This window comes from Streptococcus sp. HMSC067H01, from assembly GCF_001814775.1.
Classification (GTDB): Bacteria; Bacillota; Bacilli; order Lactobacillales; family Streptococcaceae; genus Streptococcus.
The window spans coordinates 1-52004 of the sequence record NZ_KV817808.1; the positions used below are offsets into that span (position 1 = coordinate 1).

A 52004-nucleotide genomic window follows, 5' to 3' on the forward strand; every position below is an offset into this window, starting at 1 on the left:
CATGTGTCGGCGGTTCGATTCCGTCTCGCGCCATTTATATTATTAAGGAAGGGTAGCGAAGAGGCTAAACGCGGCGGACTGTAAATCCGCTCCTTCGGGTTCGGGGGTTCGAATCCCTCCCCTTCCATAGTAACGGGCATAGTTTAAAGGTAGAACTAAGGTCTCCAAAACCTTCAGTGTGGGTTCAATTCCTACTGCCCGTGTTTGTTAAATTATGGCGGGTGTGGTGAAGTGGTTAACACATCAGATTGTGGCTCTGACATTCGGGGGTTCGATTCCCCTCACTCGCCTATTTATATTATTGGGGTATAGCCAAGCGGTAAGGCAAGGGACTTTGACTCCCTCATGCGTTGGTTCGAATCCAGCTACCCCAGTTATACTTTGCCGGCGTGGCGGAATTGGCAGACGCGCTGGACTCAAAATCCAGTGTCCGCAAGGACGTGCCGGTTCGACCCCGGCCGCCGGTATAATATAGTATTAAGAAACGTTGTTAAATCAACGTTTCTTTTTGATTTGGTAAACTTTTGGTCAATAATTCTATTTTTTAACTAAACTTGTTAATACTGCACGAACTTTATTGTTCTCAATTTCTGCTTTTTCCTTTATCAGATGACCGTAAGTTTCAGTTATTTGCTTAATATCTCGATGCCCCATTAACTTTGAAACTGCCCAAATATCAACACCCATTGCTAACATTGTTGAACAATATGTATGTCTCAAACCTGTACTTGTCATAGTCTGCGGATAAATTTTCAAATCTTTTAAAATTTGCTTTAGATGCTTATTGATTCCTGCATTTGTTACAATCTTATAATTTAAATCTACTAAAAGCATATTTTCGTTATTTGTAATTGTGCCGTTTTCAATGAATACAGTTTGTTCTTGTTTTAATTTTTTTAGAATAGTTAAAGTATCATTGTCAATTGGAATTGTACGAATTGATTCTTCTGTTTTTGGGTTTGTCCATCGTTTTCTAGCTGTATCATATCGTCTATAAGTCTTGATTTCTGAACTTTCCCACAACACACAATCCCATGTGAGTCCTGCAACCTCTCCCGCACGTAATCCCGTTTTTAGTTGAATCAATAGTAAATACGGTACAATTGAAGTTGTTAAATCAAGATTGTTTTCTAAATATGTTACTAGTTTTTGATAGTCATTAAAGCTATGAATATATTTTTCATCTCTTCTTTTTTTAGGAGGACGTCCTGAAAGAATAACACCTTCAGTAAAATCTTCAATATTAAGTTTATCTCTTTTCGCAAATACAATAACATTTCTAATTTCTGCATTCATTCTACTAACATTGTCACGACAATTTGTTTCAGCGTACTTATTAATAAATTCTTGATATTCGCTTGCTTTAATTTTTAAGGCTGGTTTATCTTTAAAATATGCTTGAATGAATTTACCACGTATTTGATGCTTATTGAAAGTAGATTCCGCTTTTCCAAGTGGTTTAACTGTTAATTCTAGCCACTTTTCCCATAGAGCATAAAATGTAATATTTTTATCAATTATTGCACCATTAAGCAATTTTAACTCAAGAGCTAACGCTTCAATTTCAGCTTCTCTTTTTGTCTTAAAGCCTGAATTTGAAGCAACTACCTTTTTATTTTTATCAAAAATTCTATAATCCCATAAATTCTTTTTTCCTCGTTTTCTGAATGAAACTGACATGATTACCTCTTTCTAAAAGACGATAACCAAGATATTATCTTGATTATCGTATCATAAACTAAAGATTTCTGCAAAGTTTTCTTCAAAAAATTGTTTCGTTTTGCTGGCTAAAAAGTAGTACCGTCCGCCCTGACTGTCTGGATATTTTACAAAACCATCTTTATTCTTCTCAATATCGATTTTTGAGCGAATATCAGACCTATAGAGAACATTTTCTAACAGCCAAGGCCTAGAGACTGAAACCATCTCTAAAACCTCGGATAAGCTCATATATTTCCCTTCTGAAGCTTGCTTCTTCATATTGAGATATTCTTCCTTTTCTACAATGATATGTGTGTTGGGAAGATTTACTTCTAAATTGTCTATTTTGATTAAAATCTTATCTGTCATATAATTTTTCCTTATTCTATGATAAAATAGAAGCAGAAATAGTATTGATTATTTCTACTAGTTTTAGTTATCACTGCACTCACTTTGGTCGGTTGAGTCTGTAGTGATAACTTTTCTTTTACTATCAATATTTTTTTCTTTCTTAATTCTTTCTAATATATCTGAAGCAATTTTTCGAAATTCTTCTTCATTTTCTACACTGTTTAGTGTATACGTCTCTAATTTTTTAAATGCTTGTTTTGCTTTTTCTTTTAAATCACGTGTTGCTGTATAATTCCATAATTCAATTTTGATAACCTTATTCTTTTCATCGTGAATCATTTTAATTACAAATCTAATTCTTCGCATTAGCTGATGATATTCTTTATTTTTCTTTCCAAACCACGAATCACACCAATCCCAATAACTATCTGAATTTGTGATAATTGTTAAATCATTGATGATATACGCATCTTTAAACCGTGAACTTAACTGTGTAGCTGAATCTGGTTCTAGTATCTGAAATAACTCTCGAAAAGTCATGCCACAACTTGCATCTAATTCATTGATTACAATTGTTTTTTCCCCTTTGTAGCCAGAACCTAAATCAAAACGCTTTTTATTTATTGATGGGGTATGTGCTCCTAATCTATCACGTTCTTCTGCAAGTAAGCGTGCTAAATATGATTTTCCTGTTCCCCCTTCAGCTTGAATATAAATACCTGTGTGATTTCGTTCGCCCTTGCTCATACGAATAAACTCCTTATGAATATATTCTTGTCTGTTTTCCTCAAATTGTCTTTTATTTGAATTCCACGCTTTTTGTGCTATACGTTGAGTGAATTGCTCAAATAATTGTTGTTTTGCTTCAGTTGTAAGTAAGCCTTCTTCTGAGATTAGATAGCTTAATTCTAAACAATAATCGTCTATTTCTAGACCATTGTCAGATTTTTCTTTGCTATGATTTTTGATTTTTCCCATGATATCATAGATATAGTTTGTATTTTCTGATGAAATGACTTCCGAAACTTCGTAAGGAAATTTGTGTTCTTCCATGTTACGTTCTTTGCGATGTGTAAGATATCGGCATGCTTTTATCGAACTACGAACAAATTCTAAATTTTGTTCCCTTGAAATTGATAGAGCCTTAAATACTGATATGTAAGTATGAGCATGCTTGAAATCAATATAAAAATGTGCATGTAGTGGTTTTGAACTTCCGTCATCTTTTAAATCTTTATCGTGAAAAATAATATGATACCTATCTTCTTCATTTTTACAATAGTCTTTAATCCGTTGAATAACTGATTCACGAAAATCTTTTTCAGTTAATTTTGAATTTGCATTATGTTCATATTCGAAAGAAATTTGACCAAAAAATTTTCGTTTTCTATCATTTTGATTAATTTTCATAAAAATCCTTTCTGTTTTTGACACAAAATGAATAGTTTGTGTTGATTTGTGTTGATTAGATATGTTGTTGATGTGGATGCACTGACGGAGAAAACTGTGCATCCACATCCAAACAAACATCATATTTCCTTGACACATCACAACATAAAATTCTTATTCATTAGACATGGATTGTTTAAATATTTTGGTGCTGGTGTACCTGCCTGCCTTCAGCAGCAGTACACCGCACTATTATTTTTTTCTAAATGCTGTTGAGCTGAATGTTCTACTATTTTCTAATCTAATGAAATCATTAAATAAATAATTACTGTCTAACTGATTTAATTCTCTTTTTGCCTGTGCCAATAATTCTTCCATAATATTATAACTTTCACAATTGGCTGGAAAAGTCCATTTTGCTACAGCTCTGTGTTCATAGTAAACAACAGTTAATGTCAACAGTGAACGATTCGCTTTTCTGATAATTTCTTGTTTTGAATTGCTGTAACGAGAAGATTCTTCCAAACTTGGCTCTACATTTATCTGCCTACAAAATCGCCTAATCTTGTATGTAGCGATATATGATTTGATACTATTTCTGAAATAATCAAACTCAGCATTTCGAAATCCAAAATCAATAATAACTATGTATAACAATAAAGAAAATGATAAAATTGAAATTAAACGTAGTACTGAAATAAAAACAATAAAATTAAAAAATGTTTCTAAATGTGTTTGAAAAATGAGAAATGTAGCTAAACGTTCAAAAATAAAGAATATTAATGAAATAAAAATTGTAAAATTAATTACATTATACTTGTTCAAATAATTTTTCATGTACTTTGTTCCTTTCTAATCGTGTATGTTGGGGTCAATAGTGGCATAATATGAGTCCGATGGTCACTATCTGTAAATTTAACAATACCTGTGCCGATACCAGAGGGGACTACAATATTATCGACATTGATGTTGGGCAACAAAAATTGACAAGTGTTCGCATTTATTTCACCTAAAATAAATATACAGTTGATTTGTTCACGTACTGCTGTATTACCTCCAAAAGCCGTAGCATCAAAGCGTTGACTTAATAAAATTAGACTAATATTTGTTTGCCTCCCCAGTAAAGCAATTGTTCCTAACAATTGAGAAAATGCTTCACGTGCTTGTTTTGAACTCCCCTGCACTAATGCCAATAGCTCATCAATAACAATATAAATGCGTTCGAACTTAGTATCTGGTTCTGTTAATAATATCTCTTGACGTTGATACAGTTTAGTAATAACTTTTGCGAGTAATGCATTACATTCTGATATAAAACTATTCAAGTTTGAGCCTTGAGTTGGAGAGAACACTTCTAAATTTAACTCTTTAGCTAATAAATAAATATCTGACAATTTAGGGTCAATACAGATGATTTGATTCGTAATAGATTTTAAACAATAAATGAGATATTGAACAAAATGTGTTTTCCCCTGACCACTCGCCCCACTTATGGCAACGTGGACTACTTTTGTCATGTCAATTCCAACGTTGTTTTCCATTATAGGAATATATTTTTCTGATACCTTTTCTTTAATAAAAGTTTGTAAGTTACTTATCTTTAGACGAGTTGGGACACCATCTAACCATGGGAAGAAGAAAGCCCGAGCCATGTTTGGATTTCTAGTGTCATAAGGGACGAAGTAGGCATTGTTTTGGGGGAGAAGAGTTTTATAGGGGTAAAGTATACCAGCGAGAATTGCAAAAATATCAAAGTATAGTTTCTTGCTTAAAGAATAACTGACAGGGAGATTGGGGATGTAAAAAACGCCAGAATCATTGCTTGCGACCTTAATATCAAATGAATTTAAATAAGATGATTCATCATTAATATTGAGAGCGTTATTCAAATTTCTTAGAATGAATTGTTCTAATTCAAATTTGTTTTTACCAAATTCAGCCACACCAGCAGAAGTTGATGATGTGGCTTGACTTTGGCTTTTATTCATTGAAAAAGCCATATGTTACTTTCCTTTCTTAATACCTTTTGCACGAAAATAAATCTTACGATCCATGTCAATTGCTTCTAAATGTTCAAACTCGATAGAATCACCAATTTTATAAGCAGATAAATCAATATCATAATCTGCAGGGAGTTTGATTTTGAAAGGATTATGAGTTTCAGTTGCGACCCAAACTTGTTTTCCTGTTACTTCGTCGGTTGGTTTGTTATCCTCAAATTTGACTTGTGTTTCAGCTTTAAGACCAACCAGAATGATTTGTTCATTACCAATAGCAGCTTCAGCGTTTGCTATTGAGTAGGAAGAAAAATGTTTGTAAAATACCATCACTGGTACCTCCGTTATAAAAAATTTTTTTAAAGTTTTGCTACGCGAGCATTAACTTCATGAGTCTATTCTAACAATAATTTTTTCTAAAATCTACAAAATGTGTATTTTAAATTTGACAAAATGGTATTTACGATGTACAATTAAAGCATACGATACACATTTTATTTTATGGAGGACAAGAAAATGCTTAAAATAAAAATAAAACGATTATCTGATTTTATGGATGACATGATACAAAAGTATCAAATTGAGGAAACAGAAAATCTTAAAAAAAATTTACGTACGAAATTTCAAAGAGAACTGGAAGCTATGGGTGAGTGGGAAACAGCTCCGTTAAAGACATTTGGTAGAAACAGAACAAAGGTATTCAAGTATGAAATTCTCGATAGATTAGAGAAACGGTGTGAACCATATTTAGTTAAGAAGAGCGGATTTGATTTTGATAAGTTCAAAGATTATAAAAGCAATATAGACAGTGAAAACTATTTTGAAGAAGTAACAGAAGATGAGATAAAGGATATGCATGAAAGAGCTGTTTTTAGGTCATGGGCTGGTTCTATTTCAAAAGAGGAGATTCGAGATGTTATGTTAACAGCTTTATTTGAAAAATTTTTTACTCCTATTGATATCGAACAATGGCAAAATGATAGTGATATTTTAACAATTGTTGATGTTAATGATGATAGAGAATCTAGTTTTGAATATTACAGGGCGAAGGAGCGTTATTCGTCTCATAATAAATCTGCATACTATAAGGAAAGAAAATAAATGAATAAAAAATAACCGCTAAGATTTTTTTAGCGGTTATTTATGTTATTTAATAGAGTTGATATTGCATCAATTATCTCAGTTTTTTGTGGTTCGGGTATTTGTTCAAGTTGATTGATAATATTTTCAATTTCTTTACTCTTTTCTGGAAATTCGAAATTAAAAAATGTTTTTTCATCTACTCCAAGAGCCGAAATGATTTTGTTTAACGTTTGTATTTGAAAATTATATTTTTCATTTTCTATATTATGGATATGTTTCGAACCTAAGCCAGCCAATTCTGAAAGTTTTTCTTGGCTAATTCCTTTTGATAGTCGTAAATATCTAATTCTTTTTGCAATAAAAGTTTGTAAGTTGTTTTGATTCATAGTTTTTACCTTCATTTATTATTTTAAAGATAAAAATTATAAATAATAAGTAGTACAAATTACACTTGTACACTATATAAGTGTTGAATATTACACTTTATAATGATAAAATAGTGTAGTAAAACTATAAAAATTAGCTCATTTTATCAGCCATCAAAGGAGAAAATGATGAAGAAACTGAAAACCCTAACAACTTCAACAGCTATTGCGCTTGCATCAGTTGGTGGAACTGCATTTGCTCAAGAAGCTCAAGCGACTCCAGTTGTTTCTGACACTGCTGTCAATGAACCAGCTCTTGTTACTAAGTCACAAGTGAAACCACTTGAAAAGAGTGAAGTTCCTGCGCCTTCTACAGTGAAACCTGCTCTTGACGCTCAGAAAGCTGTTGTGAAAGATGCTGAAGCTAAGATTGACACAGCTAAAGCTGATGTAAAAGCAAAAGAAGCTACTGTTGCTTCAACTGAAAAAGAAGTAGCTACAGCTACTCAAGCTGTCAAAGATGCGGAAGCAATTGCTTCTCAAGTAACACCTGCCAAAGTTGCTGAAGTCAAAGATGCTCAAACTAAAAACCTTGAAGCACAAACTGCTAACCAAGAAGCAACTGAAGCTACAAATGCTCAAATCAAGACTGAAACAGCAGTTCTTGCTGAAAAGCAATCAGACGTAGCAACAGCTAAAGAAAATCTTGAACAAGCTGAAAAAGATGTCCAAACAGCTGAACAAACAGTGGCAAATGCAGAATCTGCACTTGACGGAACTGGACTAGCAAATGCTGAGAAGGACTTGAAAGAAGCTCAAAAAGGTGTCAAAGACGCAGAAACTACAGTCTCTGACGCACAAACTGCATTCAAAAATGCAACAAAAGCAGATGCAGACCGCGACCAAGCTATCAAATCAGCTGAAACTGATGTAAATACTAAAAATGATGCTGTCAAATTGGCTAAAGAAAAATTGGCAACAGCTAACCAACATGCTGAGTCAGTAGATGCTAAGTTGCAAACAGCTCAAGATGAGTTGACAAAAGCTCAAGATGCACTCAAAAATGTTGATGTTGTAAATATCCAAAATCCAACTTTCCACATCTCTGATAGTCTCCGTGATAAAATTGGTGCAAAATCAAATGATATCACATACAAAGACGCTTACGAATTGTGGGGAGCAAATGATAACGAAACAACTCGACGTGTTATGCGCGGTATGGCTGTTCAAATGTCAAGTGCTTCCACTATCAAAATCAGCGAAGCTGATAAAAATCGTCCAGTTGATTTGAATAACTTGACTGATGACCAATTGGTAGAAATCAGCCAATTCTATGCTAAAATGTTGACCCAGTTGAACCACAATTTTGGTTACAATGAAAATAAAAAAGCATATGTTTCAAGTGAAACACTTGAACGCTCAAAACGTGAAGCGAAACAATACGAAAAACGTGCCCTTGACCCACGTACAGCTGGTCACATTCCTGGAGGAATCGAAAACCTCATGCCTATGGGAAATGGAAGTGACGAACAAACAATGTATGGTCTTAAACAAGCTGTTATTAGAGCATTTGAATTATCTTCATACGAAGATGAACCTTCTAAATGGGAACATCTAAGTAGTAACTTATTCAATAAAGCCTATAAACCAGTAGCTCTAACAATCGCTAACATCAATGGTGAATATTGGATGTTAACCACATTTAGTGGTAGCCAAGAAGATCCAATCGAAGACAAAACTGACATCGCAACTCTTGAAAAAGCTGTCGCAACAGCTGAATCAAACCTTGAAAAAGCTAAAACTGCATCAGAAAATGCTAAAAATGCTTTGACAACAGCTTCAACTGATTACGCAAGCGCACTCAGCTTGAAAACTGAAGCTGAAAAAGTCTTGGCTGACGCAATGGCTACGCCACTCCAAGCTCAAGTTGCTGAAAACAACCTACGTTTAGCAAACATTGCTCTTGAAAACGCTAAAAAACGTGAAGCTACAGCAAGTGAAGCAGTCGCTAACTTCTCAGCAAGTCTAGCTGACAAGAAAACTGCTCTTGAAAAAGCTCAAGACGAACTTAAATCAGCTAAAACTGTTAAAACAATTGCGTCACAAGCTCTTGAAAATACTTCAGCCAAACTTGAAGACCAAGAAACTAAACTAGACAGCTTGAACAAACAAGTTACTAAACTTCTTGCTGAAAAAGATGCTCTTGTTAAAGAAGCTAAAGAATTGGCTGAACAATTGCAAGCATATTTGGACGCACCTGTTGCTCTAGCAAATGCTCAAGACACTCAAGCTAAAGCTGAAGCTAAACTTGAAACAGCAAAAGCTGAACTCACTACGGCACAGTCTACTCTTGAAGACTTGTTATCTGCGTATCGTACAGAATATGCTAAGTTGGTTGACTTGCAAACAGATTACGATGAACTCGTTGACCTTGCAGAGAAAGCTCAAGAAAATGTTGTTGCAACACTTCCTGACGGTACAGTAATCGCTATCCCTAAAGGTGCTCCAACTGCTGAAGTGCTTCCTGAAGTTAATGTTGACGAATTGCAAAAAGCTCTTGCAACTGGTAAAGAAGTGACTTTGGATGCTCAAGGAAAAGTTGTTGTGAAGGAAAAACGTGAAACATACTCAGCGCCTGCTGTTAAATTAGTAGAAAACGAAAAAGTGACTTACTCAAGAGTAGAGCGTGCAAAAACATTGCCAAACACTGGCGAAAACTCAAGTGTTGCGATGTTGGTATTTGGTGCAATTCTTGGAACATTTGGACTTGTAACAGTACGTAGAAAAAATTAGAATAATGAAAAAATCTTCTTATTACAAATAGGAAGATTTTTGTTAAAATATATTAGAAGAAAGAAATAATGTGAGGGTTAAAAAATGAGAACTCCTAAGAAATATACTGATTTAATTAAGAATAAAGAAATAACAAATCAAATTATTGCAGAATGTATATATTCTGTTAATAAAAGAGCAAAAAACTATCGAGATAAAATAGAAGATTATAAGCAAGCTGGGTTCTACAAATACAAAGAAAATAATATTGAAAATGCAAAAGAACAGAAACAAAAATACTATAGTATGAAAGAAGATTTATTATTAAACTTCAGACCAAAATTAATTCATAAACAGTATGTAGGGGAGAAAACACAACGTGTCTATAGTTATCAAAAAAATTATACAAAACTATATAATGAAAAAATAAATGATATTATTAAGGAAAATAGTTACTATGATTACGATAGAAATAGGGAAGTTGATTTTTTTGATTACAGCTTAGGTGAGAAAAAACATCTTTATTTTTTATATTATGAAATCGGTGAATATAGTTTTCATACCCCAATTACAGAAGAAAGTGCAGAAAAAAATACTCAATTAGAAATCAAAGAAATAGATGAGAATTTTCAAACTCATGGAGCTGATATAGCAGACTTACTCTCAACACAATTTGTTCAAAAAGTAATAGACTTGTTAGATAGTGGAGATTATACAATTATAGAATAATTAAAAAAATCTTCTTATTATAAATAGGAAGATTTTTTGGATTCACAAAAATAGTTTAAAAGACTACGCTATTTAAACCATTTTTGAGAATGAATATTGGACTATACCGATTGTGCCGAACACGGTATCGAACTATGTATAAAAAATTGTGATTATTAAATTTCAAGGCTATAAAATTAAAGCAAAAGTTTAAAATTTATTTGGTCAACCACTGGTCAATTTCCTCAATTTCAATACTAACTAGCGTGTGATAATATCTTGATTTAATCGTTTCTTGGTTATTTATTTTAACTTATTTTAACACTAGTTTGTTGGCCGCCGGTATAGTATTAAAGACAAGGTTTTAGGACCTTGTCTTTTTATTTAGGCTTATATTCCTGGTACAAACCATCCGTTTGACGGGTTGTTATGATTCTTCAAATAAGGTTTAAAAAAATTTTACTAAAAATAGGTCTATACCATTTACAAATTCTTTTGAAAGGTTTATAATGTAATTGACATAATAAATAGTAGAATATTTTCTTAAGGAGGATTTCATTATGCCTAAGTATATTAAAGCTGATCAATTTTTCTATCCACATGGTATTCGTCGTGGAGGTTATTTGGAACTTATTGCTGGCAAGTTTGGTAAGCACGTTGAAGAGATTTCTGAGGATGCTGAAATTTTAGACTACTCTGGTTACAGCATTGCACCGGGTCTAGTTGATACTCACATTCACGGTTTCGGTGGTGTCGATGTTATGGATAACAATATTGAAGGTACACTTCATACGATGAGTGAAGGTCTTCTTAGTACTGGTGTTACTAGTTTTCTTCCAACTACTCTTACTTCATCATTTGAACAGTTACTAGCGGTTACTGAGAACATTGGTGCACGCTATCAAGAAGCATCTGGTGCTAAGATTCGTGGTATTTATTTTGAAGGACCTTACTTCACTGAAGAATTTAAGGGCGCTCAAAATCCTGCATATATGAAAGATCCTCGCATGGATGAATTTCGTGCTTGGCAGAAGGCTGCTAATGGTCTTCTAAATAAAATTGCCCTTGCACCTGAACGTGAAGGTGTTGAGGACTTTGTACGTACGGTTACTGGTGAAGGTGTTACTGTTGCTTTAGGTCACTCAAATGCAACTTTTGATCAGGCTAAGAAGGCTGTTGACGCTGGTGCAAGTGTTTGGGTTCATGCTTATAATGGTATGCGTGGGTTAACTCACCGTGAGCTTGGTATGGTTGGTGCTATGTATGAATTGCCACATACTTATGCTGAATTGATATGCGATGGGCATCACGTTGATCCTAAGGCCTGTGACATCCTACTTAAACAAAAAGGTACTGAAAATATTGCTCTTATCACTGACTGTATGACAGCGGGTGGTTTGCAAGATGGTGACTACATGCTAGGAGAATTCCCAGTTGTGGTTGCAAATGGTACTGCACGTCTCAAATCTACTGGGAACTTGGCAGGTTCTATTCTCAAACTTAAAGATGGTTTGAAAAATGTTGTTGAATGGGGCATTGCAAATCCACATGAAGCAGTTATGATGGCCAGTCTCAACCCAGCAAAATCTGTTCACATTGATGATGTCTGTGGACAAATTCGTGAAGGCTACGATGCTGACTTTATCGTTCTTGATAAGGATTTGGAATTGGTAGCAACTTACCTTGATGGTGAAAAACGTTATCAAGCATAATCTCTAAAGTAGAAACTAATTTAGTTTCTACTTTTTTAAATTTAATTTGTTAATTTCTTCACATATCACTTGATTTTATTTATGAAAAGGCTTACAATTATGATGTAAACAATACAAATAAAAAAACGGAGGTAAGCTTTATGAAAGCCTATACTTATGTTAAACCAGGACTTGCTTCATTTGTTGATGTTGACAAACCAATTATTCGCAAGCCAACAGATGCTATTGTGCGTATCGTTAAGACTACTATTTGTGGAACAGATCTTCATATTATCAAAGGAGATGTCCCTGCATGTAAGAGTGGAACTATCCTTGGCCATGAAGGAATCGGGATTGTAGAGGAAGTTGGAGCAGGCGTTTCAAACTTCAAAAAAGGCGATAAGGTTTTGATTTCTTGTGTTTGTGCCTGTGGTAAATGCTACTACTGTAAAAAGGGAATCTATGCCCACTGTGAAGACGAAGGTGGTTGGATTTTTGGACATTTGATTGACGGTATGCAAGCAGAATATCTTCGTGTGCCTCATGCTGATAATACTCTTTATCATACTCCATCTGACTTGTCTGATGAAGCCTTAGTTATGTTATCTGATATCTTACCAACTGGTTATGAAATTGGTGTCTTAAAAGGGAAAGTAGAGCCTGGTTGTAGTGTGGCAATCATTGGTTCAGGTCCAGTTGGCTTAGCAGCTCTATTGACTGCTCAATTCTATTCACCAGCCAAATTGATCATGGTAGACCTAGATGATCATCGTTTGGATACAGCAGTTTCCTTTGGTGCTACTCATAAAATCAACTGTGCAGATGCTGAAAAGGCTATTCAAGAAATCTACGATTTAACAGATGGTAGAGGGGTTGATGTAGCTATCGAAGCAGTTGGGATCCCACAAACTTTTGACTTCTGTCAGAAGATTATTGGAGTTGATGGAACTGTAGCAAACTGTGGTGTGCATGGTAAGCCAGTTCAGTTTGATTTGGATACTCTATGGATTCGTAACATTAACGTAACTACCGGTTTGGTTTCTACCAACACAACTCCTCAGCTTTTGAAAGCTTTAGAAAGCCATAAAATTGAACCAGAAAAATTAGTAACTCATTACTTCAAACTAAGTGAAATTGAAAAGGCCTATGAAGTATTTGGTAAGGCTGCTGATCATCATGCGATTAAAGTCATTATTGAAAACGATATTTCAGAAGGTTAATCTTATCTTTGAATCCAGTTATTTTTTTGAATAGCTGGATTTTTTTGAAAAAAGCTTTATAATTCGTGAAAATGAGCAAATTTCTTTCATTATTCTAAAAAATTCGCTATAATATACGGTACAAAGGAAGTAAGAAATGTATCGAGTTATAGAAATGTATGGAGATTTTGAGCCTTGGTGGTTTTTAGAAGGCTGGGAAGAAGACGTCATTGCGAGTAAGCAATTCGAAAACTACTATGACGCCTTGAAGTATTATAAATCTTGTTGGTTTGATTTGGAAGAGAGAATCCCGCTCTACAAGAGTCGTGGAGATTTGATGACCATATTTTGGGATCCAGGTGACCAACGTTGGTGTGAAGAATGTGATGAATTTCTGCAGCAATATCATTCCTTGGCTTTATTGGAGGATGGGCAAGTCATTCCAGATGAAAAATTTAGACCTGGCTATGAAAAACAAACAGGGCTTGAGGTGCACAGAACCTGCCGTATCAAAAAAGAAGGGACAACTTTTTAAGGAAGTTGTTCTTTTTTTGTATTTTCTTCGAATAATAACAGTAAGGAGGGAGATATGGTACAAGCACTTGCACAAGAATTGATTACACTGGCCAAAAAAGAAGGAGCTCAAGACATCTATTTTGTTCCTAAAAATCTGATCTATGAGCTACATATGCGAATTGGAGACGAGAGGCGATTTGTTGATAGTTATGACTTTGAAAAGTTGGGTGCTGTCATTAGTCATTTTAAGTTTATTGCGGGGATGAACGTTGGCGAAAAACGTCGTAGTCAGCTTGGTTCCTGTGATTATCAGCATGATGGCAAGATTTCTTCACTACGCTTATCGACGGTAGGAGATTATCGTGGTCATGAGAGTTTAGTTATTCGCCTTTTACACGATGAAGAGCAAGAGTTACGCTTCTGGTTTCAAGATATTAAGGAACTAGAAAGGAGCTTTAGGCAACGGGGCCTTTATCTATTTGCAGGACCTGTAGGAAGTGGTAAAACAACCCTGATGCATGAATTAGCCAAGTCACTGTTTAAGGGACAACAAGTCATGTCCATTGAGGACCCAGTCGAGATTAAGCAAGAAGAGATGCTGCAATTACAACTCAATGAAGCTATTGGACTGAGCTATGAAAACTTGATAAAACTATCCCTTCGTCATCGACCAGATCTTTTGATTATTGGGGAAATTCGGGATAGAGAAACAGCCCGTGCTGTTGTAAGAGCGAGCTTAACGGGAGCTACAGTGTTTTCGACCATACATGCAAAGAGTATTCGTGGTGTCTATGAGCGTCTTTTAGAACTCGGTGTCAGTGAGGATGAACTCGCAGTTGTTTTACAAGGTGTTTGCTACCAGAGACTAATCGGGGGAGGAGGAATTATTGATTTTGCAAACCAAAATTATCAAGAACACCAAGCTCATAAGTGGAATGGGAAAATTGACCAGCTTCTTAAAGAAGGACATATCACTGCCCTTCAAGCTGAAACAGAGAAAATTAGCTTCTAGTAAGCAGAAGAAAATTATCACTCTCTTTAACAATTTGTTTTCTAGTGGTTTTCACTTGGTAGAAATTATTTCCTTTCTAGATAGAAGTCTCTTGTTGGAAAAGGAATATGTATCGCAGATGCGCCTAGGGCTCTCGCAAGGGAAATCTTTCTCGGAAATGATGGGGAATTTAGGTTTTTCGAGTGCGATTGTCACTCAACTTTCATTGGCTGAAGTTCATGGAAATCTCCATTTGAGTTTGGGGAAAATTGAAGAATATTTGGATAATCTTGCTAAGGTCAAGAAGAAGTTAATTGAAGTTGCGACCTATCCAGTCATTTTGTTGGCTTTCTTACTGCTTATTATGTTGGGCTTGCGAAATTATCTCTTGCCTCAACTGGATAGTAGCAACATAGCTACCTTAGTGATTAGCAACCTGCCACAGATTTTTCTTGGGCTTGTTCTAGCGTTAGGTCTAGTATCTTTAACAGGACTGATATTCTACAGAAAATCTAGGAAGATACAAGTATTTTCTTTTCTAGCTAGAATCCCCTTTCTAGGTGTGTTTGTTCAGTATTATCTAACTGCCTATTATGCTCGAGAATGGGGCAATATGATTGGACAAGGTTTAGAGTTGTCACAGATTTTCCAGATGATGCAGGAACAAGGAAATCTTCTTTTTAGGGAAATCGGACATGATTTATCCCTGTCCTTGCAAAATGGGCAGGAATTTTCGAAAGTTGTGCAAAATTATCCTTTCTTTAGAAGAGAGTTGGGTTTAATCATTGAATACGGAGAGGTCAAATCCAAACTGGGAAGCGAATTGGGAATATATGCGGAAAAAACTTGGGAGGCATTTTTTACCCGAGTCAATCGTACCATGAATCTAGTTCAACCGCTGGTTTTTATTTTTGTAGCCCTGCTAATCGTTTTATTGTACGCAGCCATGTTGCTGCCCATGTATCAAAATATGGAGGTAAATTTTTAGATGAAAAAGATGATGATGAAATTAAAAGAAGCTAAGGTAAAAGCTTTTACACTGGTAGAAATGTTGGTGGTATTGCTTATCATTAGCGTCCTACTCTTACTGTTTGTGCCAAATCTTACTAAGCAAAAGGATGCAGTCAATGATAAGGGGAAAGCAGCTGTCGTCAAGGTGGTAGAAAGCCAAGCTGAACTCTATAGTCTGGATAAAAATGAAGATGCTAGTCTAAGCAAATTACAGGCAGATGGACGTATCACTGCTGAGCAAGCAAAAGCTTACAAAGAGTATCATGATAAACAAAAGACAAGTCAAACAGTTGCGGATTAGGGCTTTTACCATGCTAGAAAGTCTATTGGTTTTAGGGATAGTCAGCATTTTGGCTTTGGGTTTGTCAAGTTCAGTTCAATCCACTTTTGCGGCGGTGGAAGAGCAAATTTTCTTTATGGAGTTTGAGGAACTTTATCGAGAAACCCAGAAACGAAGTCTGGCTAGTCAACAAAAGATGAATTTAATGTTAGAAGAGAGGAGCATTAGTAATGGTTATCAAAAGTTAGCCATTCCTAAAGGGATTCAGCTTCAGTCACATCAGTCAATAACATTTGATAAGGCTGGAGGTAGTTCCTATCTGGTTAGCATCAGATTTCAAACAAGGAAAGAAGTAGTTCGCTATCGACTAAATATAGGAAATGGAAAGATTAAACGTATTCAAGAAGCAAAAAATTAAGGCGGTTATTTTACTGGAAGCAGTGATTTCACTAGCCATTTTTGCCAGTATTGCAACCCTCTTGCTAGGGCAGATTCAAGAAAGTAGACGACAGGAAGCAAGACTCATAGAACAGGAAGAAGTTTTGCGTGTGGCTCGTATGGCTTTGCAGACTGGACAAAAGCAGTTGACTGTCAATGGTCTTACGGTTCACGTTGTCTCGAATGAGCGAGGTTTGGAGGTGTATCATGGAACTGAAAAATTACTGGCGATTGAGGAAAAGTAAAGCTAGAGCTTTTACACTTTTAGAATCTCTCGTAGCCCTAGTCGTTATTAGTGGGAGCCTGCTTCTTTTTCAATCTATGAGCCGACTCTTGGTTTCAGAGGTTCGCTACCAGCAGAGAAGTGAGCAAAAAGAGTGGCTTTTATTTGTGGATCAACTGGAAACAGAGCTTAACCAATCCCATTATCAAAAAGTGGAAAACAATCGTATTTATCTGAAACAAGATGGCAAACCCATTTCCATGGGTAAATCAAAGTCAAATGATTTCCGGAAAACAGATGCTAGTGGACGTGGTTATCAACCCATGGTCTACGGTCTAAAATCAGCTCGAATTCAAGAAAAAGGGCAGGGGCTGCACTTTCACTTTCAGTTTGAAAAGGGACTAGAGAGGGAATTTATCTATCGTGTTGAAAAAGAAAAAAGTTAGAGCAGGAGTTCTCCTATACGCTGTCACTATTGCTGGAATTTTTAGTCTTTTGTTGCAGTTTTATCTAAATCGGCAAGTAGCACATCATCAGGATTATGCCCTCAATAAAGAAAAACTCCTTGCATTTGCAATGGCTAAGAGGACCTATGAAAAAGCTAGTTCTGAGAGTGGTCAGCAGTCGTTTAATGTAGGGAAGTCAACTTATCGAAATGACGAAAAATTCTTCACAACGACTATTGACACAGGAAAAAATAAGTTTGAATTTCACTTTTCTCCTTTGAAAAAGACCGGCCAAAAGTCAGAGAAAACAGAAAACAAGCCCAAAGAAGGAGATGAGGAGAAAAAAGAAGAAGGGGTAAAAAAAGAGACGGCTATTTCTTCCAAATTAGCACCGTCAAAGAACGGCACAGAGTAGTTTGGACGAGGTTTTTACCTGAAATCATGCTATAATAGATACATATGGAGGACAGAATATGTCAAGTGTAAAATTGTATCTAGTGCGTCATGGGAAAACAATGTTTAATACGATTGGGCGTGCTCAAGGTTGGAGTGATACTCCTTTAACAGCTGAAGGTGAGCGAGGCATTCACGAATTGGGAATTGGTTTGCGTGAGTCTGGCTTAACCTTTGAGCGTGCTTATTCAAGTGATTCTGGGCGGACCATTCAGACAATGGGAATTATCCTTGAAGAACTTGGTTTGACAGGGCAAATTCCTTATCGTATGGATAAGCGAATCCGTGAGTGGTGCTTTGGTAGCTTTGATGGTGCTTATGATGGGGACCTATTTATGGGCATCATTCCTCGTATCTTTAATGTCGATCATGTGCATCGTTTGTCCTATGCGGAGCTAGCTGAAGGTTTGGTAGAAGTGGATACAGCAGGCTGGGCTGAAGGATGGGAAAAACTAAGTGGTCGTATCTGGGAAGGCTTTGAAGCTATTGCAAAGGAAATGGAAGCCAATGGCGGAGGGAATGCCCTCGTAGTCAGCCATGGAATGACTATTGGAACTATTGTTTACCTCATTAACGGCATGCATCCGCATGGTCTTGACAATGGGAGTGTTACGGTCCTCGAGTATGAAGATGGTCAGTTTTCAGTCCAGGTTGTTGGGGATCGTAGCTACCGTGAAATTGGACGAGCTCAATTATACGAGCAAGATAGTTCAGAACAATAAAATTCAGTACTAAATGTAGAAGAATTTTTAAAGGATTGATAGAATGCTAATGTCGTGCTTGCACAAGCTTCTGATAGCTGAGTGCTTTGACAATAGCATTCTTTTTTGTTAGAATAGTATCAACATGAAAGCATAAGAAGGGACTGACAGAACTGTAGTCCCCTTTTGTCTATCTTATAAGGGGGAAATATGCTGTTTCAGAAAATAAAAGCCTATAAATGGCAGGCCCTGGCTTCCTTGGTTATGACAGGTCTAATGGTAACGAGTTCACTCTTGCAACCACGTTATTTGCAGGAGGTTTTAGAGGCACTGCTAACGGGTGATAATGAAGCTATTTATACTATCGGATTTTGGTTAATTCTTGTTGCCTTGATTGGTTTGGTTGCAGGTGGGATCAATGTAGTGTTAGCAGCTTACATTGCTCAAGGAGTTTCGTCTGACTTACGTGAAGATGCCTTTCGTAAGATTCAAACTTTTTCATACGCCAATATTGAGAAGTTTAATGCAGGGAACCTTGTTGTCCGTATGACCAACGATATCAACCAGATTCAAAACGTCGTTATGATGACCTTCCAAATCCTCTTTCGACTACCGATTTTATTTATTGGTTCCTTTATATTAGCTATTGTTACTCTGCCTTCGCTATGGTGGGTGCTGGTTCTTATGGTCGTTTTGATCGTCGCCATGACAGGTCTTATGATGGGGATGATGGGACCTCGATTTGCAAAATTCCAGACCTTATTGGAGCGTATCAATGCCATTGCCAAAGAAAATTTACGTGGTGTGCGCGTGGTTAAATCTTTTGTCCGGGAAAAAGACCAGTTTGATAAGTTTACGCAGGTATCCGATGAATTGTTGGGAGAAAACCTTTATATCGGCTACGCCTTTTCTATCGTTCAACCTGTAATGATGATGATTTCATACGGGGCTGTCTTTCTTTCAATCTGGCTTGTAGCAGGTATGGCAGAGTCAGATCCGTCAGTAGTTGGTTCCATTGCTTCCTTTGTAAACTACCTGAGTCAGATTATCTTTACCATCGTCATGGTTGGATTTTTGGGGAACTCAGTTACTCGTGCCATGATTTCCCTTCGTCGTATTCGTGAAATCCTTGATACAGAACCAGCTATGACTTTCAATGATGTGGAAGATGAAGAATTGGAAGGAAGTCTCAGTTTTGAAAATGTGACCTTTACCTATCCAAATGATGAAGAACCTATCCTAAAAGATGTATCCTTTGATATCGCAGCTGGTGAAATGGTTGGGGTTGTCGGAGCAACTGGTGCAGGGAAATCAACCTTGGCTCAGTTGATTCCACGATTATTTGATCCTCAGCAAGGTTCGATCAAGATTGATGGAAAGGATATTCGGACAGTTAGTGAAGGGACGCTTCGTAAGACAGTTTCTATCGTCCTACAAAGAGCCATTCTCTTTAGTGGAACCATCGCAGATAATCTCAGACAAGGTAAGGGAGATGCGACAGTTTCAGAAATGGAACGCGCAGCTCGTATTGCCCAGGCCAGTGAATTTATTAGTCGTATGGACTTGGCCTTTGAAAGTCCGGTTGAGGAACGTGGGACCAACTTTTCTGGTGGACAGAAACAACGAATGTCTATTGCGCGTGGGATTGTCAGCAATCCTCGTATCTTGATTTTTGATGATTCAACCTCTGCCCTTGATGCCAAATCGGAACGTTTGGTTCAAGAAGCCCTCAACAAGGATTTGAAGGGGACGACTACGATTATCATCGCACAAAAGATTAGCTCTGTTGTGCATGCTGATAAAATTTTAGTGCTTGACCAAGGTCGCTTGATTGGTCAAGGCAAACACGCTGACTTGGTTGCATCAAACCCAGTTTATCGTGAAATTTACGAGACGCAAAAAGGAAAGGAGGAGTAGGATGAAGACATTTGAATTCTTTTGGAACTATTTTAAAGTTTATAAGATATCCTTTGTCGTTGTTATTGCGATGATTATCATTGCAACGATTGCACAAGCCCTCTTTCCAGTATTTGCAGGTCAAACAGTCACAGAGCTGGCTAATTTGGTTATAGCTTATCAAAATGGAAATCCTGATATGGTTTGGCAAAGTCTATTAGGACTCTTGATTAATCTTGCTTATATTTTGGTTGTGCTCGTGGTGTCGAGTCTTATCTATATGGTTTTGATGAGCCGTATTATTGCTGAATCGACAAATGAGATGCGTAAGGGCCTTTTTGGCAAGCTTTCTCGCTTGACTGTTTCCTTCTTTGACCGCCATCAAGATGGTGATATCCTGTCACGTTTTACCAGTGATTTGGATAATATTCTCCAAGCTTTCAACGAAAGTTTAGTGTCTGTCATGACCAATATTGCCCTTTACATTGGTTTGCTGATTGTCATGTTCGCAAAAAATGTTACCTTGGCTTTGATTACAATTGCCAGCACTCCGATAGCTGTCATCATGTTGATTGTCATTTTGAAATTGGCAAGAAAATATACCAATCTTCAACAAAAAGAGGTTGGCAAGCTCAATGCTTATATGGATGAGAGTATCTCTGGTCAAAAAGCCGTTATTGTTCAAGGCATTCAAGAAGATGTGATTGCAGGTTTTGTTGAGCAAAATGAACGGGTTCGAAAAGCAACCTTTAAGGGCAGAATGTTTTCAGGAATTCTCTTTCCTGTCATGAACGGAATGAGCTTGGTCAATACAGCTATTGTTATTTTTGTCGGTTCAGCTGTCTTACTGAATGATAAGAACATCGAGACAGCGACAGCTCTGGGTTTGATTGTCATGTTTACCCAGTTTTCTCAGCAATATTACCAACCCATTATCCAATTAGCGGCGAGCTGGGGAAGTTTGCAACTGGCCTTTACAGGTGCTGACCGTATCCAAGAAATGTTTGATGCAGAAGAAGAAGTCCGTCCTCAAGATGCTCCAGTCTTTAATGAATTAAAAGAGGGTGTAGAGATTAGCAAGGTAGACTTTTCATACCTGCCAGGGAAACCGATTCTAAAAGATGTTAGCATTTCAGCTCCAAAAGGGAAAATGATTGCGGTAGTTGGTCCGACAGGTTCAGGGAAAACAACTATCATGAACTTGATCAATCGTTTTTATGATGTGGATGCAGGTGGTATCAGCTTTGATGGAACAGATATTCGCGAGTTTGATTTAGACAGTTTGCGAAGTAAGGTAGGAATTGTCCTACAGGATTCTGTTTTGTTCAGTGGAACTATTCGGGACAATATTCGATTCGGTGTACCGGATGCTAGTCAGGAGATGGTAGAAGCAGCTGCTAAGGCTACGCATATCCATGAATATATCGAAAGTCTACCAGATAAGTACGATACTCTGATTAATGATGATCAGAGCGTATTCTCAACCGGTCAGAAGCAGTTGATTTCTATTGCTCGTACCTTGATGACAGATCCTCAGGTCTTAATTTTGGATGAGGCAACATCAAACGTGGATACTGTAACAGAGAGCAAGATTCAAAATGCCATGGAAGCTATTGTGGCAGGAAGAACTAGTTTTGTGATTGCTCACCGCTTGAAAACCATTCTTAATGCGGATCAGATTATTGTCCTTAAGGATGGTCAAGTTATCGAACAAGGAAATCATCATGAATTACTCAAGCTTGGAGGATTTTACTCCGAACTGTACCATAATCAATTTGTCTTTGAATAATACTCTTCGAAAATCTCTTCAAACCACGTCAGCGTCCCCTTGCCGTATATGTGTTACTGACTTCGTCAGTTCTATCCACAACCTCAAAACTGTGTTTTGAGCAACCTGCGGCTAGCTTCCTAGTTTGCTCTTTGATTTTCATTGAGTATAAGCAAAAAAGTTGTCCTAATTTTGGGCAACTTTTTCTGATAAAAAAAATTTATCACGGACTTAAAAAATACATATTAGACAGGAGTGGGGAAGGATGATAAGATAAGATTATCAATGGAGAAGGAAAGGAAATCAGTGATGGCAAGAACAGTTGTTGGAGTTGCAGCAAATCTATGTCCTGTGGACGCAGAAGGAAAAAATATTCATTCATCAGTCTCTTGTAAATTTGCTGAGAGTATTCGTCAGGTTGGCGGACTTCCTTTGGTCATCCCAGTTGGTGATGAGTCGGTGGTCCATGACTATGTAGAAATGATTGATAAGCTTATCTTAACTGGAGGGCAAAATGTCCATCCTCAGTTTTATGGTGAGGAAAAAACAATTGATAGCGACGACTATAACCTAACTCGCGACGAGTTTGAGCTAGCTCTTCTACAAGAGGCCCTACGTCAGAATAAGCCAATCTTAGCCATTTGCCGTGGCGTTCAGCTTGTCAATGTTGCCTTTGGTGGGACACTCAATCAGGAGATTGAAGGTCATTGGCAAGGCCTACCTTTTGGGACTTCACATTCTATTGAGACAGTGGATGGCAGTGTCGTGTCGAAATTATTTGGTAAAGAAAGTCAGGTTAATTCAGTGCATCGTCAGAGCATTAAAGATCTGGCACCCAATTTCCGTGTGACGGCTGTGGATCCACGTGATCAAACTGTTGAAGCAATTGAATCCATTGATGAGCACCGTATTATTGGTCTTCAGTGGCATCCAGAGTTTCTAGTCAATGAAGAAGATGGCAATTTAGAATTATTTGAGTATTTATTGAATGAATTGTAACGACTAGAAAATTAGTCGTTTTTTATTCAATATTTACGAATATTTATAGAATTGTATTTTTACGCAAACGTTTGAATTGTGATAAAAATTGGAAATTTTTAGTATAAAAACTTGAAAAAATTGTTAGTAAGCGTTATGATAGAAAAGAAGAAATTTTGGAGGAATACTATGTCACATATTAAATTTGATTATTCAAAAGTATTAGACAAATTTGTTGCACCACATGAAGTGGACTACATGCAAGCACAAGTTACAGCAGCAGACGAATTGATCCGTAAAGGAACTGGTGCTGGGAGCGACTTCTTGGGTTGGTTGGACCTTCCTGAAAACTACGACCGCGAAGAATTTGACCGCATCTTGAAAGCAGCTGAACAAATCAAATCAGACAGCGATGTTTTGGTTGTTATCGGTATCGGTGGATCTTACCTTGGAGCGAAAGCAGCCATCGACTTCTTGAACCACCACTTTGCAAACTTGCAAACCAAAGAAGAACGCAAAGCACCACAAATCCTTTACGCTGGAAACTCAATCTCATCTACTTACCTTGCTGACTTGGTAGAGTACGTTGCAGACAAAGACTTCTCAGTAAACGTGATTTCTAAATCAGGTACAACAACTGAACCAGCCATCGCTTTCCGTGTCTTTAAAGAACTTTTGGTTAAGAAATACGGTCAAGAAGAAGCTAACAAACGTATCTACGCAACTACTGACCGCCAAAAAGGTGCTGTTAAGGTTGAAGCAGATGCTAACGGTTGGGAAACATTTGTGGTTCCAGATGATATCGGTGGACGCTTCTCAGTATTGACAGCAGTTGGTTTGCTTCCAATCGCAGCATCAGGTGCAGATATCAAAGCCCTTATGGAAGGTGCTAATGCTGCTCGTAAAGACTACACTTCAGACAAACTTTCAGAAAACGAAGCTTACCAATATGCTGCAGTGCGTAACATCCTTTACCGTAAAGGCTATGCAACTGAAATCTTGGTAAACTACGAGCCATCACTTCAATACTTCTCAGAATGGTGGAAACAATTGGCTGGTGAGTCAGAAGGAAAAGACCAAAAAGGTATCTACCCAACTTCAGCTAACTTCTCAACAGACTTGCACTCATTGGGTCAATTTATCCAAGAAGGAACTCGTATCATGTTTGAAACAGTTGTCCGTGTTGACAAACCTCGTAAGAACGTGATCATCCCTACTTTGGAAGAAGACCTTGACGGACTTGGTTACCTTCAAGGAAAAGACGTTGACTTTGTAAACAAAAAAGCGACTGACGGTGTTCTTCTTGCCCACACTGATGGTGACGTGCCAAACATGTACGTGACTCTTCCTGAGCAAGATGCCTTCACTCTTGGTTACACAATCTACTTCTTCGAATTGGCCATCGCCCTTTCAGGTTACTTGAACGCTATCAACCCATTTGACCAACCAGGTGTTGAAGCCTACAAACGTAACATGTTTGCCCTTCTTGGTAAACCAGGATTTGAAGAATTGAGCAAAGAACTCAACGCTCGTCTATAATAGAGCTAAAAAGAGTGGTAAATCCACTCTTTTTGCTATTTCTTGAAAAGAGAAATTGGACTCTGGCAAGACTTGTGATATAATATAGAGAGCAAAAAGGCAGACGCCTAGAGACTTTATAGGAGAAGATATGTCAAAAGATATTCGTGTGCGTTATGCACCAAGTCCAACAGGACTATTACACATCGGTAATGCCCGTACAGCATTGTTTAACTATTTGTATGCACGCCACCATGGTGGAACTTTTATCATCCGTATCGAAGATACTGACCGCAAACGTCATGTCGAAGACGGAGAACGTTCACAGCTTGAAAACCTTCGTTGGTTAGGCATGAACTGGGATGAAAGTCCAGAGACTCATGAAAACTACCGCCAGTCTGAGCGTTTGGAACTCTATCAAAAATATATCGACCAACTCTTAGCTGAAGGAAAAGCCTACAAATCTTACGTTACAGAAGAAGAGTTAGCAGCAGAACGTGAACGCCAAGAAGCCGCTGGTGAAACACCTCGCTACATCAACGAATACCTTGGTATGAGCGAAGAAGAAAAAACAGCTTACGTTGCAGAACGTGAAGCAGCGGGCATCATCCCGACGGTTCGTTTGGCTGTCAATGAGTCTGGTATTTACAAGTGGCATGACATGGTCAAAGGCGATATCGAGTTTGAAGGTGGCAATATCGGTGGGGACTGGGTTATCCAAAAGAAAGATGGCTACCCAACTTACAACTTTGCCGTTGTGATTGATGACCACGATATGCAAATCTCTCATGTCATTCGTGGAGATGACCACATTGCCAATACACCAAAACAACTCATGGTTTATGAAGCACTTGGATGGGAAGCACCTGAGTTTGGTCACATGACTTTGATTATTAACTCTGAAACTGGTAAGAAGTTGTCTAAACGTGACACCAATACACTTCAGTTCATCGAAGATTACCGTAAGAAGGGGTACCTTCCAGAAGCAGTCTTTAACTTTATCGCTCTTCTTGGCTGGAACCCTGGCGGGGAAGACGAAATCTTCTCTCGTGAAGAACTCATCAAGCTCTTTGATGAAAACCGTCTTAGCAAGTCTCCAGCAGCCTTCGACCAGAAGAAACTTGATTGGATGAGTAATGACTATATCAAGAATGCAGACCTTGAAACTATTTTTGAAATGGCAAAACCATTCCTTGAAGAAGCAGGACGTTTGACGGATAAGGCTGAGAAATTGGTGGAACTTTACAAACCACAAATGAAGTCAGTTGACGAAATCGTTCCATTGACAGACCTTTTCTTCTCAGACTTCCCAGAATTGACAGAAGCTGAGCGAGAAGTCATGGCTGGTGAAACTGTTCCAACTGTACTTGAAGCCTTCAAAGCAAAACTTGAAGCTATGTCAGACGATGAGTTTGTGGTAGAAAATATCTTCCCACAAATCAAAGCAGTTCAAAAAGAAACAGGTATCAAAGGGAAGAACCTCTTCATGCCAATCCGTATCGCTGTTTCAGGTGAGATGCATGGGCCAGAACTACCAGAAACCATCTACTTGCTTGGCCGCGAAAAATCAATCCAACATATCGAAAAAATGTTGGCAGAGATTGCAAAATAAGCTAAGTTTCGACTACTTTTAATTATAGTAATTGTAGGACTTAGTTCAGAGAGAATCAGATGGTTCTCTCTTTTTTATTGCCAAAGCAGAATCATATTCAATTAATACTCTTCGAAAATCAAATTCAAACCACGTCAGCTTCGCCTTGCCGTACTCAAGTACAGCCTGCGGCTAGCTTCCTAGTTTGCTCTTTGATTTTCATTGAGTATAAATTTTTAAGTGACGCTTTAAAAAGAGTTCTTTTTATATGTACTTATTTGAAAATGCAAAAGTTTTAGTGTATAATGTTAAGTGACAGGGCAGGGGAAAGAAGTCAGTGATATGGTAAAATTCTTTACAAACAGACTCGAATTAGCCCAGACATCGTCTATGTTGTTTGTTGAGTCGACTTATTTTTTCTTTGCGTTTTGCTGATCACAGGAAGAAATTCGTGCGTTCATGCAACTATCATCCATAACGATGCCTTCGTTTTCGATTCTTAGTTGATATGCAACTGTGTATCTACTCTTTCTTTTCCAGAGAATAGAAAGGAATCGACCTTGCTCTGTTTACCTTGCGTTAAGCAAGGTTTTTTTGTGGAATAGTACTGGGCGATTTACGATTTTTCTATCAAGTGGTATAATATTAACTATCCTGATGAATTGAGGAACTCAAATGAAAGAATTTAACAAATCAATCAAATTAGAGCATGTGGCTTACGACATCCGTGGTCCAGTCCTTGAGGAGGCCATGCGTATGCGAGCAAATGGGGAAAAAATCCTCCGTTTGAATACAGGGAACCCAGCTGAGTTTGGCTTTACAGCACCAGATGAGGTCATCCATGATTTGATTATGAATGCGCGTGATAGTGAAGGTTATTCGGACTCAAAAGGGATCTTTTCAGCTCGCAAAGCAATCATGCAGTACTGCCAGCTCAAGAAATTCCCCAATGTTGGTATTGACGATATTTACCTTGGGAATGGGGTTAGTGAGCTGATTGTTATGTCTATGCAAGGTCTCTTGGACAATGGTGATGAGGTCTTGGTCCCTATGCCTGACTATCCTCTTTGGACTGCTGCAGTCAGCCTGGCTGGAGGAAATGCCGTTCACTACGTCTGTGATGAAGAAGCTGAATGGTATCCTGACTTAGATGATATCAAGTCTAAGATTAGTTCAAATACTAAGGCTATCGTTTTGATCAATCCAAATAATCCAACGGGAGCCCTCTATCCTAAAGAACTCTTACTAGATATCATTGAGATTGCTCGTCAAAATGACTTGATTATCTTTGCGGATGAAATTTACGACCGTATGGTTATGGACGGCAATGTCCACACACCAGTAGCTAGTCTAGCACCAGACCTTTTCTGTGTCAGCATGAATGGTCTGTCTAAATCTCACCGTATCGCAGGTTTCCGTGTGGGTTGGATGGTTTTGTCTGGTCCTAAGAAGCATGTCAAAGGCTATATCGAAGGGCTTAATATGCTCTCAAATATGCGTCTCTGCTCTAACGTCCTAGCGCAACAAGTTGTTCAAACTTCACTCGGTGGTCACCAATCGGTGGACGAACTACTATTGCCAGGTGGTCGTATCTATGAACAAAGAAACTTTATTTATAATGCCATTCAAGATATTCCAGGTTTGTCCGCGGTTAAACCTAAAGCGGGTCTTTATATCTTCCCTAAAATTGACCGCAATATGTACCGTATCGATGATGATGAGCAGTTTGTCCTTGATTTCTTGAAGCAAGAAAAGGTGCTTTTGGTTCATGGACGAGGATTTAACTGGAGAGAACCAGATCACTTCCGTATCGTTTATCTACCACGTGTAGATGAGTTAGCCCAAATCCAAGAAAAGATGACTCGTTTCTTGAAACAGTATCGTAGATAAGGCTTTCATAGCAAAAAAGCTGGAAACATTTGTCAGAGCTATTGACAAATGCAAAAGAATCAGATAGAATAGTAAAGTATGTTTAGTAACTGATCACTTTATAGCCGGCTAAACGAATACAAAATCTATGAGGAGGTATTCATCGTGAAACGTACTTATCAACCAAGTAAACTACGTCGTGCGCGCAAACACGGATTCCGTAACCGTATGTCAACTAAAAACGGTCGTCGCGTATTGGCAGCTCGTCGTCGTAAAGGACGCAAAGTTTTGGCTGCATAATCCAAACAAATTCAACAATGAAGTCAGTAGGAACTCGAGTCTACTGGCTTTTGTTTTGCTCTAAAATAATAGTTTGTATAAGCTTTCTATTTTTTCTATAATAGTGTATAATATTTCATATACTATATAAATGGAGAATATTTATGAAAAAATCAAAAATCCTTCTACTAGGAGTTGGGCTTTTGAGTGCAAGCTTCTTGATGGCAGCTTGTAGCTCGACACAGTCAAATGCATCTGATAAAACCTACTCTTATGTATTTGCTAGCAATCCAGATACATTAGACTACATTACTTCGACACGTGGCTCGACGTCTAGCATTACGACAAACTTGATTGATGGTTTGTTGGAAAATGATAAGTATGGCAATCTGGTTCCTTCCATGGCTGAATCATGGACAGTATCAAAAGATGGCTTGACCTATACCTATAAAATCCGTCAAGGTGTCAAGTGGTATACCTCTGAAGGGGAAGAATATGCAGAGGTAACAGCTCATGACTTTGTGACAGGCCTAAAGTATGCGGCGGATAAAAAAGCAGAAAACTTGTACCTGGTGCAAGACTCTATCAAAGGTTTGGCGGACTATGTTGAGGGGCAATCATCAGACTTTGAGACTGTTGGTATCAAGGCAGTCGATGACTATACTCTCCAATATACCTTAAACAAGCCGGAGTCCTATTGGAATTCTAAGACAACAGGTGGAATTTTGAGTCCAGTCAATGAAGCTTTTTTGAAATCTAAGGGGGACGAATTTGGAAGTGTAACTCCATCTAGTATCCTGTCAAATGGACCTTACTTATTCAAATCATTCACTTCAAAATCTTTAATTGAGTTTGAAAAAAATCCTAATTACTGGGACAAGGACAATGTGAAGATTGAAAAAGTAAAACTTTCCTTCTATGACGGTTCAGACCAAGATAGTTTGGCTAGAGGATTCTTGGAAGGCAACTATACAGACGGGCGTATTTTCCCAACAAGCTCAGTCTTTGATCAGCTGAAAAAAGGGAATGAAGATAAGATTACCTATACCCCTCAAAATGCTGTAACCTTCTACTATCTCTTTAATGTCAACCGTCAAAGCTACAAGCAAACCATGAAACAGACGGATAAAGAAAAGACGGATTCTCGTCTAGCGATGCAAAATAAAGACTTCCGTCAAGCTATTAACTTTGCCTTTGACCGTCATGCCTATGCTGCACAGACAAATGGAGAAGATGGGGCTGATCGAATTCTTCGAAACACAGTCACACCAAGTAACTTTGTTCAAATCGGCGGCAAAAACTTTGGAGATGCTGTCAATGAAAAGATGGTCAACTATGGTACAGAGTGGTCTAATATCAATCTGAACGACGCTCAAGCTGCTTTCTTAGATCCTGAAAAAGCCAAGGCTGAGTTTACCAAGGCTAAAGAAAGTTTGCAGGCAGAAGGTGTGACCTTCCCTATCCACTTGGATATGTTGGTAGACCAAACTGCTAAGTTGGACGTTCAACAGGCAAGCTCCTTCAAACAGACCGTTGAAGCAACGCTTGGATCAGATAATGTTGTGATTGATATTATTCAATTGTCTCCAGATGAGAAAGACAATGCTACCTTCTTTGCGGATACCGCCGATCAAAAGGACTATGACATCGACATCTCAGGTTGGAGTGGGGATTTCTCAGATCCGAAAACCTATCTTGATCTCTTGGATCCAGACTCTGGTTCTCAGTTGAAAAATCTTGGCTTGACTCCAGGAAAAGACAATGAAGTCAAAGAAAAACTCGATTTAGCTACCTACAAGGAGTTGTTGGATGCGGCAGATAAAGAGAATGAAAATACGCAAACACGTTATGAAAAATTTGCCGAAGTTCAAGCTTGGTTGACAGATAGTGCTCTCTTCCTACCAGTTCAAAGTGGAGGAGCTAATCCAATCTTCCGTAAGACAGTTCCGTTTACAGGGGCCTTCTCATTTGTTGGGCACAAAGGAGATGCGGACAACTACAAATATGTTGAATTGCAAAAGGAACCAGTGACTGCTAAACAGTATCAAGAACTTTATGAAAAATGGCAAAAAGAAAAAGCTGAGTCTAATAAAAAAGCCCAAGAAGATTTGGCTAACCACGTTCGATAGAAGAAGGTTATCAATAAAATTTTAATACTCTTCGAAAATCTCTTCAAACTGCGTCAACGTCGCCTTTCCGTAGGTATGGTTACTGACTTCGTCAGTTCTATCCACAACCTCAAAACTGTGTTTTGAGCTGACTTCGTCAGTTTCATCTACAACCTCAAAGCAGTGCTTTGAGCAACCTGCGGCTAGTTTCCTAGTTTGCTCTTTGATTTTCATTGAGTATAAGTCTAATTTTAGGGACTAGATTCAGAAAAAAGGCATTACCAGGAGCTTATTGGTTCTGGTAATGCCTTTTCTTTATTCTTTCAAATGATATGAATAGCTAGCAACGACGACATCTTCGTGCCATCTGAGAGCGTATTTTAATTTGAGACTCATTTGATTGTGGAGGATATTTTGCCAAGGTTTGTTAGGGATAAATTGGGGTACTAGAACTGTAACCGTGTAGTTCTTTTTCTTGGCTTCTTGAGAGATTTTTCGAACATATCGAACTGTAGGTGTGATAATATTGCGATAGCTGGTATTAATGTTTTTAAGAGTAATATTTGGGAAGTAGTCGGCAAATTCTTGGAGGATTTCTTGGTCTTTTTCCTCAGTTTCCTTGGTGGAAATATGCATGGCCAAAACTTCATCTCCGATGCTTTGAGCGTAATTAATCGCTCCAACACTGACTCGAGTAACATTTCCCACTAATACAAGAACGACATTGCCATCGTAGCTTTGCTTTTGAATTCCTTCATAAAGTCGAAGTTGTTTGGCCACTTTTTGGTAATGACTGTGGATGGACAAAAATAGGAAGGTTAGGACCAGGATAATTGGGAAGAAGGGCCAGATATCCCCAAGTCTGAAGAAGAGTAGGATAAGAACGATAGCGTAACAAATGATGGCGCCGAGGATGTTAGCAAAGGCAGATTTTAAGAAATGAGAGCCTTTTTCTTTTTTCCAATGACGAATCATACCTGTTTGAGAAAGGGCAAAAGGAACAAAAACTCCGATAGTATAAAGAGGGATTAAGCGTTCTGTATTTCCATTGAAAATAAGCAGAAGGATTATAGCACCAAAAGCTAAGGTTAAAATACCGTTTGAGTAACCCAGGCGGTCTCCCTTTTCCATAAAGAGATGGGGCATGTACTTGTTCTTAGCCATATTGTAAGCCAACATTGGAAAGGCAGAAAAACCAGTATTTGCAGCAACGGCTAGGATTAGGGCAGTTGAGAATTGGAAGAGATAATAAACAATCTGACCGAGAGCTGAATCCCCTAAAATCCCTTTAGCCATTTGTGAGAGGATTGTTTCTCCGTGTTGAGGTGTAATCCCCATCCAGTAGTTTAAGAAGGTAATCCCTGCAAATAGAAATCCAAGAATCAGAGACATGATGGTCAATGTTTGAGCTGCGTTTTTTTCTTTAGGGGTCTTGAAAAATGGAACGGCATTTGAGATAGCTTCAACTCCAGTTAGTGAGGCCGAACCGCTGGTAAAGGCCCTTAAAATTAGGACAATTGAGAGACTTGGGACGGTTTGACCAATAGAGGAAGTTGCATGATAGCTGAGAGAACCTGTCAACAGTTGGAAGATACCAAACAATAAGAGGAAGACGGTACTAAAGATAAAAAGATAGACCGGAATCATCAGAGAACTAGCAGATTCCCTCAAGCCTCGCAGATTCAAAAGCATGAGCAAACATACTAGAAAAATGGAGATGTGGAGGTTATAGGGGTGGAGGGCAGGAAGTGCAGCAGTGATAGCGTCAGCGCCTGCTGCCACTGATACGGCTACTGTTAGCATATAGTCAACAAGCAGACTTCCCCCAGCAATCAAACCTAACTCAGGGGAGAGGTTTTCTCGAGTAACCATATAGGCACCTCCACCTTGAGGGTAGGCATGGATGATTTGTCTATAAGAAATGGTCAGGCTAGCTAATAGTAAGAGGACAAAAATGCCGATAGGAAGACTCCACCAGATAGCAAGCGGAGAAAGACTAGCCAAGACGAGAACGACCTGTTCAGGTCCATAAGCGATAGAAGATAGGGCATCACTTGATAGCATTGCGAGTGCCTGCGTTTTTCCAAGTAGTCCTCCCTCGCCTTCAGTTAAGGACTTAAGGGGACGACCAATAAAGGTATATTTTAGTTTTGTAAACATTTTCTTTCCTTTTCTGAAAATTTCAACAAGAGTTATTATACTGCTATGAAAAAAAGTCGTCAAGAAAAAATGAATGATTTCAAAATATTTTTTCCTATAAGGATGAGACTAGTTTTTTTGGTATAATAGAAGGTAGAAAAAACGAGGAAATATAAATGATTTTTGATACACATACACATTTAAATATAGATGATTTTTTAGGACGTGAGGAAGAAGAACTAGCCTTAGCAGCTGAAATGGGCGTGACTCGGATGAATATTGTAGGTTTTGACAAACCGACTATTGAGCGTGCTCTTGAACTAGTGGACAAGTATGACCAACTCTATGCGACTATTGGTTGGCATCCTACGGAAGCAGGGACCTATACAGAGGATGTTGAGAATTACTTATTGGAAAAACTAAAACACCCTAAAGTGATTGCCTTGGGGGAGATTGGTTTGGACTACCACTGGATGACAGCATCTAAAGAAGTGCAGGAGCAAGTTTTCCATCGTCAGATCCAGCTGTCTAAGGAACTAGACTTACCATTTGTGGTTCACACCCGTGATGCGCTTGAAGATACTTATGAGATTATCAAGAGTGAAGGAGTTGGTCCTCGTGGTGGCATCATGCACTCCTTTTCAGGTTCTTTGGATTGGGCGGAGAAGTTTGTAGATCTTGGTATGACTATTTCCTTTTCTGGGGTGGTGACTTTCAAGAAGGCGACAGATATTCAGGAAGCAGCCAAAGAGTTACCTTTGGATAAGATTTTGGTAGAAACGGATGCACCTTATTTAGCCCCAGTACCCAAGCGTGGTCGCGAAAACAAAACAGCTTACACGCGCTATGTAGTGGACTTTATTGCGGACTTGCGTGGCATGACGACAGAAGAAATAGCTGCTGCGACCAGTGCCAATGCTGAAGGAATCTTTGGACTGGAACATAAATCATGAAAGAGAAAATTTCCCAAGTCATCGTAGTCGAGGGGCGTGATGATACGGCCAATCTTAAACGTTATTTTGATGTGGAGACCTATGAGACTCGTGGTTCGGCTATCAATGAACAGGACCTTGAACGAATCCAACGTCTACATGAACGTTATGGGGTGATTGTCTTTACAGATCCTGATTTCAACGGGGAACGCATTCGTCGGATGATTATGACGGCCATTCCGACAGTTCAGCACGCCTTTCTCAAACGAGACGAGGCAGTTCCTAAGTCTAAGACCAAGGGACGTTCTCTGGGAATAGAACATGCCAGTTACGAAGACTTGAAAACAGCGCTAGAACAAGTAACAGAACAGTTTGAAGTAGAAAGCGACTTTGATATTAGCCGTAGCGACTTGATTCGTCTTGGTTTTCTAGCTGGAGCAGACAGCCGAAAACGCAGAGAATATCTAGGAGAAAGCCTTCGTATCGGTTATTCCAATGGGAAACAACTCCTTAAACGTTTAGAGTTATTTGGGATTAGCTTGGCAGAAGTTGAAGAGGTCATGAAATCGTATGAGAATTGAGAAACTGCCCCAAAATACCAAGGGAATATGATACAATAGAAGTAATCATATGCTGGTTATCAGGAGATAAAAGGCTACTTGATAGCAAGACTTAGATAAGAGTATTGACAACATCATTTCTTGCCTAAACTGCTAAGGAGTAGTAACAACAAGGAGAAAAAATGGGAATCTTTGACTATTTGAAAAAGACTGAAGCGGAAGAAGAGTCTAAAAACAATGCATGTGTGGGAGTTTTGGACTTTCTCCCGATGAAGGAAACGAATCAATTATTGATTGTTGGGAGTTTAGAAGGTAGGCTCAAGGTTGGGGATCAGTTGCAGTTTTGCAATCCTGACCAAGGAATGGAAAGTCTTGGTACTGTAGAAGTCCAAAAACTCAGCAGTCAAAACAAAGATGCAGCTAGTCTAACTGATGAAGTTCTTGCCCATCTAGTGGTTGATAGGATTCCTTCTTTGGATAAACTGAAAAAGGGAAGTGTGCTCTTTAGTTCAGGTATTGAGGAAGAGCAAAAATTATCTAGCTATTCAGATGCTCTGTATCGTGTTTTTGTAGCCATCCAAGAGGGGCAATTAACCAATGAGGATTATTTGGCAGCTAGCCTTGATGACAGCGTAGAGATTTTACGTCTCTTTTTATGGAAATGCCGTCAAAATCATGAAACTGAAAGTGAAGAAAACTATCAAGCCAACACTCGCAAGTTGGAACGTCTAGCGGAAGTCGTTAAAGATAAGCTCTTAGAAGCAGATGTAGTTTATGCAGTTTATTCAGAAAAAACAGGCGAACCTTACCTCTTTTCAACTACTTATGATAGAGGTGAGGAAGGTTATCTGTGTACTGATCCCATGATCATGCTTTTGACACCATCTTGGTATCGCCAATTCAAGGAAACCATTGACAGCCGACCAAACTCAGTTGTAAAACTGATTGAAAATACGGAAGATAAAAAAGGGATTGAGAATTTCCTTGGGACAGCATTTTACTTAAATGGTGCCTTGGGAGCAATCTTTAATTCCAAGGAAGTCAGCATCAGTGCTCCTGCCTTGGTTCAAAAACCAGATTTTTCTGATTTACCAGAAATACAAGTGCCTGTCATGAATCCTGACCTGGTAAGATGGATGCTCTTGATGGGGCAGATGGACCAACCGACTACAGAAGAGCAAGAACTAGTTTATGGGCTTTACTACAAGTTCTTCTCTATGGCTATGCCTAAAGCAAAATTCTTGCTTCCATTAGATGCAACATCAGGATTCCCAGAGGATAATTCAGAAGGGAATTCCTTTGTTTTGGAAAAAGACGCTAACTTTAATATTCCCGTTAGAGAGGGAAAAGATGGACGAAATTCAATTCCAGTATTTACTGATTGGAAACGTCTGAGAATGGTCTTTGATGAAAAGTGGAATGGCATGATTGAAGAAGCTGGAGGCATGATTGAAGGCTTTGACTATGCCATAAACCCAACGGAATACTATGAAGCGGGTGCTTATGTTAGTCTAACAGCTTTTAAAGAAATGCAAGAGCTCAGTGACAAGCAAAGAGGAAGAGCTCAAGATTAGAAAGTTCTTTAATATTAGAAAAGAGAATAAATGAGAATTGCAGATTATAGCGTGACCAAGGCAGTGCTGGAGCGTCACGGTTTTACCTTTAAAAAGTCCTTTGGGCAAAATTTTTTGACGGATACCAATATCCTTCAAAAAATTGTGGATACGGCTGAAGTTGATGACCAGGTCAATGTCATTGAGATTGGGCCAGGTATTGGTGCCTTGACTGAATTTTTGGCTGAGCGTGCAGCTGAAGTCATGGCCTTTGAGATTGACCACCGTTTGGTACCGATTTTAGCAGATACCCTGCGTGATTTTGACAACGTGACCGTAGTTAACGAAGATATTCTTAAGGTTGATTTGGCGCAGCATATCCAAAATTTTAAAAATCCTGACTTACCAATTAAGGTAGTGGCCAACTTACCTTACTACATCACGACCCCTATTCTCATGCACTTGATTGAAAGTGGGATTCCTTTTAGTGAGTTTGTGGTTATGATGCAGAAAGAAGTAGCAGATCGTATCTCTGCACAACCAAATACCAAGGCTTATGGTAGTTTGTCGATTGCAGTTCAGTATTACATGACGGCCAAGGTTGCCTTTATCGTACCTCGTACGGTCTTTGTGCCAGCGCCAAATGTGGACTCGGCTATCCTGAAAATGGTACGTCGTCCAGAGCCAGCGGTTGCGGTTGAAGATGAGAACTTCTTCTTTAAGGTTTCCAAGGCTAGTTTCACCCATCGTCGTAAGACCTTGTGGAACAACTTGACTGGTTACTTTGGGAAGACTGAGGAAGTTAAGGATAAGCTGACCAAGGCTTTGGACCAAGCAGACTTGTCACCATCTGTACGTGGAGAAGCTCTGGGCTTGGCGGAATTTGCTAGTTTAGCAGATGCACTTAAAGGACAAGGACTCTAAGATGCAGGGACAAATCATTAAAGCTTTGGCGGGTTTCTACTATGTGGAGAGTGATGGCCATGTTTATCAAACACGCGCGCGTGGGAATTTTCGTAAAAAAGGCCACACACCCTATGTTGGGGATTGGGTAGATTTTTCTGCAGAGGAAAATTCCGAAGGTTATATCCTCAAAATTCATGAACGAAAAAATAGTTTGGTTCGTCCACCCATTGTTAATATTGACCAGGCCGTTGTCATTATGTCTGTTAAAGAACCTGACTTTAATAGCAACTTGTTGGATCGCTTCTTGGTTCTTTTAGAGCATAAGGACATTCATCCTATCGTCTATATTTCCAAAATGGACTTACTAGAGGATAGCGAAGAGCTGAATGTTTACCAGCAGACCTATGGTGCTATTGGTTACGACTTTGTGACGAGTAAAGAGGAACTCTTACCCTTGTTGACGGACAAGGTTACGGTCTTCATGGGGCAGACAGGTGTTGGGAAGTCAACTCTCCTTAATAAAATTGCACCTGACCTCAATCTCGAAACAGGAGAAATCTCAGACAGTCTGGGTCGTGGTCGTCATACTACTCGAGCTGTTAGTTTTTACAATCTCAATGGGGGTAAAATCGCAGATACACCAGGCTTTTCATCCTTGGATTATGAAGTGTCAACGGCTGAAGACCTTAATCAGGCCTTTCCAGAAATTGCCTCTGTTAGCCGAGACTGCAAGTTCCGTACTTGTACTCATACTCATGAGCCTTCTTGCGCGGTCAAGCCAGCAGTAGAAGAAGGTATCATTGCGTCCTTCCGTTTTGACAACTACCTGCAATTCCTCAGTGAAATTGAAAATCGCAGAGAAACCTATAAAAAAGTCAGCAAAAAAATTCCAAAATAAGGAGAAACCTATGTCTCAATACAAGATTGCTCCGTCAATTCTGGCAGCAGATTATGCCAACTTTGAACGTGAAATTAAACGCCTAGAAGCAACTGGGGCAGAATATGCCCATATCGATATCATGGATGGTCACTTTGTGCCACAAATCAGCTTTGGCGCAGGTGTGGTCGAAAGTCTTCGCCCTCATAGCAAGATGGTCTTTGACTGTCACTTGATGGTAGCTAATCCAGAGCATCATCTTGAAGACTTTGCGCGTGCAGGGGCAGATATCATCAGCATTCACGTAGAGGCAACACCTCATATCCATGGCGCCCTCCAAAAGATTCGTTCTCTAGGAGTCAAGCCATCGGTTGTTATCAATCCTGGAACGCCTGTTGAAGCGATTAAGCACGTGCTTCACCTAGTTGACCAAGTATTAGTCATGACAGTTAATCCTGGATTTGGTGGGCAAGCTTTTCTGCCTGAAACCATGGATAAGATTCGTGAGTTAGTTGCCCTTCGTGAAGAAAAAGGACTGAACTTTGAGATTGAAGTGGATGGCGGGATTGATGATAAAACGATTGCTCAAGCTAAAGATGCTGGTGCTACAGTCTTTGTAGCAGGATCCTATGTTTTTAAGGGAGATGTCAATGAACGAGTGCAAGCCCTCCGAAAACAACTGGACTAAAGTTGCAGTTTTTGCTGGTGGAGACCGTGGACATTATCGGACAGATTTTGATTGCTTTGTCGGTGTGGATCGAGGCTCGCTTTGGGTATTGGAGGAAAAACTTCCTCTTGCTCTAGCCGTTGGGGATTTTGATTCTGTGACTGTAGAAGAAGGTCAGTTGATTCAAAAACGTGCGCGACACTTTGTCCAAGCCCAGCCAGAGAAGGATGATACCGATCTGGAACTAGCACTTTTAATGGTTTTTGAAAAGGATCCTCAAGCTCGAGTGACCATTTTTGGCGCCCTAGGTGGTCGCATCGACCATATGCTGGCCAATGTCTTTCTGCCTAGCAATCCTAAATTGGCGCCCTATATGCGTCAAATAGAGATTGAGGATGGGCAAAACTTGATTAGCTATTGCCCAGAAGGGACCAGTCAGCTACATCCCCGTTCAGACTACGACTATCTTGCTTTTATGCCGGTTCGGGATAGCCAGCTGACTATTCTTGGTGCCAAGTATGAGTTGACAGAGGAAAATTTTTTCTTTAAAAAAGTGTACGCTTCTAACGAATATATAGATAGGGAAGTTTCGGTGACTTGCCCAGATGGTTATGTAGTTGTCTTGCATAGCAAAGACAGGAGGTAGGATGGAAAGTTTACTTGTTGTTTTATTAGTTGCTAATCTAGCCGGCCTCTTTCTTATTTGGCAAAGGCAGGACAAGCAGGAGAAATATCTGACCAAGAGTTTAGAAGACCAGGCAGACAACCTTTCAGACCAGCTAGATTATCGTTTTGAACAAGCTCGACAAGCTAGTCAGCTGAACCAAAAAAAACTAGAAGTGGCTGTTAGTGACCGTTTGCAGGAGGTGCGAATCGAATTGCACCAAGGTTTGACTCGGGTTCGACAAGAGATGAATGAAAACCTTCTCCAAACTAGAGATAAGACCGACCAACGACTCCAAGCCTTGCAGGAGTCAAACGAGCAACGTTTAGAGCAGATGCGCCAAACGGTCGAGGAAAAGTTAGAAAAAACCTTGCAGACACGCTTGCAAGCGTCTTTCGAGACAGTTTCAAAACAACTGGAATCTGTGAATCGCGGCCTTGGAGAAATGCAGACGGTTGCCCGTGATGTTGGTGCTCTTAATAAGGTCTTATCTGGTACAAAAACTCGAGGAATTCTAGGAGAATTACAGCTGGGGCAGATTATTGAAGATATCATGACACCTGCCCAGTATGAACGAGAATTTGCAACTGTTGAAAACTCGAGTGAACGTGTGGAATACGCTATTAAGTTGCCTGGACAAGGAGACCAAGAATATGTCTACCTACCGATTGACTCCAAGTTTCCGCTGGCGGATTATTATCGCTTAGAAGAAGCCTATGAAGCAGGTGAAAAGGACGAGATTGAGCGCTGTCGTAAGTCTCTCCTAGCAAGCGTCAAGCGTTTTGCTAAGGATATTAAGAGTAAGTACCTGGCGCCACCTCGGACAACCAATTTTGGAGTCTTGTTTGTTCCGACAGAGGGTCTCTACTCAGAAATCGTCCGCAATCCGATTTTCTTTGATGATTTGAGACGAGAGGAGCAGATTATCGTTGCAGGACCAAGTACCTTGTCTGCCCTTCTCAACTCCCTTTCAGTTGGCTTCAAGACTCTCAATATTCAAAAGAGTGCGGATCATATCAGTAAAACCCTTGCTAGTGTCAAAACCGAATTTGGCAAGTTTGGTGGGATTCTGGTCAAGGCACAAAAACATCTCCAACATGCCTCTGGCAATATTGATGATTTATTAAACCGTCGTACTACAGCTATCGAGCGGACGCTCCGTCACATTGAGTTATCAGAAGGTGAGCCTGCGCTTGATCTACTCCAGTTCCAAGAAGATGAGGAAGAATATGAAGATTAGTCACATGAAGAAAGATGAGCATTTTGAAGGTTTTTACCTAATCAAGTCAGCTGATCTTAGACAAACTCGAGCTGGGAAAAACTACCTAGCCTTTACCTTCCAAGATGATAGTGGGGAAATCGAAGGCAAACTTTGGGATGCTCAACCACATAATGTTTCAGCCTTTACTGCAGGTAAGGTTGTTCACATGCAAGGCCGCAGAGAGGTTTACAATAACACCCCTCAGGTCAATCAAATTACCCTTCGGCTGCCTCAACCCGGTGAACCCAATGATCCAGCTGATTTTAAGGTTAAATCTCCAGTTGATGCCAAAGAGATTCGTGAGTATATGTCACAGATGATTTTCAAAATTGAAAATCCGATTTGGCAGCGAGTTGTTCGGAATCTCTACACCAAGTATGACAAGGAATTCTACTCCTATCCAGCTGCTAAAACCAATCATCATGCATTTGAAACTGGCTTGGCCTATCATACAGCAACCATGGTTCGTTTGGCGGATGCAATTGCAGATATTTATCCTCAGCTCAATAAAAGTTTACTTTATGCAGGAATTATGCTCCATGATTTAGCCAAGGTCATCGAGTTGACAGGTCCTGACCAAACTGAGTACACAGTAAGAGGAAATCTTTTAGGGCACATTGCTTTGATTGACAGTGAAATCACAAAAGCAGTTATGGAGCTTGGAATCGATGATACCAAAGAAGAGGTTGTCCTTCTTCGTCATGTCATTCTCAGTCACCATGGTCTCCTTGAGTACGGAAGCCCAGTTCGTCCTCGTGTGATGGAAGCTGAAATTATTCATATGATTGATAATTTAGATGCGAGTATGATGATGATGTCAACGGCTCTCGCTCTTGTTGATGAGGGAGAAATGACCAATAAGGTCTTTGCCATGGACAATCGTTCCTTTTATAAGCCAAAATTAGACTAGAAACTAAAAAAATGAGCTTTATTTAGGTAATAAAGTTCGTTTTTTTAACTCTAGTGTGATATAATGAGAAAAAGACTAAATAAAAAAGAATGGTAAATGCATAATGAAATTAAGAAGAAGTGATCGGATGGTTGTTATTTCCAATTACTTGATCAACAATCCATACAAATTAACCAGTCTCAACACCTTTGCAGAAAAGTATGAATCTGCCAAGTCTTCTATTTCAGAAGATATCGTCATCATCAAACGTGCTTTTGAAGAGATCGAAATTGGTCATATCCAAACAGTGACAGGTGCAGGTGGAGGAGTTATTTTTACACCATCTATTTCTACCCAAGATTCTAAAGCTATTATTGATGAGTTGCGTGAAAAGCTCTCAGAAAGCGACCGTATCCTTCCAGGTGGCTACATTTATCTATCGGATCTGCTCAGCACACCGTCCATCTTGAAAAATATTGGTCGCATTATTGCTAAGAGCTTCATGGATCAAAAGATTGATGCGGTTATGACTGTGGCAACCAAAGGGGTTCCGCTTGCTAATGCAGTTGCAAATGTCCTCAATGTACCTTTTGTCATTGTCCGTCGAGACTTGAAAATCACAGAAGGTTCGACCGTAAGTGTCAATTACGTTTCAGGTTCTAGTGACCGTATTGAAAAAATGTTCCTTTCAAAACGTAGCCTCAAAGCGGGAAGTCGTGTCTTGATTGTCGATGACTTCTTGAAGGGTGGAGGAACCATTAACGGGATGATTAGCCTTTTAACAGAGTTTGATTCAGAGTTGGCTGGTGTAGCTGTCTTTGCTGATAATGCTCAGAAAGATCGTGAACAACAGTTTGACTATAAATCACTCTTGAAGGTTACCAATATTGATGTGAAGAACCAACAAATTGAAGTTGAAGTTGGAAATATCTTCAATACAGAAAAATAAGAAATAACTTGAAATACAAAGGTTGGAACGGTTGTCCCAGCCTTTCTTTGCCAGTCGATGTAAAGGAGAGCTGCCCTATGAAAACACCATTTATTAACCGTGAGTCCTTGGAAAAAATTGTTGAGGAGTTTCCAACCCCTTTTCACCTCTATGATGAGAAGGGGATCCGCGAGAAAGCACGCGCAGTAAACAAGGCCTTTTCTTGGAATAAGGGCTTTAAAGAATACTTTGCTGTCAAGGCGACTCCGACACCAGCTATTTTGAAAATCTTACAAGAAGAAGGCTGTGGAGTGGACTGTTCTAGTTATGTCGAACTTTTGATGAGTCACAAGCTTGGGTTTGCAGGCTCAGACATGATGTTCTCATCCAATAACACCCCAGACCAAGAGTACGCTTATGCCAGTGAATTGGGAGCTACCATTAACTTGGATGCCTTCGAAGATATTGAGCATTTAGAGCGGGTGGCAGAAATTCCTGAGATTATCTCTTGCCGTTACAATCCTGGAGGAGTATTTGAACTGGGTACGGACATTATGGATAATCCTGGTGAAGCTAAGTTCGGGATGACTAAGGAACAGCTCTTTAAAGCCTTTGCCATCTTGAAGGAAAGGGGAGCTAAAAACTTTGGGATTCATTCCTTCCTAGCTTCCAATACAGTGACCCATCTCTACTATCCAGAATTAGCACGTCAACTTTTTGAATTAGCCGTAGAAATCAAGGAAAAGTTGGATATTTCGCTGGACTTTATCAATCTTTCTGGAGGGATTGGGGTCAACTATCGCCCAGACCAAGAGCCTAATGACATTGCCTTGATTGGTGAGGGAGTTCGCAAGGTATACGAAGAAGTCTTGACACCTGCGGGTCTTGGTCAAGTTAAGATTTTCACGGAATTAGGTCGCTTTATGTTGGCACCTCACGGAATTCTAGTCACAAAAGTAACCCATAAAAAGAAAACCTACCGGACTTATCTCGGAGTAGATGCATCAGCTGTCAACCTGATGAGACCAGCTATGTATGGAGCCTATCACCACATCACCAATATGATGCATCCTGATGGTCAGACTGAAATCGTTGATGTTGTTGGTTCTCTCTGTGAAAATAACGATAAGTTTGCAGTTAATCGTGAGCTACCTCAAACAGAAATTGGCGATCTACTAGTTATTCATGATACAGGTGCGCATGGCTTCTCTATGGGTTACCAGTACAATGCCAAACTTCGTTCAGCAGAGATTCTCTACACAGAGGACGGTGGAGCACGCTTGATCCGCCGAGCAGAGCGACCAGAGGACTATTTTGCGACTCTCTATGGCTTTGATTTTGACAAGGATGAGTAAATTTTTGAAAATCATGAAAGTTGAAAGTGAAAAACAGATTGTTTTCTAAAAAATAGGCAAAATCTGTGGTTTTTCTTTTCAGGCATGATATAATAAAGCTATAAAACGGTTTCAAGAAAGGGAACAATATGACTGAAGAAACAATTGATTATGGACAAGTGACAGGAATGGTACACTCAACAGAGAGTTTTGGGTCGGTAGATGGACCCGGGATTCGTTTTATTGTCTTTCTTCAAGGATGTCAGATGCGTTGCCAGTACTGTCATAACCCAGATACATGGGCTATGGAAACCAATAAATCTCGTGAACGAACAGTGGACGATGTTCTAGAAGAAGCCCTCCGTTATCGTGGCTTCTGGGGGACAAAAGGTGGTATTACAGTCAGTGGTGGAGAAGCGCTACTTCAGATTGACTTTTTGATTGCCCTCTTTACCAAGGCAAAAGAAAAAGGTATCCACTGTACCTTGGATACTTGTGCTCTTCCATTCCGTAATAAACCACGCTATCTAGAGAAATTCAACAAATTGATGGCTGTTACAGACTTGGTTCTCCTTGATATCAAGGAGATCAACGAAGCGCAACACAAGATTGTGACCAGTCAAACCAACAAAAACATCTTGGCATGTGCTCAATACTTATCAGAAATCGGTAAACCTGTATGGATCCGTCATGTTCTCGTGCCTGGATTGACAGACCGAGATGAAGATTTGATTGAACTTGGTAAGTTCGTAAAAACTCTTAAAAATGTTGATAAGTTTGAAATCTTGCCTTACCACACTATGGGTGAGTTCAAGTGGCGTGAATTGGGAATTCCTTATTCGCTCGAAGGAGTTAAACCTCCGACAGCAGAGCGTGTGAAGAATGCTAAGGAACTAATGGATACAGAAAGCTATCAAGATTACATGAAACGTGTACATGGATAAAAAGAGAGGTTGGGATTTATGATCCCGACCTCTTTTCTACAATAGAAAAGGCTTAGCTGAAATGCTAGGCCTTTTAGTTTTTATCTAGAATGTTGCTTTCCAGAATTACGTTTTTTGTTTTTCTTCTTGTTAGAAGTTGTGATAGCTGAGACTGGTTCAGGTGTGACATCTTTACGAGTGACTGAAGATTTACTTGCCTTTGGTGGATTCTTGGCATATTCTTCACGTACTTTTTTACGAAGTTTTGGACGAACCATGTAGTTGATGATGAATTGTTGGAGAATCATCATGAAACCACCGACAACCCAATAAAGTGTTACACTGGCTGGCGAGAAGATTGAAAACATGACAATCATGAGAGGACTCATATAGAGCATCTTCTTGATTTGTTCTCTTTGAGTCTCATCTTCAACTCCATGTAGAGAAAGGAGTGATTGGACATAATAGAGCACACCTGCGAAGGCTACGAGAAGCCAACTTGGAGAACCAAGTGCAATTCCTAAGAAGCTAGCTTCAGAAACGCCTTCTGTATGTTGAGCAGCAAAGTAGATAGCTGAGAAGAAAGGCATTTGAAGGAGGATAGGGAAACATCCTACACCGCCAAACATACTGATGCCGTGCTCTTTTTGAGCGGCAAAGAGAGCTTGTTGGGCTTCGAGTTTTTCTTCTTGTGTTTCTGCTTCCTTGAGACGGGTTTGATGTGGTTCAAGGACATGTTTGAGGGCATTCATCTTTTCAGAGTGAAGTGTTGCCTTCCATGATTGGTAGATACCAAGTGGCAAGATAATCAAGCGGACAATGATAGTCACGATGATAATTCCGACACCGAAGCCGAGTCCCATATCATTGGCGAAGTATTTGATGGCTTCCCCCATTGGTGCTCCGATGGTATTCCAAATCAATCCTGTAGGTTGTCCTGTTGTTTTATCAACCTGAACACAGCCTGTTAAGACTAATAGCATAGCCACTCCCATGATAGAGAGGGCGATTCGTTTAATTGATTTCACTGTTTTAATTCCTTCTTTAAAAATTATACCTTTCTATTCTACTGTTTTTTTGGAAAATATACAATAGTTCTCTGGACCTAATTTGCGACTTTGAAATCCGAATAGGATGGGAAGTTACTCATTTGCACATCTAGGTAGGTTACTTTAGAGAAAGGTGTAGGGCCTTTTCGGATCTCTTGGATAAACTTGGCCATGATGGCTGAAGACTCAGCCTGGGCCAGAATCTCAACGGTTCCGTCATCGTTATTCCAGACACGACCCGTAATGCCACCTAGTTCTAGAGCCAGACTATAGACACCCCAGCGGAAGCCCACTCCCTGGACGCGACCTTGGGCGATCATTTTAACCTTTTGCATACCAAACCTCCTTGATTGTGTTATAATATTTCTATGACTATTATAACCTCTAAAGCCAATTCTGTGGTGAAAAATGCCAAAAAATTACATCAAAAAAAATATCGGAAAACCTCTTACTTGATTGAGGGCTGGCATCTGTTTGAAGAAGCTATTCAGGCTGGTGCAAAGATTGAGAAAATATTTGCCCTTGCAGAGTATGGCGAAAAATTAATGGACTATTCCCAGACTGTCTTTGTTACTGAAGAAATCTTGCTTGATTTAGCAGATTCGCAAACGCCTCAGGGTATCGTTGCCATTGTCCGAAAGGAGGAGGAGCAGTTGCCAAATTTGACTTCTGGGAAATACCTCTTCTTAGAAGATGTGCAGGATCCTGGAAATGTTGGGACCATGATTCGAACAGCAGATGCGGCAGGATTTTCGGGAGTCATTGTCTCAAGCAAGTCGGCAGACATCTATAGCCTCAAAACTCTTCGCTCCATGCAAGGCAGCCATTTCCATTTGCCGATTTATCGTATGTCTGTCGAAGGGTTTGTGGAACAAGCTAAAAAGAGCGATTTACCGATTCTAGCAACTACCTTGTCCCAAAACTCTAAAGATTATCGTGAGCTGGCTTATCAAGAGGATTTCGCCTTGGTCATGGGAAATGAAGGTCAAGGCATTAGTCCATTCATAGCAGAGCAGGCGGACCAACTGGTGCATATCAGCATGAAGGGCCAGGCGGAAAGTCTCAATGTCGCTATCGCTGCAGGCATACTCATGTTTTATTTGAGTTAAAATAGTTTATTTTTGTTATAATCAGTAAAAAAGATTTCATAAGGAGAAAAAAGATATGAATCAAACAATTATTCAAGAACGTTCTGGTTTGAATCAATTCTATGCAAAAGTCTATGCTTTTGTAGGTTTGGGAATTGGCTTATCAGCCCTTGTCTCAGGACTCATGTTGACAACTTTCCAGGATTTGCTCGTTCAAATTATGATGAGTGCTCGTGTATGGCTAATAGTTGCGGGCTTTGTAGAAGTTGCTCTGGTCTATGTAGCGAGTAGTATGGCCTTAAAGAATAGTCCAGCAGCCTTGCCAATTTTCTTGCTTTATTCCGTTTTAAACGGTTTTACACTGAGTTTCGTTGTTTCGCTCTACACCCCAGGTACTGTTTTAACAGCCTTTGTTTCTAGTGCAGCTCTCTTCTTTGTGATGGCTCTTATCGGAGTTGTGATTAAGAAGGACTTGAGCGGTATGGGACGTGCCTTGTTGGCAACTTTAGTGGGCCTCATACTAGCTATGATTGTCAATATCTTTTTAAACAGTAGCCTTTTTGACTATATCATCAGCATTATCATGGTTTTCGTTTTTGCAGGCTTGATTGCTTGGGACAACCAAAAGATTCGCTATGTTTATGAGGAGTCAGGTGGTCAGGTTGCAACAGGTTGGGCAGTTTCTTTGGCGCTCAGTCTTTACTTGGATTTTATCAACGTATTCCTTAGCTTGCTCCGTATTTTCGGTAGTGACGATTGATTTTTTGAGAGTGGGACAGAAATCGGTAATTCGTTAGAATTCGATTTCGTCGTCCCACCTCCGCACAGTTGAGTAGGGCTGTAAAAGCTGATGAAATCAGCGTAGTAGAGACCACTCAACCACTGCGTCTTGCTCGACAATCCAAAGACAATTGAGAGGCTAGGACTTTTGTCCCAGCCTCTTTTTTTTAATTTTTACTTTCATTTTTACTGGCAAAAGGGTATAATCATCTTATTATTCAAAAGGAGAGATGTATGAAGAAAAGTTTTATCCATCAACAGGAAGAAATTTCCTTTGTAAAAAACACCTTTACCCAGTATTTAAAAGATAAGTTAGAAGTGGTTGAGGTACAAGGTCCTATCTTGAGTAAGGTTGGGGATGGGATGCAGGACAATTTATCAGGTGTGGAGAATGCCGTGGAAGTCAAGGTTCTCCAAATTCCCGATGCAACTTATGAAGTGGTGCATTCACTTGCTAAGTGGAAACGTCATACCTTGGCTCGATTCGGTTTTGGTGAGGGAGAAGGTCTCTTTGTTCACATGAAAGCTCTTCGTCCAGATGAAGATTCGCTAGATGCAACTCACTCAGTCTATGTGGACCAGTGGGACTGGGAAAAAGTTATTCCAAACGGACAACGCAATCTTGCCTATCTTAAAGAAACAGTAGAAAAGATTTATAAGGCCATCCGTTTGACAGAACTCGCAGTCGAAGCACGCTACGATATTGAGTCTATCTTACCAAAACAGATTACCTTTATCCATACAGAAGAATTGGTCGAACGTTATCCGGATTTGACTCCAAAAGAACGTGAGAATGCCATTTGTAAGGAATTTGGAGCGGTCTTCTTGATTGGTATCGGTGGAGAGTTGTCAGATGGAAAACCTCATGACGGCCGTGCACCGGACTACGATGACTGGACAACAGAATCTGAAAATGGTTATAAGGGTCTGAATGGGGATATTCTAGTTTGGAATGAGAATCTTGGTGCAGCCTTTGAGTTATCTTCAATGGGAATTCGTGTCGATGAAGACACTCTTCGCCGTCAGGTAGCTATCACAGGAGACGAAGACCGTTTAACTTTAGAATGGCATAAGGCTCTCCTAAATGGACTCTTCCCATTGACAATCGGTGGAGGGATCGGTCAGTCTCGTATGGCTATGTTCTTGCTTCGTAAAAAGCATATCGGAGAAGTTCAAACCAGTGTTTGGCCTCAAGAAGTGAGAGATACTTACGAAAATATTCTTTAATCAATCGAGCCGTAAGGTTCGATTTTCTTTTTTTGATAAGAATTTGGTATAATATACGGTATGAAAATCGTATCAGGAATCTACGGAGGGCGTCCATTAAAGACGCTAGACGGGAAAACAACTAGACCGACATCAGATAAGGTTAGGGGCGCTATTTTTAATATGATTGGTCCCTACTTTGAAGGTGGACGTGTGTTAGATCTTTATGCTGGCAGTGGCGGTCTATCCATCGAGGCTATATCAAGGGGAATGTCCAGTGCAGTACTGGTTGAGAAAGATCGCAGGGCCCAGAGTATTGTGGCAGAAAATATTCGGATGACTAAGGAAACCTCTAAATTTCAATTATTGAAAATGGAATCCAGTCGTGCTTTGGAGCAGGTGGATGGAGTCTTTGATCTCATCTTTTTGGATCCTCCCTATGCAAAAGAACAAATCGTGTCAGATATTGAAAAAATGGCAGAGAGAAATCTTTTTTCAGAAGATGTCATGGTGGTTTGTGAGACCGATAAATCAGTAGAACTTCCAGAAGAAATTGCCTGTTTGGGTATCTGGAAGGAAAAAATATATGGAATTAGTAAGGTGACGGTTTATGTCAGATAAGGTTGGGCTATTTACAGGTTCCTTTGATCCGATGACTAATGGACATTTGGATCTCATCGAGCGTGCAAGTAAGCTCTTTGATAAATTGTATGTCGGAATTTTTTATAATCCACACAAAATGGGATTTTTACCGATAGAGAGTCGAAAGAAGACTGTTGAAAAAGCAGTGGGACATCTCAAAAATGTGGAAGTGATGGCTTCTCACGATGAATTGGTAGTTGACGTTGCTAGAAAACTTGGAGTTCAGGTCTTGGTGCGAGGATTACGCAATGCTACAGACCTCCAGTATGAAGCCAGTTTTGACTATTACAATCACCAGCTAGCAAGTGAACTAGAGACGATCTATCTCCATAGTCGTTTAGAGCATATACACATTAGCTCTTCAGCTGTCAGAGAACTATTAAAATTTGGTCAAGATATCAGTGGATATGTGCCAAATACTGTCTTGGAGGAATTAGAAGATGAAGAAAAAGACTAGATGGCCCATATACCTGATTGTGGGACTTATCATTACCTTTGTTGCTTTTACAGTGCCCCTGCCTTATTACATTGAGGTTCCAGGGACTTCAGAGGATATTCGTAAGGTATTACAGGTAAATAATCAGCCTGATCAAGAGGAAGGTTCTTACCAGTTTGTAACAGTTGGTGTTCAGCGTGCTCGACTAGCGCATTTGATCTATGCTTGGCTAACACCTTTCACGGATATTCATAGTGCTAAGGAAATGACAGGTGGTTCATCAGATGCAGAATTTGTCCGCATCAACCAATTCTACATGGAAACTTCGCAGAATATGGCTAAATACCAAGGCCTGAAGGCTGCTGGAAAAGAAATCGAGCTTAACTATCTTGGGGTCTACGTTTTAACCGTTACCGACAATTCGACCTTTAAAGGGATTCTCAACATCGCTGATACAGTAACAGCTGTTAATGATAAAACTTTCGAAAGTTCTAAGGATTTAGTTGACTATGTCAATTCTCAAGCTCTGGGAGATAAGGTTAAGGTCACCTATGAAGAAGATGGGGAAATCAAGTCTGCCGAAGGGAAAATTATTACTCTGGAAAACGGGAAAAATGGTATCGGAATTGGCCTGATTGACCGCACAGAAGTGACTAGTGATATCCCAATTCGTTTTTCAACAGCAGGAATTGGTGGGCCGAGTGCTGGGCTCATGTTTAGTCTATCTATTTATACACAAATTGCAGAACCAACTCTTCGGAATGGTCGTATCGTAGCTGGTACAGGAAGCATTGACAGAGATGGTAATGTGGGTGATATTGGTGGGATTGATAAAAAGGTTGTCTCCGCAGCTAAAAAAGGAGCAACAGTCTTCTTTGCTCCTAACAATCCAGTAACTGAAGAAGCTAAAAAGGCCAATCCACATGCAAAAAGTAATTATGATACGGCTGTAGAAGCTGCAGAAATGATTAAAACAGACATGAAGATTGTTCCAGTAAAAACACTTCAGGATGCGATTGACTATTTGAAAAATAATCCCTAAAAAGTAGGGGAGCCATAAACTAGCGTAGAAAAAGGGAAGATGGTATAATAGGCCGATGATTCAATTATTTTTTACCCTTAGTAGTCATATGTTCTTTGTCTATCTAGTCTTTCAACTTTTGAAAGACCTGGTTAAATGGGATCAGATTTTAAAGGTGACCAAGGACAATGCGGGGAAGATTCGACTCTTGGTAGTATTGTGTAGTATCGGTTTAGGATATCTGATTAGTTCCTTTTTCCTAAATCTCTACCAACTCTGGCAAGAAGCAATTAGAGCTCTATTCTAAAATTGTAAGTAAAGGAAAATATTTTATGGAAAAAATTGTAGTTCGAGGTGGCGATAATCGCTTGGTTGGAAGTGTCACCATCGAGGGCGCAAAAAATGCAGTTTTGCCTCTGCTAGCGGCAACTATTTTAGCAAGTGAAGGAAAAACTGTTTTAAAAAATGTTCCAATCTTATCAGATGTATTTACCATGAACCAAGTGGTTCGTGGATTGCATGCTCAAGTTGATTTTGATCAGGATGCTCATATTGTCGAAGTTGATGCAACTGGGGATATCACAGAAGAAGCTCCCTACAAGTATGTCAGCAAGATGCGTGCTTCTATTGTAGTATTGGGGCCAATCTTGGCTCGTGTAGGACACGCAAAGGTTTCTATGCCAGGTGGCTGTACCATCGGTAGTCGCCCTATCGACCTTCACCTAAAGGGACTCGAAGCAATGGGAGCTCAAATTACTCAGACAGCAGGTTATATTGAGGCTAAGGCGGAACGCTTGAAGGGCGCACATATTTACATGGACTTCCCTAGTGTAGGTGCTACTCAAAACTTGATGATGGCTGCAACTCTTGCTAATGGCGTTACTGTCATTGAAAATGCGGCGCGTGAACCCGAGATTGTAGACTTAGCTGTTCTACTAAATAAAATGGGTGCCAAAGTCAAAGGTGCTGGTACAGAAACTATTACCATTACGGGTGTTGAGAAATTGCACGGTGCGACTCACAATGTTGTGCAAGACCGTATCGAAGCTGGAACCTTCATGGTAGCAGCTGCTATGACCGGTGGAGATGTCTTGATTCAAGATGCCATTTGGGAACACAACCGTCCCTTGATAGCTAAATTGCTCGAAATGGGTGTTGAAGTCATTGATGAGGATGAAGGGATTCGTGTACGTTCTCAGCGGGATAAGCTAAAGGCGGTTCATGTTAAGACATTACCACATCCAGGATTTCCAACAGATATGCAGGCCCAGTTTACGGCCTTGATGACGGTAGCTCAAGGTGAGTCAACCATGGTGGAGACTGTGTTTGAGAATCGCTTCCAACATTTAGAAGAGATGCGTCGGATGGGCTTGCACTCAGAAATTATCCGTGATACAGCTCGTATTATTGGCGGACAGCAACTCCAAGGTGCAGAAGTTCTATCAACTGACTTGCGTGCTAGTGCGGCCTTGATTTTAACAGGACTAGTAGCTGAAGGAGAGACAGTTGTTGGGAAACTTGTCCACTTGGATAGAGGATACTACCGTTTCCATGAAAAGTTGGCTCAGTTAGGAGCTAAGATTGAACGGGTAAGTGTGGAAGCTGATGAAGATGAATAAAGAAGCTAAATATGTATTGCGTCGTTTTGTCTTGGTTATGCTAGTTCTCCTTCTAGGTGCTTTAGCTCTTGCAATTGGTTTGATGATTGGCTATGGCATACTAGGAAAAGGGGAAGACCCTTGGGCTATTTTGGCGCCAGCAAAATGGCAAGAACTCATCACAAAATTTACAGGAAAATGAGAGTGGGACAGAAATCGGTAATTCGTT

53 protein-coding genes, 5 tRNA genes and 1 pseudogene are annotated in these 52004 nt (G+C 39.5%); 49 read left to right on the forward strand and 10 right to left on the reverse strand.

Annotation, left to right across the window (positions count from 1 at the left end; translation table 11 throughout):
• Positions 1-46 precede the first annotated feature (46 nt).
• From HMPREF2987_RS08695 to HMPREF2987_RS08715, 5 genes are all read left to right on the forward strand, one after another.
• A tRNA-Tyr gene (locus HMPREF2987_RS08695) sits at positions 47-127 on the forward strand.
• Between the two features lie 5 nt (positions 128-132).
• A tRNA-Trp gene (locus HMPREF2987_RS08700) sits at positions 133-203 on the forward strand.
• 14 nt (positions 204-217) lie between these two features.
• A tRNA-His gene (locus HMPREF2987_RS08705) sits at positions 218-290 on the forward strand.
• A 12-nt stretch (positions 291-302) separates the two neighbouring features.
• Positions 303-374, forward strand: a tRNA-Gln gene (locus HMPREF2987_RS08710).
• Positions 375-383: 9 nt separating this feature from the next.
• A tRNA-Leu gene (locus HMPREF2987_RS08715) sits at positions 384-467 on the forward strand.
• Between the two features lie 70 nt (positions 468-537).
• Here the strand turns inward: HMPREF2987_RS08715 and HMPREF2987_RS08720 are convergent.
• The 6 genes from HMPREF2987_RS08720 to HMPREF2987_RS08745 all read right to left on the reverse strand — a co-directional run bounded on the left by HMPREF2987_RS08720 (position 538) and on the right by HMPREF2987_RS08745 (position 5768).
• On the reverse strand, positions 538-1680 hold the full coding sequence (locus HMPREF2987_RS08720) for a tyrosine-type recombinase/integrase (protein ID WP_075230200.1): 1143 nt from the start codon (positions 1678-1680) through the stop codon (positions 538-540).
• A 51-nt stretch (positions 1681-1731) separates the two neighbouring features.
• Positions 1732-2070 carry a DUF771 domain-containing protein gene (locus HMPREF2987_RS08725; protein ID WP_075230201.1) on the reverse strand — a complete coding sequence of 113 codons (339 nt, stop codon included), beginning with the start codon at positions 2068-2070 and terminating at the stop codon, positions 1732-1734.
• A gap of 63 nt (positions 2071-2133) precedes the next feature.
• Entirely contained in the window at positions 2134-3462 is a 1329-nt protein-coding gene (locus HMPREF2987_RS08730; protein WP_075230250.1) for a Rep family protein, read from the reverse strand.
• A 231-nt stretch (positions 3463-3693) separates the two neighbouring features.
• The gene (locus HMPREF2987_RS08735; RefSeq protein ID WP_075230202.1) at positions 3694-4278 is read right to left on the reverse strand and encodes a hypothetical protein; all 585 of its coding nucleotides are present in this window, start codon (positions 4276-4278) and stop codon (positions 3694-3696) included.
• Positions 4275-5441, reverse strand: a complete 1167-nt coding sequence (locus HMPREF2987_RS08740) for a P-loop NTPase family protein (RefSeq protein WP_075230203.1) — start codon at positions 5439-5441, stop codon at positions 4275-4277. Before HMPREF2987_RS08740 ends, HMPREF2987_RS08735 begins: the two co-directional genes overlap by 4 nt.
• A 3-nt stretch (positions 5442-5444) precedes the next feature.
• Positions 5445-5768, reverse strand: a complete 324-nt coding sequence (locus HMPREF2987_RS08745; protein ID WP_075230204.1) for a hypothetical protein — start codon at positions 5766-5768, stop codon at positions 5445-5447.
• A gap of 186 nt (positions 5769-5954) precedes the next feature.
• On the opposite strand from HMPREF2987_RS08745, the gene HMPREF2987_RS08750 reads away from it, so the two are divergent.
• A complete protein-coding gene (locus HMPREF2987_RS08750; RefSeq protein ID WP_075230205.1) occupies positions 5955-6539 on the forward strand; it encodes a hypothetical protein in 585 nt (194 codons plus the stop codon).
• A 29-nt stretch (positions 6540-6568) separates the two neighbouring features.
• Here the strand turns inward: HMPREF2987_RS08750 and HMPREF2987_RS08755 are convergent, their stop codons facing one another.
• Positions 6569-6907, reverse strand: a complete 339-nt coding sequence (locus HMPREF2987_RS08755) for a helix-turn-helix domain-containing protein (protein WP_075230206.1) — start codon at positions 6905-6907, stop codon at positions 6569-6571.
• A gap of 165 nt (positions 6908-7072) precedes the next feature.
• Here HMPREF2987_RS08755 and HMPREF2987_RS08760 point away from each other — a divergent pair, with 165 nt between their 5' ends.
• From HMPREF2987_RS08760 to HMPREF2987_RS08860, 22 genes and pseudogenes are all read left to right on the forward strand, one after another.
• The gene (locus tag HMPREF2987_RS08760; protein ID WP_075230207.1) at positions 7073-9679 is read left to right on the forward strand and encodes an SEC10/PgrA surface exclusion domain-containing protein; all 2607 of its coding nucleotides are present in this window, start codon (positions 7073-7075) and stop codon (positions 9677-9679) included.
• Between the two features lie 84 nt (positions 9680-9763).
• A complete protein-coding gene (locus HMPREF2987_RS08765; RefSeq protein ID WP_075230208.1) occupies positions 9764-10387 on the forward strand; it encodes a hypothetical protein in 624 nt (207 codons plus the stop codon).
• A gap of 539 nt (positions 10388-10926) precedes the next feature.
• Positions 10927-12078, forward strand: a complete 1152-nt coding sequence (nagA, locus tag HMPREF2987_RS08770; RefSeq protein ID WP_075230209.1) for an N-acetylglucosamine-6-phosphate deacetylase — start codon at positions 10927-10929, stop codon at positions 12076-12078.
• Positions 12079-12218: 140 nt separating this feature from the next.
• On the forward strand, positions 12219-13277 hold the full coding sequence (locus tag HMPREF2987_RS08775) for a zinc-dependent alcohol dehydrogenase family protein (protein ID WP_075230210.1): 1059 nt from the start codon (positions 12219-12221) through the stop codon (positions 13275-13277).
• Positions 13278-13413: 136 nt separating this feature from the next.
• A complete protein-coding gene (locus tag HMPREF2987_RS08780) occupies positions 13414-13791 on the forward strand; it encodes a DUF1033 family protein (RefSeq protein WP_075230211.1) in 378 nt (125 codons plus the stop codon).
• Between the two features lie 54 nt (positions 13792-13845).
• Positions 13846-14784: a competence type IV pilus ATPase ComGA gene (gene comGA, locus HMPREF2987_RS08785; RefSeq protein WP_075230212.1), complete on the forward strand. Its 939-nt coding sequence runs from the start codon at positions 13846-13848 to the stop codon at positions 14782-14784.
• The gene (gene comGB, locus HMPREF2987_RS08790; RefSeq protein WP_083312448.1) at positions 14708-15751 is read left to right on the forward strand and encodes a competence type IV pilus assembly protein ComGB; all 1044 of its coding nucleotides are present in this window, start codon (positions 14708-14710) and stop codon (positions 15749-15751) included. The genes comGA and comGB overlap by 77 nt, the downstream gene beginning before the upstream one ends.
• Positions 15752-16075, forward strand: coding sequence for a competence type IV pilus major pilin ComGC (gene comGC / locus HMPREF2987_RS08795; protein ID WP_075230214.1), 324 nt, complete (start codon positions 15752-15754; stop codon positions 16073-16075).
• Positions 16038-16472, forward strand: coding sequence for a competence type IV pilus minor pilin ComGD (gene comGD, locus HMPREF2987_RS08800; protein WP_075230215.1), 435 nt, complete (start codon positions 16038-16040; stop codon positions 16470-16472). The genes comGC and comGD overlap by 38 nt, the downstream gene beginning before the upstream one ends.
• Positions 16435-16737, forward strand: coding sequence for a competence type IV pilus minor pilin ComGE (comGE, locus tag HMPREF2987_RS08805; RefSeq protein WP_075230216.1), 303 nt, complete (start codon positions 16435-16437; stop codon positions 16735-16737). Before comGD ends, comGE begins: the two co-directional genes overlap by 38 nt.
• Complete coding sequence (comGF, locus tag HMPREF2987_RS08810; RefSeq protein WP_075230217.1) at positions 16700-17161, forward strand: competence type IV pilus minor pilin ComGF; 462 nt, start codon at positions 16700-16702, stop codon at positions 17159-17161. The genes comGE and comGF overlap by 38 nt, the downstream gene beginning before the upstream one ends.
• The gene (gene comGG / locus HMPREF2987_RS08815) at positions 17139-17576 is read left to right on the forward strand and encodes a competence type IV pilus minor pilin ComGG (protein ID WP_075230218.1); all 438 of its coding nucleotides are present in this window, start codon (positions 17139-17141) and stop codon (positions 17574-17576) included. Before comGF ends, comGG begins: the two co-directional genes overlap by 23 nt.
• 58 nt (positions 17577-17634) lie before the next feature.
• A complete protein-coding gene (locus HMPREF2987_RS08820; protein ID WP_075230219.1) occupies positions 17635-18336 on the forward strand; it encodes a histidine phosphatase family protein in 702 nt (233 codons plus the stop codon).
• A gap of 189 nt (positions 18337-18525) precedes the next feature.
• Positions 18526-20232: an ABC transporter ATP-binding protein gene (locus HMPREF2987_RS08825; protein WP_075230220.1), complete on the forward strand. Its 1707-nt coding sequence runs from the start codon at positions 18526-18528 to the stop codon at positions 20230-20232.
• Position 20233: 1 nt separating this feature from the next.
• Positions 20234-22000: an ABC transporter ATP-binding protein gene (locus tag HMPREF2987_RS08830; RefSeq protein ID WP_075230221.1), complete on the forward strand. Its 1767-nt coding sequence runs from the start codon at positions 20234-20236 to the stop codon at positions 21998-22000.
• 288 nt (positions 22001-22288) lie between these two features.
• A complete protein-coding gene (locus HMPREF2987_RS08835) occupies positions 22289-22978 on the forward strand; it encodes a gamma-glutamyl-gamma-aminobutyrate hydrolase family protein (RefSeq protein WP_049548212.1) in 690 nt (229 codons plus the stop codon).
• Positions 22972-23160 (forward strand): annotated as a pseudogene (locus HMPREF2987_RS11430) (hypothetical protein). The gene HMPREF2987_RS08835 and the pseudogene HMPREF2987_RS11430 overlap by 7 nt, the downstream one beginning before the upstream one ends.
• Positions 23147-24496 (forward strand): glucose-6-phosphate isomerase, encoded by a 1350-nt coding sequence (locus HMPREF2987_RS08840; protein WP_075230222.1) that lies wholly within the window; start codon positions 23147-23149, stop codon positions 24494-24496. Before HMPREF2987_RS11430 ends, HMPREF2987_RS08840 begins: the two are co-directional and overlap by 14 nt.
• 130 nt (positions 24497-24626) lie before the next feature.
• Positions 24627-26087 (forward strand): glutamate--tRNA ligase, encoded by a 1461-nt coding sequence (gene gltX, locus HMPREF2987_RS08845; RefSeq protein WP_075230223.1) that lies wholly within the window; start codon positions 24627-24629, stop codon positions 26085-26087.
• A gap of 654 nt (positions 26088-26741) precedes the next feature.
• Entirely contained in the window at positions 26742-27956 is a 1215-nt protein-coding gene (locus HMPREF2987_RS08850; protein WP_075230224.1) for a pyridoxal phosphate-dependent aminotransferase, read from the forward strand.
• Positions 27957-28100: 144 nt separating this feature from the next.
• Positions 28101-28235, forward strand: a complete 135-nt coding sequence (rpmH, locus tag HMPREF2987_RS08855) for a 50S ribosomal protein L34 (protein ID WP_000831905.1) — start codon at positions 28101-28103, stop codon at positions 28233-28235.
• Positions 28236-28378: 143 nt separating this feature from the next.
• The gene (locus HMPREF2987_RS08860) at positions 28379-30343 is read left to right on the forward strand and encodes a peptide ABC transporter substrate-binding protein (RefSeq protein WP_075230225.1); all 1965 of its coding nucleotides are present in this window, start codon (positions 28379-28381) and stop codon (positions 30341-30343) included.
• Between the two features lie 294 nt (positions 30344-30637).
• Here the strand turns inward: HMPREF2987_RS08860 and HMPREF2987_RS08870 are convergent, their stop codons facing one another.
• Positions 30638-32482, reverse strand: coding sequence for an APC family permease (locus HMPREF2987_RS08870; RefSeq protein ID WP_075230227.1), 1845 nt, complete (start codon positions 32480-32482; stop codon positions 30638-30640).
• 155 nt (positions 32483-32637) lie between these two features.
• Here HMPREF2987_RS08870 and HMPREF2987_RS08875 point away from each other — a divergent pair, with 155 nt between their 5' ends.
• The 12 genes from HMPREF2987_RS08875 to pflA all read left to right on the forward strand — a co-directional run bounded on the left by HMPREF2987_RS08875 (position 32638) and on the right by pflA (position 43976).
• The gene (locus tag HMPREF2987_RS08875; RefSeq protein ID WP_075230228.1) at positions 32638-33414 is read left to right on the forward strand and encodes a TatD family hydrolase; all 777 of its coding nucleotides are present in this window, start codon (positions 32638-32640) and stop codon (positions 33412-33414) included.
• Entirely contained in the window at positions 33411-33974 is a 564-nt protein-coding gene (gene rnmV, locus HMPREF2987_RS08880; RefSeq protein WP_075230229.1) for a ribonuclease M5, read from the forward strand. The genes HMPREF2987_RS08875 and rnmV overlap by 4 nt, the downstream gene beginning before the upstream one ends.
• Positions 33975-34135: 161 nt before the next feature.
• Positions 34136-35527 carry an SseB family protein gene (locus HMPREF2987_RS08885; protein WP_075230230.1) on the forward strand — a complete coding sequence of 464 codons (1392 nt, stop codon included), beginning with the start codon at positions 34136-34138 and terminating at the stop codon, positions 35525-35527.
• 30 nt (positions 35528-35557) lie between these two features.
• Positions 35558-36430 carry a 16S rRNA (adenine(1518)-N(6)/adenine(1519)-N(6))-dimethyltransferase RsmA gene (gene rsmA, locus HMPREF2987_RS08890; protein ID WP_075230231.1) on the forward strand — a complete coding sequence of 291 codons (873 nt, stop codon included), beginning with the start codon at positions 35558-35560 and terminating at the stop codon, positions 36428-36430.
• A 1-nt stretch (position 36431) separates the two neighbouring features.
• Entirely contained in the window at positions 36432-37310 is an 879-nt protein-coding gene (rsgA, locus tag HMPREF2987_RS08895) for a ribosome small subunit-dependent GTPase A (RefSeq protein WP_075230232.1), read from the forward strand.
• 10 nt (positions 37311-37320) lie between these two features.
• Complete coding sequence (rpe, locus tag HMPREF2987_RS08900; RefSeq protein ID WP_075230233.1) at positions 37321-37977, forward strand: ribulose-phosphate 3-epimerase; 657 nt, start codon at positions 37321-37323, stop codon at positions 37975-37977.
• Entirely contained in the window at positions 37940-38602 is a 663-nt protein-coding gene (locus HMPREF2987_RS08905; protein WP_075230234.1) for a thiamine diphosphokinase, read from the forward strand. The genes rpe and HMPREF2987_RS08905 overlap by 38 nt, the downstream gene beginning before the upstream one ends.
• Before the next feature lies 1 nt (position 38603).
• Positions 38604-39860: a DNA recombination protein RmuC gene (gene rmuC, locus HMPREF2987_RS08910; protein WP_075230235.1), complete on the forward strand. Its 1257-nt coding sequence runs from the start codon at positions 38604-38606 to the stop codon at positions 39858-39860.
• Positions 39850-40791: a 3'-5' exoribonuclease YhaM family protein gene (locus tag HMPREF2987_RS08915; protein ID WP_075230236.1), complete on the forward strand. Its 942-nt coding sequence runs from the start codon at positions 39850-39852 to the stop codon at positions 40789-40791. The genes rmuC and HMPREF2987_RS08915 overlap by 11 nt, the downstream gene beginning before the upstream one ends.
• Positions 40792-40894: 103 nt before the next feature.
• Positions 40895-41719, forward strand: a complete 825-nt coding sequence (purR, locus tag HMPREF2987_RS08920; protein WP_075230237.1) for a pur operon repressor — start codon at positions 40895-40897, stop codon at positions 41717-41719.
• A 77-nt stretch (positions 41720-41796) separates the two neighbouring features.
• Positions 41797-43053 (forward strand): diaminopimelate decarboxylase, encoded by a 1257-nt coding sequence (locus HMPREF2987_RS08925; protein ID WP_075230238.1) that lies wholly within the window; start codon positions 41797-41799, stop codon positions 43051-43053.
• A 128-nt stretch (positions 43054-43181) separates the two neighbouring features.
• Complete coding sequence (gene pflA, locus HMPREF2987_RS08930) at positions 43182-43976, forward strand: pyruvate formate-lyase-activating protein (RefSeq protein ID WP_075230239.1); 795 nt, start codon at positions 43182-43184, stop codon at positions 43974-43976.
• Between the two features lie 80 nt (positions 43977-44056).
• Here the strand turns inward: pflA and yidC are convergent, their stop codons facing one another.
• Together yidC and HMPREF2987_RS08940 are read right to left on the reverse strand one after the other, a co-directional pair.
• Positions 44057-44983: a membrane protein insertase YidC gene (yidC, locus tag HMPREF2987_RS08935; protein ID WP_075230240.1), complete on the reverse strand. Its 927-nt coding sequence runs from the start codon at positions 44981-44983 to the stop codon at positions 44057-44059.
• 77 nt (positions 44984-45060) lie between these two features.
• Positions 45061-45339 (reverse strand): acylphosphatase, encoded by a 279-nt coding sequence (locus tag HMPREF2987_RS08940; RefSeq protein ID WP_001174500.1) that lies wholly within the window; start codon positions 45337-45339, stop codon positions 45061-45063.
• Positions 45340-45372: 33 nt separating this feature from the next.
• Between HMPREF2987_RS08940 and HMPREF2987_RS08945 the strand changes: the two genes are divergently transcribed.
• The 9 genes from HMPREF2987_RS08945 (at position 45373) to HMPREF2987_RS08985 (ending at position 51977) form a co-directional block, all read left to right on the forward strand.
• A complete protein-coding gene (locus tag HMPREF2987_RS08945; protein ID WP_075230241.1) occupies positions 45373-46113 on the forward strand; it encodes a TrmH family RNA methyltransferase in 741 nt (246 codons plus the stop codon).
• A 55-nt stretch (positions 46114-46168) separates the two neighbouring features.
• Entirely contained in the window at positions 46169-46852 is a 684-nt protein-coding gene (locus tag HMPREF2987_RS08950; protein WP_075230242.1) for a Bax inhibitor-1/YccA family protein, read from the forward strand.
• Between the two features lie 254 nt (positions 46853-47106).
• Positions 47107-48099 (forward strand): aspartate--ammonia ligase, encoded by a 993-nt coding sequence (gene asnA, locus HMPREF2987_RS08955; protein ID WP_075230243.1) that lies wholly within the window; start codon positions 47107-47109, stop codon positions 48097-48099.
• Positions 48100-48159: 60 nt separating this feature from the next.
• Positions 48160-48699, forward strand: a complete 540-nt coding sequence (gene rsmD, locus HMPREF2987_RS08960) for a 16S rRNA (guanine(966)-N(2))-methyltransferase RsmD (protein WP_075230244.1) — start codon at positions 48160-48162, stop codon at positions 48697-48699.
• Entirely contained in the window at positions 48689-49177 is a 489-nt protein-coding gene (gene coaD, locus HMPREF2987_RS08965; RefSeq protein WP_075230245.1) for a pantetheine-phosphate adenylyltransferase, read from the forward strand. The genes rsmD and coaD overlap by 11 nt, the downstream gene beginning before the upstream one ends.
• Positions 49161-50198 (forward strand): SepM family pheromone-processing serine protease, encoded by a 1038-nt coding sequence (locus HMPREF2987_RS08970; protein ID WP_075230246.1) that lies wholly within the window; start codon positions 49161-49163, stop codon positions 50196-50198. Before coaD ends, HMPREF2987_RS08970 begins: the two co-directional genes overlap by 17 nt.
• 55 nt (positions 50199-50253) lie before the next feature.
• The gene (locus HMPREF2987_RS08975; protein WP_083312451.1) at positions 50254-50484 is read left to right on the forward strand and encodes a DUF1146 family protein; all 231 of its coding nucleotides are present in this window, start codon (positions 50254-50256) and stop codon (positions 50482-50484) included.
• Between the two features lie 25 nt (positions 50485-50509).
• Entirely contained in the window at positions 50510-51796 is a 1287-nt protein-coding gene (murA, locus tag HMPREF2987_RS08980; protein ID WP_075230248.1) for a UDP-N-acetylglucosamine 1-carboxyvinyltransferase, read from the forward strand.
• A complete protein-coding gene (locus tag HMPREF2987_RS08985) occupies positions 51783-51977 on the forward strand; it encodes a DNA-directed RNA polymerase subunit beta (protein WP_075230249.1) in 195 nt (64 codons plus the stop codon). Before murA ends, HMPREF2987_RS08985 begins: the two co-directional genes overlap by 14 nt.
• Positions 51978-52004: the final 27 nt, after the last annotated feature.

Coding starts and splice junctions, on each gene's coding strand:
- HMPREF2987_RS08720 (WP_075230200.1), bottom strand. CDS start 1,680: ATGTCAGTTTCATTCAGAAAACGAGGAAAAAAGAATTTATGGGATTAT.
- HMPREF2987_RS08725 (WP_075230201.1), bottom strand. CDS start 2,070: ATGACAGATAAGATTTTAATCAAAATAGACAATTTAGAAGTAAATCTT.
- HMPREF2987_RS08730 (WP_075230250.1), bottom strand. CDS start 3,462: ATGAAAATTAATCAAAATGATAGAAAACGAAAATTTTTTGGTCAAATT.
- HMPREF2987_RS08735 (WP_075230202.1), bottom strand. CDS start 4,278: ATGAAAAATTATTTGAACAAGTATAATGTAATTAATTTTACAATTTTT.
- HMPREF2987_RS08740 (WP_075230203.1), bottom strand. CDS start 5,441: ATGGCTTTTTCAATGAATAAAAGCCAAAGTCAAGCCACATCATCAACT.
- HMPREF2987_RS08745 (WP_075230204.1), bottom strand. CDS start 5,768: ATGGTATTTTACAAACATTTTTCTTCCTACTCAATAGCAAACGCTGAA.
- HMPREF2987_RS08750 (WP_075230205.1), top strand. CDS start 5,955: ATGCTTAAAATAAAAATAAAACGATTATCTGATTTTATGGATGACATG.
- HMPREF2987_RS08755 (WP_075230206.1), bottom strand. CDS start 6,907: ATGAATCAAAACAACTTACAAACTTTTATTGCAAAAAGAATTAGATAT.
- HMPREF2987_RS08760 (WP_075230207.1), top strand. CDS start 7,073: ATGATGAAGAAACTGAAAACCCTAACAACTTCAACAGCTATTGCGCTT.
- HMPREF2987_RS08765 (WP_075230208.1), top strand. CDS start 9,764: ATGAGAACTCCTAAGAAATATACTGATTTAATTAAGAATAAAGAAATA.
- nagA (WP_075230209.1), top strand. CDS start 10,927: ATGCCTAAGTATATTAAAGCTGATCAATTTTTCTATCCACATGGTATT.
- HMPREF2987_RS08775 (WP_075230210.1), top strand. CDS start 12,219: ATGAAAGCCTATACTTATGTTAAACCAGGACTTGCTTCATTTGTTGAT.
- HMPREF2987_RS08780 (WP_075230211.1), top strand. CDS start 13,414: ATGTATCGAGTTATAGAAATGTATGGAGATTTTGAGCCTTGGTGGTTT.
- comGA (WP_075230212.1), top strand. CDS start 13,846: ATGGTACAAGCACTTGCACAAGAATTGATTACACTGGCCAAAAAAGAA.
- comGB (WP_083312448.1), top strand. CDS start 14,708: ATGGGAAAATTGACCAGCTTCTTAAAGAAGGACATATCACTGCCCTTC.
- comGC (WP_075230214.1), top strand. CDS start 15,752: ATGAAAAAGATGATGATGAAATTAAAAGAAGCTAAGGTAAAAGCTTTT.
- comGD (WP_075230215.1), top strand. CDS start 16,038: ATGATAAACAAAAGACAAGTCAAACAGTTGCGGATTAGGGCTTTTACC.
- comGE (WP_075230216.1), top strand. CDS start 16,435: ATGGAAAGATTAAACGTATTCAAGAAGCAAAAAATTAAGGCGGTTATT.
- comGF (WP_075230217.1), top strand. CDS start 16,700: ATGGAACTGAAAAATTACTGGCGATTGAGGAAAAGTAAAGCTAGAGCT.
- HMPREF2987_RS08820 (WP_075230219.1), top strand. CDS start 17,635: ATGTCAAGTGTAAAATTGTATCTAGTGCGTCATGGGAAAACAATGTTT.
- HMPREF2987_RS08825 (WP_075230220.1), top strand. CDS start 18,526: ATGCTGTTTCAGAAAATAAAAGCCTATAAATGGCAGGCCCTGGCTTCC.
- HMPREF2987_RS08830 (WP_075230221.1), top strand. CDS start 20,234: ATGAAGACATTTGAATTCTTTTGGAACTATTTTAAAGTTTATAAGATA.
- HMPREF2987_RS08835 (WP_049548212.1), top strand. CDS start 22,289: ATGGCAAGAACAGTTGTTGGAGTTGCAGCAAATCTATGTCCTGTGGAC.
- HMPREF2987_RS08840 (WP_075230222.1), top strand. CDS start 23,147: ATGTCACATATTAAATTTGATTATTCAAAAGTATTAGACAAATTTGTT.
- gltX (WP_075230223.1), top strand. CDS start 24,627: ATGTCAAAAGATATTCGTGTGCGTTATGCACCAAGTCCAACAGGACTA.
- HMPREF2987_RS08850 (WP_075230224.1), top strand. CDS start 26,742: ATGAAAGAATTTAACAAATCAATCAAATTAGAGCATGTGGCTTACGAC.
- HMPREF2987_RS08860 (WP_075230225.1), top strand. CDS start 28,379: ATGAAAAAATCAAAAATCCTTCTACTAGGAGTTGGGCTTTTGAGTGCA.
- HMPREF2987_RS08870 (WP_075230227.1), bottom strand. CDS start 32,482: ATGTTTACAAAACTAAAATATACCTTTATTGGTCGTCCCCTTAAGTCC.
- HMPREF2987_RS08875 (WP_075230228.1), top strand. CDS start 32,638: ATGATTTTTGATACACATACACATTTAAATATAGATGATTTTTTAGGA.
- rnmV (WP_075230229.1), top strand. CDS start 33,411: ATGAAAGAGAAAATTTCCCAAGTCATCGTAGTCGAGGGGCGTGATGAT.
- HMPREF2987_RS08885 (WP_075230230.1), top strand. CDS start 34,136: ATGGGAATCTTTGACTATTTGAAAAAGACTGAAGCGGAAGAAGAGTCT.
- rsmA (WP_075230231.1), top strand. CDS start 35,558: ATGAGAATTGCAGATTATAGCGTGACCAAGGCAGTGCTGGAGCGTCAC.
- rsgA (WP_075230232.1), top strand. CDS start 36,432: ATGCAGGGACAAATCATTAAAGCTTTGGCGGGTTTCTACTATGTGGAG.
- rpe (WP_075230233.1), top strand. CDS start 37,321: ATGTCTCAATACAAGATTGCTCCGTCAATTCTGGCAGCAGATTATGCC.
- HMPREF2987_RS08905 (WP_075230234.1), top strand. CDS start 37,940: ATGAACGAGTGCAAGCCCTCCGAAAACAACTGGACTAAAGTTGCAGTT.
- rmuC (WP_075230235.1), top strand. CDS start 38,604: ATGGAAAGTTTACTTGTTGTTTTATTAGTTGCTAATCTAGCCGGCCTC.
- HMPREF2987_RS08915 (WP_075230236.1), top strand. CDS start 39,850: ATGAAGATTAGTCACATGAAGAAAGATGAGCATTTTGAAGGTTTTTAC.
- purR (WP_075230237.1), top strand. CDS start 40,895: ATGAAATTAAGAAGAAGTGATCGGATGGTTGTTATTTCCAATTACTTG.
- HMPREF2987_RS08925 (WP_075230238.1), top strand. CDS start 41,797: ATGAAAACACCATTTATTAACCGTGAGTCCTTGGAAAAAATTGTTGAG.
- pflA (WP_075230239.1), top strand. CDS start 43,182: ATGACTGAAGAAACAATTGATTATGGACAAGTGACAGGAATGGTACAC.
- HMPREF2987_RS08940 (WP_001174500.1), bottom strand. CDS start 45,339: ATGCAAAAGGTTAAAATGATCGCCCAAGGTCGCGTCCAGGGAGTGGGC.
- HMPREF2987_RS08945 (WP_075230241.1), top strand. CDS start 45,373: ATGACTATTATAACCTCTAAAGCCAATTCTGTGGTGAAAAATGCCAAA.
- HMPREF2987_RS08950 (WP_075230242.1), top strand. CDS start 46,169: ATGAATCAAACAATTATTCAAGAACGTTCTGGTTTGAATCAATTCTAT.
- asnA (WP_075230243.1), top strand. CDS start 47,107: ATGAAGAAAAGTTTTATCCATCAACAGGAAGAAATTTCCTTTGTAAAA.
- rsmD (WP_075230244.1), top strand. CDS start 48,160: ATGAAAATCGTATCAGGAATCTACGGAGGGCGTCCATTAAAGACGCTA.
- coaD (WP_075230245.1), top strand. CDS start 48,689: ATGTCAGATAAGGTTGGGCTATTTACAGGTTCCTTTGATCCGATGACT.
- HMPREF2987_RS08970 (WP_075230246.1), top strand. CDS start 49,161: ATGAAGAAAAAGACTAGATGGCCCATATACCTGATTGTGGGACTTATC.
- HMPREF2987_RS08975 (WP_083312451.1), top strand. CDS start 50,254: ATGATTCAATTATTTTTTACCCTTAGTAGTCATATGTTCTTTGTCTAT.
- murA (WP_075230248.1), top strand. CDS start 50,510: ATGGAAAAAATTGTAGTTCGAGGTGGCGATAATCGCTTGGTTGGAAGT.
- HMPREF2987_RS08985 (WP_075230249.1), top strand. CDS start 51,783: ATGAAGATGAATAAAGAAGCTAAATATGTATTGCGTCGTTTTGTCTTG.